The following is a 53,353-nucleotide window of genomic DNA, read 5'->3' on the forward strand; positions in this document are numbered from 1 at the left end:
AGCCGGTGGGGCTCAAAGAGGGGTGGCCGCCTTGAGGATGAAGAAGAGGGTGACCGCCGCGTTGGCGGAGGACAGGGCGGAGGCCGTCGTGCCCGCGGCGGCGGCCCAGGCGGCCAGGCCGGTCGCGGTGAAGACCGGGGGCCACACCCGGGCCGAAGGGGCGGGGCCGAGGAGGGCCGCGACCCGGCGGGGCACGGGGCCGGGGGCGGCGAAGCCCGCGAGAGGGGCTGCGGGGGCGCCGGGGGAGACCAGGGCCGCCTTGCCGACGGCGCGGGCGACCACGCGGCGGCTGCCCACGGCCGCGGCGGCCTCCTCGTCGGCCCAGCGTTCCGCGGTGTAGGCCACCGCCGTGTGCAGTGGCCGGAGGAACGGGTTCGCGCGGGACGCGAGGCGGACGACCAGCAGGAACCGGTGGTGCCGGGCCGTCAGATGGGCCCGCTCGTGGGCGAAGAGGGCGCGTCGCTCGGCGCTGTCGAGGGCGGCCAGCATGCCGGTGGACACGACGACCGTGTCCCGTGCGCGGGCCCCCGCGGCGGGGAGCGCGTAGGCGTACGGGACGGGGTCGGGCAGCACCGCCACGGGGCCGTCGGGGAGCCCGGCGAGCGCCGAGCGGGCCCGCAGCCGCACCCGGTGGTGGTGCAGGGCGAGCCGCGCGCAGGCCGCGACCACCGCGATGAGCGCCGGGATGGCGGCCTTGCCGGCGACCTCGTCGTACGGGACGGCTTCCCGCACTTCCGGGTCGGACCAGCCGTCGGGGAGCGGGTTGCCGGGGAGTTGGGCCGTGCCGACGACCATGAGCAGCAGGAGGCACAGGGTGCTGCACACCGCCAGTACGGCGGCGGCGCCGGTCAGCAGCCAGGTGGCGGCGCGGGGGTGGAGGTGCTGCTCGGCGAGCCGGGCCATGGGCCAGGCGGTCAGGGGGAGGACGAGGGGCAGGAAGACGAAGACGCCCATGGCCGTCAGTCTTCACCCTCGTCCGCCGACTGGGCCAGCAGGCCGCGCAGGAGGCGCTCGTCGCCGGGGGGCAGCGCGGTGACGAAGCTGGTCAGGACCGCCTCGCGGTTCTCCTCGGCGTCGAGGACGCGGCGCATGCGGAGCGCGGCCAGTCCCGACGGGTCGACGACGGCGGTCCACCGGAAGGCGCGGCCCGTGCGTGCGCGGGTGACGACGCCCTTGGCGTGCAGGCGGGTCAGGATGGTGATCACGGTGGTGTAGGCGAGGCCGCCGCCGAGGTGCTCCTGTACGTAGGCGACGGTGACCGGCTCCGGCGCCCGGTACAGGACGTCGAGGACCGCGTTCTCCAGTTCCCCCTGGGCCCGTCTGCGGGACTGCCGGTCGGCGCCGCCGTCGTCGTGCTCCGTCATGCTGATGCCCTTCTTCCCGCCGGCCGCCCGCCATCGTACTGACGCTGCGGCCGGCGGGCGGCCCGCCGGGCGGGGTCAGGGGGTGCCGTAGCGCTGGAGGAACAGGGCGAGGGACAGGGCCGTGCGGGACAGTTCGCCGGGCGCCACGCTCTCGTCGGGCGCGTGGATCAGGCAGCTCGGCTCCTCCACGCCCAGCAGCATGATCTCCGCCTTCGGGTACAGCTCGGCGAGGGTGGTGCACAGCGGGATGGAGCCGCCCGCGCCGAGCAGGGACACGTCCTGCCCGTACGCCTCCCGCATGGCGCCGGCCAGGGCGGTGTGGGCGGGGCCGCCGGTCCCCGCGGAGAACGGGGCGCTGGCCTGGCCGCGTTCGACGTCCAGCCTGGCGCCCCACGGCGCCTCCTGCCGCAGGTGCTCGACCAGGGCGTCCTGGGCGCGGACGGGGTCGGTGCCCGGTGGGACCCGCAGGCTGAGGCGGGCCGACGCCCGGGGTGGGACGGCGGCGACGGAGCCCCTGACGGGCGGGCAGTCGATGCCGAGCACGGTGAGCGCGGGCCGTGCCCAGAGCAGGTCGGCGACGCCGGCGCCGCCGCCGAGGACGTCCACGCCGTCCAGGACCCGGGCGTCGCGGCGGAACTGCTCGACCGGGTAGCCGCGGCCCGGCCAGGTGCCGTCCTGGTCCAGGCCCCTGACGGCGGTCTGGCCGTGGGCGTCCCGCAGCGTGGACAGGAGCTGGATCAGTGCGGCCAGCGCGTCGGGGGCGGCGCCGCCGAAGACGCCGGAGTGGGCCGGGGAGGCCAGGGTGCTCACGGTGACCACGACTTCGGTGACCCCGCGCAGGCCGACCGTGACGGAGGGGACGCCTTCCGCCGCGTTGCCCGTGTCGCAGACCAGCACCGCGTCGGCGCGGAGGTCCTCGGGGTGGCGGCGGGCGTGGTCCTCCAGGCCGCCGGTGCCCTGCTCCTCGGAGCCCTCGCAGACCACCTTGAGGTGGACGGGCAGGTCGGCGCCGGTCGCGCGGAGCGCGCGCAGGGCGGTGAGCTGGGCGAGGATGTTGCCCTTGCAGTCGGCGGCGCCGCGGCCGTACCAGCGGCCGTCACGCTCGGTCAGGGTGAAGGGCGGGGACTGCCAGGCGGCCTCGTCGGGGGCCGGCATGACGTCGTAGTGGGAGTACAGCAGCACGGTGGGCGCGCCGGCGGGGCCGGGGCGGCGTCCGAGGACGGCGAGGCTGCCGTCGCTGGTCTCGGCGAGCCGCGCGTCGTCGAAGCCGACCTCGGCGAAGGCGTCGCGCACCCATGCGGCCGCCCTGCGGCAGTCCTCCGGGGGGTGGGTGCGGGGGTCGGCGACGGAGGGAATGGCGACCAGGTCGGCCAGGTCGTCGCGTAGGCGTGGCATCAACCGGTCGATCTGCCGGGTGAGTTCGTCGCGCATGCATGCTCCGGTGTGGTCCGGTGGGGCTTGTGCGGCGGTCGGCCGTGGGCCGAAGGCGCCGGGCGGGAGGCGGTAGGCCGCGCGGGGTGGGCGGGCGCACGGCGGACGGGCCCCCGCTCCGTGGGCGCACGGGGCGGGGGCCCGGGGGTGTCAGCCGGCCTTCGCGGCCGGAGCCGGTTCCTCGGCCGCGGGGGGAAGTTCCCGCAGCCGGCTGACCGGCGACCTGACCAGTGCCACGACCACGGCGGCCGAGAACACGGCCGCCACGGTGAGGGCGTTGCGGTCGCCCAGCCAGCCGGTGAGCAGGCCGGCCGCGAGACCGCCGAGGGCGCCGCCGCCGAAGAGGAGCGTGCGGAAGCAGGCGGTCATGCGGCTCATCATCGACTGCGGGGTGGTGGTCTGCCGGACGCTGACGATGATGACGTTGGCGATGCCGAGGCCCAGGTACGTGGTGAAGAAGGACAGCACGACCATGCCCACCACCACGGGCGTCGGCCCGGCCGCCAGCACGATCAGCATCGGACCGAGCAGCAGGGCCGTCTGGGCGACGAAGTAGACCCGGCCGATCGGGAAGCGGCCCACGACCTTGCGGGAGACCATCGCGCCGATGAGGCCGCCGATGGACGCCGTGGCGAAGATGCCGCCCAGGACGGACGAGCTCAGGTGGAGCACCTTCGACCCGTAGATCAGGAACATGGTCCAGACGGTGATCATGGAGAAGTTGCAGCAGAAGCCCACGAGTGCCAGCCAGCGCAGGATCGGCTTGCCGAACACCCACTGGAGCCCCTCCTTCAGCTCCACCCCGACGTGGCGCCTGGCCGTCGGCTCGGGCCGCGCCTCGCGGGTGCGGACCAGCAGCAGCATGACGGTCGACACCAGGTACGAGAACGCGTTCACGACCAGCGCCACGGGCGCGGTCATCGCCGCGACCAGGACGCCCGCCATGCCGGGGCCGGCGACGTCCGACACGGACTGGCTGACGCCCATCTTCTGGCTGGCCTCGACGTAGTGCCGGGGGTCCTTGACCAGGGTCGGCACGAAGGGCATCCAGCTCACGTCGAACAGGCACGACGCGACGCCGAGCGCGCAGGCGATGACCAGCAGCAGCGGCATGTTCAGCACGTCGAGCCAGTGCAGCACCGGGATGAGCGCGATGAGCACCATGCGCACGATGTTCGTGCCGAGCATGACGTTGCGCCGGCGTGAGCGGTCCACCCACACGCCGAAGACCAGCGCCAGCCCGAGGTACGGGACCAGCTGCAGGAACCGCAGGAGACCGACCTGCTCGTCGCTGGCGTTGAACGCGTAGAGCGCGGTCAGCGGCAGCGCGAGGTTGGTGACCTGGGTGCCGAGCAGCGAGATGGTCTCGCCGAACCAGAACTTCAGGAAGTCGGGGTTGTGCCACAGGCTCGGCAGCGGCTCCTCCGCCGCCCCCTCCGCGGGGTCGTCCCGTCGTTCCTGCTCAGCCGTTGACAAGGGACCTCCTAGGCACGGGAACCCTCACCGCCGGTCGCCTCGCCGCCGCCCGGGGTGCCGGAGGCTCCGTAGAGGTCGTCGCGGACGATCCCGTACAGGGTCGGCAGCCGCTCACCGGTCCAGACGGAGTGGTGGGTGCCGGGGACGGTGTGCTCGCGCAGGCCCGGGATGAGCCGCTTCCACTGCATGTCGGCGGCCACAGACTGCTCGGCCATCACGTGCACCGCGCGCCCGTCGTAGCGGCCCTGGACGTCGATGGCGTAGAAGCCCTCCAGGTGGGCCCGGAAGACGTCGTACTGACCGGACAGCAGGTAGGAGTCGAACTCCTCGGGCAGGATCCCCGACTCCTCCACGGCCTCGAACACGGTGTCGGGTTTGACGTCGGCGGGCCAGCCGGCGAACAGCGACCTGAGCTCGGCCGGCACCTCCTCCAGGCCCATCATGTCGCGGACGAACCGGATCAGGATGTCCCGCTCCGGGGGGAGCGGCATGACCACGGGCAGGCCCGAGTCCACCATGATCAGGCGGGACACGTCGGCGCCGTCCGCGGTGAGCCGCTTGGCCATCTCGTAGGCGAGCAGTCCGCCCAGGGACCAGCCCAGCAGCCGGTACTCGCCGTCGGGCCGGAAGGCGCGCAGGATCTCGGTGTACTCGTCGGCGAGGTCCGGCAGCGACCGCACCGGGGTGCGGTCGTTGTCGAAGCCGGGCGCCTCGAAGCCGTACACCGGCTGCTCGCCGCCGAGCATCCGGGACAGGCCCGCGTAGGAGTACGCCGAGCCGGAGACCGCGTGGACGCAGAAGAGGGGCACGCGGTCGCCCTCGGTCTGGAGCGGTACGAGGCGTTCCAGGTCAGGCACGGGCCTTCGCCTCGATCCGCTCGTCGATGACGGCCGAGATGCCGCTGACGGTGGCGTTGCCGTAGAGCAGCCGCACGCTGATGCGGATCTTGAAGTGCTTGTTGATCCGGCTGACGACCCGCAGGGCCTGCAGGGAGTTCCCGCCGATGTCGAAGAAGCTGGCGTCGGCGCCGACCCGCGGCAGCGACAGCACCTCGGCGAAGGCCCGGGCGACCTCCTCCTGGGTGGGCGTCGACGGGGCGACGAACGCGCGGCCCTCGTCGTCGTCCTTCGGGTCGGGCAGGGCGTTGCGGTTGATCTTCCAACCGTCGTTGTTCATGGGGAACTTGTCGAGCGGCATCCACGCCGTGGGCACCATGTAGTCGGGCAGCGAGGCGCCCAGGTGCTTGCGCAGCGCGTCGACGGCCGGCGGCTCGTCCACGGACGTGTAGTAGGCGACGAGCCGGTTCTCGCCCTGCCGGTCCTTGCGCATCAGCACGACGGCCCGCAGGACGCCCGGGTGGGACTGGAGCACCGTCTCGATCTCGCCGAGCTCGATGCGCAGGCCGCGCAGCTTGACCTGGTTGTCCATGCGGCCGAGGAACTCGATCTGCCCGTCCTCGGTCCACCGGACCAGGTCGCCGCTGCGGTAGACCTTGCTCTCCGCGTCGAACGGGTCCTGGATGAACCGCTCCGCCGTCATCTCCGGCTGGTTGAGGTAGCCGCGGGCGAGCCCGCCCTCCGCGCCGCCGATGAGGAGTTCGCCGTAGACGCCCTTGGGCACCAGGTTGTTCTGCCGGTCCACGACGTAGACCTGCCGGTTGAGCTGGGGGCGGCCGATGGGCGGAGGGGTCGTCCACTCCTTCTGCTCGACGTGGTACTCGGTCTGGCCGATCGCGCACTCCGTCGGGCCGTACAGGTTCAGGTACTTGCGGCCCGGCAGGTTCCACTTGTTGACGAGCTCCGGCGGCAGCACCTCGGCGCCGCCCATCACGTACTTCAGGTCCGGGTACGGCTCCGGCTCCATCACCGACTGCATGGCCGGCGGCAGACCGGCGTACGTGACCTTCTGGTCCCGCAGCAGCGCGGTGAGCGCCTCGGGGGACTGGGCGTCCTCGGGGTGGACGGCGACGACGCGCGCGCCGACCAGGAAGGCCGTCCAGATCTCGCCCTGCGACATGTCGAAGTTCAGGGCGGGCAGCTGGAGCAGGCGGTCCTGCGGGCCGAAGTCGAACGAGCGGCGGTACGCCTCGCAGAAGAACGACACCGCGCGGTGGGCGATCATCACGCCCTTCGGCGTGCCGGTGGAGCCGGAGGTGTAGAGGACGTACGCCAGGGACTCCCGGGTGGTCCACTCCTCCAGCGGCTCGTCGGCGGGCAGCGCCTCGATCTCCGGCCAGTCGGCGTCGATCAGGACCCGGGCCCAGCCGTTCGGCTCCGGCAGCCGGTCGGCCAGCGGGGACCGGGTCAGGACGATCGGCGCCGCCGTGTCCTGGATCATGTAGTCGAGGCGGGTCGCGGGCAGCTTCGGGTCCATCATCGCGAAGGCGCCGCCCGCCTTCAGGATGCCGACCATCGCCACGTACGCGTCCACGTCCCGGTCGATCACCGTGGCGACGACCTGGCCGTGCGTGAGCCCGAGGTTCCGCAGGTGCCGGGCCAGCAGGTCGGCGCGCCGGTCGAGCTCGCCGTACGTGAGCTCGTTCCCCCGGCACACGACGGCCACCGCGTCCGGGGTCTCCCGGGCGATCCTGGCGAAGCCCACGTGCAGCGGGTCCTCGGCGTACTCGGCGGGCTCGCCCTTGCCCAGCGCGAACAGCTCGTCGCGCTCGGCGTCGGTGAGCAGCGGGAGCTGGGAGACGCGCAGCGAGGGGTCCTTCACCGCGGCGGTCAGGACCGTCTCGATGTGCCCGAGCAGGGCCTGTATGCGCCACTCGTCGAAGAGGTCCTTGGAGTACTCGACGACCGCCTTGAGGGTGTCCTCGGTCTCGACGAAGTCGATGGCCATGTCGAAGCGGGAGGCGGCGGCCGGCACGTTGAGCGGCTCGCTCACGGTGCCGGCGAAGCTGACGCTGCCGCCGGAGTTGGCGGCGCCGAGGAGCTGCATGGACACCTGGAAGAGCGGGTTGCGGCCGGCCACGCGCACCGGCTGGACCCGCTCCACCACCAGGTGGAACGGCACCTCCTGGTGCTCGTAGAGGTCCAGGTTGGCGTCGAGGGTCCGCTCCAGCAGTTCGGTGAACGTCGGGTCGCCCGACACGTCCGAGCGCAGCACCACCATGTTGACGAACAGGCCGACGACCTCTTCGAGGTCGGCGTCGACCCGGCTCAGCATCGGGACGCCGATGGGGATGTCCTCCTGGCCGGTGTAGCGGCTGAGGACCACGTTCAGCGCCGAGGCGAGCACCATGTAGAGCGAGGCGCCGTTCTCCTTGGCGAGGGCGCGGGCCTTCTCCAGCAGCTCCGGCGGGTACGCCCGGACGGTGGAGCCGCCGCCGCGGGCGGCGACGGCGGGCCGCGGCCGGTCCGTGGGGAACTCCAGCGTCGGCAGGTCGGCCAGGCGCTCCGCCCAGAAGTCGAGCTCCTCCTGGAGGACCTCGCCCTGCATGTGGGCGCGCTGTTCCCGCGCGTAGTCGAGGTAGCGGGACCCCTCGCCCTGGAACTCGGGCTCGCGGCCGGCGAGCAGCGCCTCGTAGGCGAGGGTCAGCTCGGCGTTCACCACCCCGGACGACCAGCCGTCGGTGACGATGTGGTGCAGGTTCTGCACGAACACGTGCTCGTCGTCGGCCAGCTTCAGCACGGAGTAGCGGTAGAGCGGGCCCTGCTGGAGGTCGAAGGGCCTGCCCGACAGTTCGCGCAGGGTCTCCTCCACGACGGCCTGCTGCTCCTCGGGGGAGAGCCCGCTGTGGTCGACGACCGGCAGCTCCACCTCGGAGGGCGGGTTCACCACCTGGTGGGGGGTGCCGTCCTCGGCGTGGAAGGTCACGCGCATGGCCTCGTGCCGGGCCACGACCAGCGTGAGGCTGCGGCGGAGCAGGTCGGTCCGCAGCGGGCCGCGCAGCCGTGACGCGAGCAGGATGTTGTAGGCCGTCGCACCGGGGGTCAGCTGGTCGAGGAACCAGAGCTGCTCCTGGCCGAAGGACAGCGGCGCTTGGTTACGGGCATCTGAGGACGTGGTCATGTGGGGCGACTCTCTGATCGATGGAACGGCAACCCGATGAAAAGCCACACGGTGGAACGGTCACGCGGTGGAACGCGGTGGAACGGTCACACGGTGGAGCGGCGCCGCCGGGTTCGGCGGCGCGGTGGAGCGGCGGCGCGGTCCGCCCGCGCCGCCGGGGGCAGCGCGACGGCGGGCCCCGCGGCGGCCCCGCCCCGGCAGGGGGAGGCCGACCGCGATCCCGCGTGGTGGAGCGTCAGGTGGAGGGGCGGCCGGCGCACCGGCCGGCCCGCTCACGCCTTCTTGGTGATGAACGTGTCGTTGACGACGTAGCCGTCGAGACCGTGCTCTTCGCCGTACGTGATGAGGTCACTGGTGGTGTTGATGAACCCGCGGCCGTTGAAGTTCAGCGAGGTGTTGCAGAGGACGCTGAATCCCGTGATATCACGGAAGGCCTCCAGCAGTTGGGCGATTCCGGGATTCCGCTCGCGGGTGACGGTCTGGGTGCGGGCGGAGCCGTCGATGTGGGTGACCGCCTTCAGCGCGTCCGTGGTGACGCGGTTGAAGAACAGCATGAACGGGTCCTGGACGGCGCCCACGAACCATTTGTCCGCGTCCTCCTCCAGGCAGATCGGGGCGATGGGACGGTAGCCCTCGCGGCCCTTGATCTTGTTGAGCCGGACCGTGGTCTCCTCGGTGAACGGGGCGGCCAGGATGGAGCGGTTGCCGAGCGCGCGGGGGCCCATCTCGTAGCGTCCGCGGGCCCAGCCGATGATGTTGCCCTGCTCCAGGAAGCGGGCCACCTCGGCGGCGACCAGCGGCCGGGTGTCGTACTTCGCCGGGTCCGGCGTGACGTCCTCGACGAAGCCCTCGCCGGCGTACACGTCCCAGTCGATGGTCGCCTGGCCGGTGTAGAAGTGCTGCGCGTCGATCGCGGTGCCGAGGGCCGCGCCGCTGTCGTTCGGGCACGGCGGCACGAAGACCGACTCGAAGAGGCCGCTCTCGCGGAAGCGGGCGTTCCACTCGCAGTTGAGGCCGCAGCCGCCGGAGATCTGCAGCGGGAGGCCCTCGGTGAGGTTCTTCTGCGCGTAGTCGAAGAACCGGCCGAAGATGGCGTCCGAGTGCTTGCGGGCGGCGTTGCGGTACGCCTGCGACTCCACCCCGGCGTTGTAGAGGTGCGACCACTTCAGTTCGTCCTTGGAGACGCCGAGGACGATGCCGTCCTGCTTGAGGATGAAGTCGATCACCTCCTGCTCGGCCTTGGTGGTCGGGCCCTCCTCGGCGAAGGCGGTGAGCGCCATCTGCTTGCCGGCGTGGCTGTAGTTGAAGTAGCCCTTGCCCGTGGGGTGCTTGGGGTCGGCGAGCGCGAAGAGGTAGGCGTACTTGTTGCCCGGGTCGCTCATCACGTGCTTGAGGTGGGTGACCTGGCCCGCCTCGTCGATCCGGTAGAAGTCGCCGATGTTCCCCTCCCACACGAGGGCGTAGTGGGGCTTGCCCGCGGTGGCCGGCGCCATGCCGTACGCCGTCATGATGTGCGACCGCTCGTGAGTGGACGAGAAGATCCGCACGTCCTTGCCGAACCACTTGCCCGGATCATCCTGTATGGAGCCCTCACCGACGCCGAAGTAGCCCGCGCGCAGCTTCGGTTCGACGGAGTGGAAGCCCTTGACCCAGCCGCTGAGCGAGATGACGTCCGGCTGCCGGTCCAGCATCCCGGCGGCGCGGGTGATCACCTCGGCCGTGAGCCGGTCGTACCGCGGGAAGCTGTCCTTCTCCGCCTCCAGGGCGAACAGCAGCTTGCCGTCCTCGATCGCGACGACTCCGCCGTCGTGTCCCTCTTTGAAACCCAGGATCAGCATGGGTGAGTGAGCCTTTCTTCCGGGAGATCGGGTTACTGAGTCGCCTGCTGCTCGCCCCGAGGCGAGCCGACGGCGGGTACGCGGCCGAGCACAGGCCCCAGGACGCGGTCGAGGTCGGTCAGGGCACGGGACCAGACGTGCGGTGACGGGACGTAGTGGTTGTAGTAGCTGGCACCCTCGGCGGGCGGCCCGAAGACGGCCACCGCCCGCGGCGCCGGCGGGGGGCCCTCCCGCGGCAAGGCGAAGCCGTCGCGGTCCAGCCGCAGGGAGCCGCCCGGCCCGAGGGCGGCCCAGGTGCGCAGCGAGTCCGCGACGGGGTCGGACTCCGGGTCGGCGGCCGGCCACGCCAGATTGGCCCTGACGACGAGGTCGACGTGCAGGGAGTGCGGGGTGTCCAGCAGCGTCGAGGCGAGCGTCCAGCCGCCGCCCTCCGCCCGCTCCAGCGCCGGGTCCGGGCCGGGGCCCGGCACGACGACGCCCGCGTCCATCAGCCGGAGCAGCTCGTCGATGCGCTCCTTCTGCGGGCCGATGACCGTGCGGTTCACGAGCGCGGTGTAGGCGCCCATGAAGTAGCGGTGGGACTCCTCCGTCAGCCCCGGCGGGTCGAGGGCCGCCCGCAGGCCCTCGCGGTGGTCCCGCAGGATCTCCAGGGCCTCCTTGACGCGGCTCGTCCCCAGGCCCCGGCGGGCCTCCGCCAGGTCCTCGCGGGCCCGCTCCCGCAGCTGCCGCGCGTAGTCCTCGTACGTCGCGCAGCGCTCGGGACCCCCGTGGTGCGAGGAGAGCTGCCGCTCGACGGCCGCGACCTCCTCCGGCGTCGCCCCCGCGAGCCGGCCCAGGGCCTCGCTGCGGACCAGCGGCTCGACGTCCCGCCGGAAGTCCAGCCGGCCGTCCCCGGTCCGCTCCCGCAGCCGGGCCACGGCCTCCCGGGTCAGGTGCGCGGCCGGGGCCGCCCGGCGCTCCCGGGTGGTCGTCGGCCGGGCGCGGGGCAGCCACCCCGTGCGGTTGGCCAGGACGATGCGCGGCTCCCGCCCGGAGGGGGCGTACCCCTCGTCGGTGAACTCGCCGCCGCGTCCCACCGTCAGGGCGGCGATGACGTCCATGGCGGTGAGCCCGGTGCCGAGGAGGGCCACGGTCGCGCCGGCCGGGACGCCCTCCACCTGGTCGGGCAGCGGGTACGGCGCGTCGATCAGGTCGCCCGCGGGCGCGGGCGCCTGCGGGGCGGCCAGCCCGTGGCCGGTGGTGACCACGGCCAGGTCGACGTCGAGGCGCGTGCCGTCCGCCAGGGTGACCGCGGCCCCGCCCGACGCACCGCCGGAGGGCTCCACGGTGCGGGCGGCGGTGGCGACGTGCCGGACGGTCAGGCGCTCCGGCAGCCGCCCGAGGAGGTCCTCGGCGGCCCACTGGAGGTACTCGGCCAGCAGCCGGCGCGGCAGGAAGTCGTCGAAGGCGGCGGGGACGCCCTGGCGCTCGCACCAGGCGAGGAAGTCGGGGCCGGTGGTCACCGGGGCCCCCGGCACCATCCGCTCGTCGGAGTAGATCGTCAGCTGCGAGGCGATGGTGTTGAGCAGCAGGTAGTCGGGCTGCTTCGCCGGGTGGACGCCGCTGCCCAGCTCGCCCGGTTCGACGAGCACCAGTTCCACCGGGCGCCCGTCGCCCTGCGTGTGGCTGATGACCCGTTCGAGCACGGACAGCCCGCGGGGCCCGACGCCGACCACGGCGATGCGCAGCGGCCGCGCCGCGCGGTCCTCGGTCACCAGCGGCTCGTCTCGCCGAAGAAGTCCGGGACCTCCGTCGCCAGGCCCTGCGCGCGGGCCGTCTCGTGGACGAACTGCCCGACCGCCAGGTCGAGCACGCCGAGGCCGAAGGGGGAGAAGACCAGCCCGCGCTGCCCCTGTGGCTGCGTCCGGCCGCGCAGGACGTCCGCGAGCGTGCCGCTGACGAAGTCCCGGTTGCCGACGGCCTGTTCGGCGAGGTGCGGCGAGGTGTTCGCCTTCATACAGTGCTCGACGTCGTCGAAGTAGTTCTCCGCGGCGAGGATCACGGACGGCTGGAAGTCCCGCAGCGAGATGTTCAGGACGACCTGCCCGGGCTGCAGGTTCCGGCTGATGTAGGGGGTGCCGGCGGTGGTGGTGGTCACCACGGTCTGCGCGGCCAGCGCGTCGTCGAGGCGCTCGACGGGGCGCGCGTCGACGCCCAGCTCCTCGGTCGCGTACCGCACGAGGTTGGCCGCGGAGTCGGCGTGCAGGTCGTGGATGGCGAGGGTCTCGATCGGGTACGCGGTGGCGGCCAGGTACCGCAGCACGGTGCGGGCGATCACGCCGGCGCCGACGAAGGAGACGTGGCCGCTCGGCGGGATGTGCCGGGCGAAGGCCCGGGCGGCCACGGCGGCCGAGGCGGCGGTGCGGGCCGCGCTGATGCTGGCGGCCTCCAGGAGGGCCTTCGGGTAGCCGGTGGCGTAGTCGTTCAGCACCAGCACCGCGGAGGCGCGCGGGATCCCCTCGTGCACGTTGTTCGGGAAGCTGGAGATCCACTTGATGCCGACGGTGTGCTGCTCGGCCAGCTCGATCGCGGCCGGCAGGGCGATGATCCGCGCCTCGGGCTTCTCGGGGAAGCGCAGGAAGTAGCTGTCCGGGTTGACCGTCCGCCCCGAGTCGTGCGCCAGGTAGGCGTCCTCGACCAGCTGGACGATCCGGTCCGCCGAGGTGTCGAGGATGTCCTTGACGGCCTTGCCCGGTATCAGGTCAAACGAGAACATCGAGCTCCCCTATCTGTGACTGCTCGTCAGTGCTTGCCGCCTCGGTGAGCCCCCGCCCGACCACCCAGTCGTCGTCGTACACGGAGGCCAGGTACCGCTCGCCCAGGTCGGGGGCGATGGCCACGACCGTCGCGCCGGGGGCGATGGACGCCGCCTTCCGGCGGACCGCCGCCAGCACCGTCCCGGTCGACCCGCCCGCCAGCAGGCCCGTGTTCCTGGCCAGCCAGCGGCACTCGCGCACGGTCTCCCACTCGGGCACCAGCACGACCTCGTCGGGGACCTCGCGGTCGAGGATCGGGGGCCGCTGGCTGGTGCCGAGGCCGGGCACGTGGCGGATCCCGGCCACGTTCTGGAAGTTCATCGACCCGACCGTGTCGACGGCGGTGATCCGGGTGTGCGGGCTGCGGCGCCGGAAGTAGTCGACGCAGCCCATCAGCGTGCCGCCGGTGCCCACCCCGAGGAACAGGTGGTCGACGCGGTCGAAGGACTTCAGCACCGACGGGGCGGTGGTCTGCTCGTGGGCCGTCGGATTGCCCGGGTTCTCGTACTGGTTGAGCCAGTGCAGGTGCGGGTCGGCGGCGAGCCGCTGCCTGATGTACGCGAGGCGGGTCCCGAGGAATCCGCCGTTGTCGTCGCGCTCGTCGACGATCACCACGTGTGCGCCCAGAGCCCGCATGACGGCGACCGAGGTCGCATTCGTGTTGGGGTCGGTGACGCAGGTCAGGCGGTACTTCTTCGCCGCGCAGATGGTGGCCAGGGAGATGCCCAGGTTCCCCGACGTCGATTCGATGACGTGCAGGTTCGCCAGGTCCGCACCGGAGTGCTCGACCGCCTGGATGAGCCCCCTGGCGGTCTTCATCTTGATGGAGCCCCCGGCGTTGAAACCCTCGACCTTGACGAAGAGCTGCTCGAGGCTTTCCAGACCGTTCACGCGGAGGAAGACATCGTCCAATATGAGGTCGTACACGGTGTCTGCAATCAACGTCATTCCCGGAGGTGGTAGGAATCGTGCCGCCGGACGCGGGTGGCTGTCGGCGGGCCCGGGGGATGCGGCTCGTGGTCAGTGCGGCCGTTCCGACCCCCTGTGGAGGTGGGCGTGCAGGTCCTGCAGGGCGCCGACCTCGAAGTCGAGCCGGTTCCTCGTGCGGATCGCCCGGACCATGGCGAGCAGGGCCGAGGGCGTGGTGACGCAGGGAACGGAGTGCTGGGCCGCCGCCGTGCGCAGCGCTCGGTCGACGCCGCGGTCCGTGCCGGTGGCCCGGAGACTGACGGCCAGGCTGACCTCGCGCTTCCTGCACCACTCGCGCAGGGCGGCGGGGTCGCCGTCGTGCAGGACGTCCGCGGTGAAGCCCGCGGCGAGCAGCAGCGCGTGGCTGTCCGGGTCGGCGGCGATCTCGAAGCCCATGCCGCGCAGGGTCCGCAGCGACGGGACGACCCGCGGCACGTGGCCCTCCGCGGCGGACACGTAGATCCGGCCGGACAGCGGGGGCGGGAAGCCGGCCGCGGTCAGCGCCTTGGCGTAGGCGATGTCGAAGCTGGGACCGATCCCCATGACCTCGCCGGTGGACTTCATCTCCGGCCCGAGCAGGCTGTCCACGCCGTCACCGTCCAGGGTGCGGAAGCGGTGGAACGGCAGCACCGGGCCCTTGACGGCGCGCGGCGCGCCCGCCCGCTGCCCCGCCCCGTCGCCGTGTGCCGGCAGCAGGCCCTCGGCCCGCAGCTCCGCGATGGTCGCGCCCAGCATGATCCGCGTGCCGGCCTTGGCGAGCGGCACGCCGGTGGCCTTGGACACGAAGGGCACGGTCCGGCTCGCCCGGGGGTTGGCCTCCAGCAGGTGGTAGGTGGTCCCCTGGAGCGCGAACTGCAGGTTCAGCATGCCCCGTACGCCGAGCGCCGCCGCGATCGCCTCGGTGTGCCGGCGGACGGTGTCGATGTCCTGGGCGTCGAGGGTGTAGGGCGGCAGGACGCAGGACGAGTCCCCGGAGTGCACCCCGGCCTCCTCGACGTGCTCCATCACCCCGCCGAGGTAGACCTCCCGGCCGTCGCACAGCGCGTCCACGTCGATCTCGATGGCGTCTTCCAGGAACTCGTCGACGAGCAGCGGGTGCTCGCGCGAGACGTCGGCGGCGCGCCGCACGTACGCGTCGAGGGCCTCCCCGTCGGGGACGATCTCCATGCCGCGCCCGCCCAGCACGTAGGAGGGCCGGACGAGTACCGGGTACCCGATGCCCTCGGCGACGTCCCGCGCCTGGTCGAGGGAGCGGGCGATGCCGTGGCGGGGCGCCGTCAGGCCGGCGCCGGCCAGCACCTCGGCGAAGGACTCGCGGTCCTCGGCCCGGGGGATGGCGTCCGGGGTGGTGCCCGCGACGGGCAGGCCGGCCGCGGCCAGCCGCCGTACGAGCTTCAGCGGGGTCTGGCCGCCGAGCTGCACCACCACGGCCGCGACCTCGCCGCAGGCGCGCTCCGCGTCGTACACCTCCAGGATGTCCTCGAAGGTGAGCGGTTCGAAGTAGAGGCGGTCGGAGGTGTCGTAGTCGGTGGAGACGGTCTCCGGGTTGCAGTTGACCATCACCGTCTCGTAGCCGGCCTCCCGCAGGGCCATGGCGGCGTGGACGCAGGAGTAGTCGAACTCGATGCCCTGCCCGATGCGGTTGGGGCCCGAGCCGATGATGAGCACCTTCGGCCGCGGCTCCGGCCGGGCCGTCACCTCGGACTCCGCGTCCGGGTCGGCCTCGTAGGCGGAGTAGTGGTATGGGGTGGTCGCGGCGAACTCGGCGGCGCAGGTGTCCACGGTCTTGTACACCGGTCGCACCCCCAGCCGGTGGCGCAGCGCCCTGACCTCCTCCTCGCCGCCGAGGTCCGGGCGCAGCGCGGCGATCTGCCGGTCGGAGAAGCCGGACCGCTTGACGCGGCGCAGCAGGTCGGCGCCGGGCTCCGGGGCCGCGGTCAGCTCGCGGCGCAGCTCGGTCACGGCGAGGATCTGGTCGACGAACCAGGGGTCGATGCCGGACGCCTCGTGGACCTGCTGCACGGTGGCGCCGAGGCGCAGCGCGCGTTCGACGGTGTACAGGCAGCCGTCGTGCGGGGCCGCCAGCGCCTTGAGGGCGTCGGCCGGGCCCTCGGCCGGGGTCTCCTCGGGACCGGTCCAGAAACCGGTCTGCGCGGTCTCGGCGGAGCGCAGCGCCTTGCCGAGGGCCTCCGCGAAGTTGCGGCCGATGGCCATGGACTCGCCGACGGACTTCATGGTGGTCGTGAGGACCGGATCGGCGGTGGGGAACTTCTCGAACGCGAACCGGGGCACCTTGACGACGACGTAGTCGAGCGTCGGCTCGAAGCTGGCCGGGGTGACGCCGGTGATGTCGTTGGGGATCTCGTCCAGGGTGTAGCCGATGGCCAGCTTCGCCGCGATCTTGGCGATCGGGAAGCCGGTGGCCTTGGAGGCCAGCGCGGAGGACCGCGACACGCGCGGGTTCATCTCGATCACGACGAGCGCGCCGGTCCTGGGGTTGACCGCGAACTGGATGTTGCAGCCGCCGGTGTCCACCCCGACCGCGCGCAGCACGGCGATGCCGACGTCCCGCATGTGCTGGTACTCGCGGTCGGTCAGGGTCATCGCCGGCGCGACGGTGACGGAGTCCCCGGTGTGCACGCCCATCGGGTCGACGTTCTCGATTGAGCAGACCACGACGACGTTGTCGTTGCGGTCCCGCATGAGTTCGAGCTCGTACTCCTTCCAGCCGAGCACGCTCTCCTCGATCAGCACCTCGCCGAGCGGGCTCTCCTTGAGCCCGGCCGCGGCCAGCGTCTCCAGCTCCCCGGGGGTCCGGGCCGTGCCGGAGCCGAGGCCGCCCATCGTGTACGACGGGCGGATCACCACGGGCAGGCCGATCTCCTCGACCGTGGCCCGGACCTCGTCCATCGACCGGCAGACGGCGCTGCGGGGGGTCTCCGCGCCGACGGAGGCGACGATGTCCTTGAACCGCTGGCGGTCCTCGCCGCGGGCGATCGCCTCGACGTCGGCGCCGATCAGCTCGACGTCGTACTTCTGCAGCACGTTCCGCTCGTGGAGGGCGACCACGCAGTTCAGCGCGGTCTGCCCGCCGAGGGTGGCCAGGATCGCGTCCGGCCGCTCCTGGGCGATGATCTTCTCCACGAACTCCGGCGTGATCGGCTCGATGTACGTGGCGTCGGCGAACTCGGGGTCGGTCATGATCGTCGCCGGGTTGGAGTTGACCAGGCTGACCCTGATGCCCTCCTCGCGCAGGACCCGGCAGGCCTGGGTGCCCGAGTAGTCGAACTCGCAGGCCTGGCCGATCACGATCGGCCCGGAGCCGACCACCAGTACGTGTGTGATGTCCTCGCGGCGCGGCATCAGCGGGCCCCTCCCATCAGGTCGACGAACGCGTCGAAGAGGGCGGCCGCGTCATGGGGGCCGGCCGCGGCCTCCGGGTGGTACTGGACGGAGAAGGCGGGCACGTCCAGGCAGCGCAGCCCCTCCACCGCCCCGTCGTTGGGGCAGTGGTGGGAGACCTCCGCGGCGCCGAAGGGCGTGTCGAACCGCTCCCCGGCCTCGCCCTCCACGGCGAACCCGTGGTTCTGCGCGGTGATGGAGACGCGGCCGTCGGCCGCACTGACCACGGGGATGTTCACGCCGCGGTGCCCGTAGAGCATCTTGTACGTGCCGCGGCCGAGGGCCCGGCCGAGGATCTGGTTGCCGAAGCAGATGCCGAACAGCGGGACGCGCCGTTCCAGCACGCGGCGGGTGAGCTCCACCATCCCGTTCATGGCCGCCGGGTCGCCCGGCCCGTTGGACAGGAACACCCCGTCGGGTTCCGTCTCCAGGACCTGGTCCAGGGAGCTGGACGGGGGCAGCACGTGCGTCGTGATCCCCCGTTCGGCCAGCATCCGCAGGGTGTTGGTCTTCACCCCGAGGTCGAGGGCCGCCACGCTGAACCTGCGGGTGCCCGCGGCCTCGTGGACGTACGGCCGTACGGTGCCGACCCGGGAGGCCAGTTCGGCGCCGGCCATCGGGGGCGCGGACAGCACCTGCTGCGTCATGGCGTCCCGGTCGCCGAGGGCGTCCCCGGAGAACACCCCGGCGCGCATCGCCCCCGCGGACCGGATGCGCCGGGTCAGGGCCCGGGTGTCGACCTCGGCGATGCCGACGATCCCCTGCCGGGCGAGCTCGTCGACCAGGTCCCGCCGCGAGCGCCAGTTCGACGCCGTACGGGAGGGGTCGCGCACCACGTAGCCGGCGACCTGGATGCCGGTGGACTCGTCGTCCTCGTCGTTCCAGCCCGTGTTGCCGATCTGCGGGGCCGTCTGTACGACGATCTGCCCGTGGTAGGACGGGTCGGTCAGGGTCTCCTGATAACCCGTCATGCCGGTCTGGAAGACCAGTTCTCCCAGGGTGCGCCCGTGCGCTCCGAAGGCCCTCCCCCGAAACACCGAGCCATCTTCCAGGACCAGCGCAGCCTGCGCCGCGGACGCACTCACGGTTCTCCCTCCGAGCTCCGACAGCCGGGCCCCGAGGCGTCGGGGCCGGACACAGCAGGGTCTGAATCAGCAGGGGCTAGAAACGGCAAGAGCTTGAATCGGACAGGTGTCCGTGGGGGGTGGTGCACCGGGGACGGCCACCGAGGGTGCGGGGCGGTTCGGTTCGTTCAGCTGCCGGCGGGCGAGCCGGGCCCGACGACGTTCCAGCCGACGTCGTGCAGGCCCTGGACGGAGCGGGCTGAGGAGGCCGCGGACAGGCCGCCCGAGGTCGCGGCGGGCGTGGCGGTGGCCGCGGCGAACGCCGTGACGAGGAGAGCGGAGAGTACACAGAAGGAAGAAGGGGCGGAAAGAATCGTCATTCTGTTGCGGCTCATGATTGTCCTGAATTCATCGATAGGAGGTCTGGACGATCGCTCGGCAGTTGTGGACATTCGCCGTCATGGCACGCCGCCGGCCGGCAGCCCGCACCGCGGAATGGGGTGGGGTGCGCCGGGATGGTTCGCCGACCGCGCCGGGCCGCTCTCGGGAAACGCCCCCTCGCCTGATCGCGTTTCCGGCGCGTGGGGTACCGGAACCCAGGTGGCAGGCTGTCAGCCGGCAGCGCGGCAGGGAATCACGGTTCCGTGCACACGGGCACGGAAGCGCTGGAATCGGCCATCGTGCGCCGACAATCTACGCAACATCAGAGGTCCCCCGCAGACGTGATCTGGTTCGTGCGCTTCGCCTCGGTCCCCCGCCTCGGCGTCCCTTGGCGAGTCTTCATTACGGCTCGATGAAGCAAAAGGTCCTTGATGGTTCAGGTAATCGCATTGCTAAGATTGGAGGCGTGCGATGAGGCGCAAGAGCTGACAAATGGGGCTCTTTGGGGGGTGGGCCCGGGGGAGTGCTGAGATGGCAGGCTTGACCGATGAAGTCGCTTCAGGGGCCGGTTCCGGTTCCGGTCGGGAATCGGACACCGCGTCGGGCGATGCGGAATTCCCCGTTCCCCCCTCGCTCTGGGCGGTCGCCGAAGCGCTCGACCATTTGTCGTGCCAGGTCCGGCAGCAGGCCCACCACGTCTACCGGTCGGCGAAGGAGGCGTCCTGGCCCACCGCGGCCCGCGGGCGGGGCGAGAGCAGAGGCGCCGATTCCGGGGTGCGGAGGCTGCACGGCCTCCCGGAGATCAACGCGGCGATCCGCGAGGCCCTCGACGGGGCCGGGACGGAGATCCTCACCGCCCAGCCGGACGGGCCCCGGCCCAAGGAGGTCCTGGACACCGCGCTGGCCTCGGTCCGCCGCCAGATAGCCCAGGGGGTCAGCATGCGGACCATCTACCAGCACTCCGCCCGCTTCGACGAGGCGACCAAGTCGTACGTCCGCACGGTGACCGACTACGGCGTCCAGGTGCGCACCCTCACGGAGTTCTTCGACCGGATGATCATCATCGACCGGTCCACGGTCTTCATCGCGGCCAACCCGGAGCGCACCGACGCCTCCATGATCACGGAGCCGTCCGTCGTCCGGTTCCTGATCGACGTCTTCGAACGCTCCTGGGACCGTGCGGGACCGTTCCCCTTCGTCCCCAACCACGCGGCCCGCGCGGCACCCGAGGTGATCCCCCCGATCCGGCAGGCGATCCGCCACATGCTGACCGAGGGGCACTCGGACAAGGTCGTCGCCCGGCGGCTCGGCATCAGCGAGCGCTCGCTCCAGGCCCATATCGCGCGCATCAAGGACGAGTTGGGTGCGAAGAACCGCACCCACCTCGGCTACCTCCTCGGCCTCGGCGCACCCAAGGACTGAACCGGAGCCGTGCGCGGCGGAGGGCCCCCGATTCCGCCCGGGGGAGCCCGGTTGGCCGGCCACAACCCCCGAGTGCCGCACGCCCGAGCACCTTTCGCCCTGTGCGGCGGACGGTGTCCCCGGCCGGTCGACCGCCTGAGCGGACGGTGGTCAGCGCTCCCCCGCAGGGGCGGCGTCATCGCGTGCGGTACTGCCGTCCCGGGCGGGGCGCCCGTTCCGGTGCGCGCGTCGGGCCCTTCGGCAGGGCGCCGGCTGTGCGGGGCGGCCGCCTCCCCGCGCACGGCGGACCACTGCTTCCCGCGGGGCGGCGACGGTCGTGCGGCGTTGCCCCCTCCCGGGCGGGACGCCCGACCGCGTACGCGGGCGTCCCACAGCCAGAAGGGACGACCTCCCCGCGCATGGCCGGGGCCGCCGCGTACGAGGGCGGCCACCGGGACACCCTCCTGTGAGGTGCGTTCGCCCGTGCCGCCCTGCCGCCGCCCGTGCGGCCCCGCCCGGCGGCCGGGGGCCGCGGGCGCCGCGTCAGCCGGGGAGCAGGCCGTCCGGCGAGCTCCGGGCGAGGGCGGCCAGCGCGCCCAAGGCGCGGTCCAGGACGTCCGGGGGCGGCGATGCGAGGCCGAGGCGGACGGCGCGGGGCGCGCGGTGCGGGTCGGCGGCGAAGGCGGCCGCCGGGGTCACCGCGATGCCCTGCCGGGCGGCAGCCGCCACGAAGAGGTCGGCGCGCCAGGCGGGCGGCAGCTCCCACCAGCAGAAGCACGACAGCGGATCGGTCCGCACCGCGAAGCCGTCCAGGTGCCGCCGGGCCAGGGCCTGACGCTCGGCCGCCCCGCGGCGCTTGGCTTCCACCACGGTCCGTACGGTGCCGTCGCCCTGCCAGCGGACGACGGCCTCCAGGGCGAACCGCGAAGGGGTCCACCCGCCGGAGCGCACCGCCGCCTCGACCCGCGGGGCCCACGCGTCGGGCGCCACGGCGAACCCGGCGGTCAGCCCCGGGGCCAGCCGCTTCGACAGGCTGTCCACCAGCACCGTCCGCTCGGGCGCCACGGCCGCGAAGGGTTCGGCGTCCCCGTGGAGGAAGGCCCAGACGGCGTCCTCCACCACGGGGACGTCGCAGCGGCGCAGGACCGCCGCCAGGGCGGCCCGCCGGGCCTCCGGCATGGTGAGCGACAGCGGGTTGTGCAGGGTCGGCTGGAGGTACACGGCGTGCAGGGGCGCGGCCCGGTGCGCCGCCTCCACGGCCTCCGGCCGCACGCCGTCCCCGTCCATGCCCAGGGGAACGACGGTCACGCCGAGCCGAGACGCCAGGGACTTCAGCACCGGGTACGTCAGTTCTTCGGCCCCGAGCCGTCCGCCGGGCGGGACCAGGGCGGCGACGGCGGCGGAGAGGGCCTGGCGGCCGTTGCCGGTGAACAGCACCCGCTCCGGGCGGGGCCGCCAGCCGCCGCGTGCCAGGAGGTCCGCGGCCGCGGCACGGTACGCAGCGGTGCCGGACGCGCCGACGGACCGCAGCGCGGACTCCAGGACGTCCGGCCGCAGCAGCCGTTCGAGCCCCCCGGCGAGGAGCGGGGCCTGCTCGGGGACGACGAGGTGGGCGAGCTCCAGGTTCACCGGCCGGTCGGGCGGTTCGCTCAGCGCGGGCGACGCGGCCCCCGCGTCGGCGGCCCGCACGAAGGTGCCGCGCCCCACCTCGCCCACGGTCAGCCCGCGCCTGGCCAGTTCGCGGTAGACGCGGGCCGCCGTGGAGGCCGCGATGCCGTGCTGCCGGGCGAACCGGCGCTGCGGCGGCAGCCGGTCGCCCGGCCGCAGACGGCCGTCCGCGATCTGCGCGGCGACCTCGTCGGCCGCTCGCTGATAGTCCGTCAACTCCACGCTGTGCGCCTCCGGTCACCTTGATTGCACCGAGCGCAATGTTTCTATTGCTCCGAGGTTCGACTGTCAATATGCTCGCCGTGAAGCGGCGTCCCACCATGCTCCGGCGCCGCGGGAGGGGGAGGGCCGATGGTGGAGGCAAGCGCCCTGGTGGGCATGACCGCGGTGGGGCTCGGCATGGTCCTCACCCCGGGGCCGAACATGATCTATCTCGTCTCGCGGTCCGTCACCCAGGGCCGGCGCGCGGGCGTCATCTCCCTCACCGGGGTCGCCGTGGGCTTCCTCGTCTACCTGGTGGCCACGAACCTGGGCCTCGCGGTGCTGTTCGTCGCGGTGCCCGAACTGTACGCGGTGGTGCGGCTCGCGGGCGCCGGCTACCTCGCCTGGCTGGCGTGGAACGCCCTGCGGCCGGGCGGCGTGTCGGTCTTCGCCCCCCAGGAGGCGGCCCCGGACCCGCCCCGGCGGCTCTTCGCGATGGGACTCGCGACCAGCCTCCTCAACCCCAAGATCGCCGTCATGTACCTCTCGCTGATCCCGCAGTTCATCGACGTGGAGGCGGGCAGCACGGTCGCGCAGGGATTCGTCCTCGGGGCGGTCCAGGTCGTGGTGAGCGTGACGGTGAACCTCACGATCGTGCTGGCCGCGGGGACCGTCTCCGTCTTCCTGGCGCGCCGCCCCGGGTGGCTGCGCGCCCAGCGCTGCGTCATGGGCGGAGTGCTCGGCGGGCTCGCCGTGGCCCTTGCCCTCGACGCCAGGCACGCGCCCGCGGGCCCCGGCTGAGACGGGCGCGGGGCACGCGCCGCCGTCGTGCCGCGGCACGAGGAGGGGCCCGGTCGCGCCGACGGCGCGACCGGGCCCCTCCTTCTCGGGCGTCGGGCCTCAGCCCGTCCAGAAGTCCCACCACCGGGTCAGCACCAGCATGCCGATCACGCCCAGGTGCAGCGCGGGCGGTGCCCAGGCGAACTCGTCCAGGAAGCGGCGCAGGCCCGCGGGCGCGGGCAGCATCCGGTGGCGCACCGTGTGCGCGGTCACGGCCCAGAAGAGGACGATCGTCGCGACCCACGCGAGACAGCACCACAGGCACAGCGAGTTGATCACGTACAGCGACTGCTGCATCAGCCAGGTGCAGAAGCCCACCCCGAACAGGCAGCCGGCGTTCAGCCCCAGCCAGTGCCAGCGCCGGTGACGCGCCCCCGCCAGCAGGCCCGCCCCGATGGCGGCGACCATGCCGTAGGCGACGAGTCCGAGCATCGGGTTCGGGAAGCCGAACACCGACGCCTGGGCGCTCTCCATGACGCTGCCGCACGACACGACCGGGTTCAGGCTGCACCCCGGTACGAAGTCGGGGTCCTCCAGCAGCCGGAACTTGTCCAGCGTGATCACCCACGCCGCCAGCAGCCCCGCCGCGCCCGTCGCCACCAGGGTCCAGGCGAGCCCGCGGCCCGCCCCGGTCCCGCCGTCGGGGGCGCCGCCGGGCCGGGCCGGGGCGGCCTCTGCCGCCTCGGCCGCCCCGTGTGCGCCGTGCGTCGTCGTCGCCATCTCAGGTACGCACCCTCAGCACGGGGGCCAGGCAGTGCGCGCTGCCCTCCAGCAGCCCCTCGCCGCCGACGAAGGCGCGCAGGGTCTCGGCCGGCACCTCCTTGCCGGGCACCGCCTCCGGCCACGGCCGCACCGCGAAGATCAGATAGACCTGGCCCTTGGCGTGCGCGGCCCTCTCCCACTCCGGCGGCACCGGGCACTGCACCTTCATGAAGGGCAGGGTCAGGACGGCCTGCTCGGCCTCCACCAGCAGGGTGACCGGGATGCGGCTGTCCTTGCCCAGGTCGATCAGCCGCTCCCCGATGGACAGGCCCAGCTTCTCCAGTTGCGCCCGCAGCGCCTCTTCGACGGCCTCGGGGCCGTCGGGGCCGTCACCCAGCGAGTACACCATCAGCATGGGGTTGCCGGGGTCTTCGGGCGTGGGCTCGCTGACCCACGGAATGACGGTGAGCGTTCCCACAAGGGAACGCCTCTGGTCGGGGGATACGGCGGTGGAAGACGTCATGGCGCCGGATACTAGTGGGGCCGAACGGGCCGTCCGGCCGCGATTCCACCCGTTCGGCCCACGGGCGGACCGCCCGGCTCACCTGATCGTGTCAGGGGTGGCCAAGGAGGAGCGTTCGCACTCAGGAACGGTTCCGGAACGGTTCTCGCACAGCGTCGTTGTGCCCGGTGGGAGGGAGACCACCGCCCGCGCGACCCGTACGGGAGATCACCTCATGATCGGCAAGAGTCAGCAGCCCCCCACCGACCGCCGCTTCCCCCGCCTGCGCGGGGCCGTCCTGCGCCGCGGCGCCCTGCGCATCCTGTTCGGCCTCGGCGCGGCGGCGTTCAGCGGCGGCGCGCTCGTCCGTGTGGCCGCCGCGCCCCGCGGCGGGACCCCGGCACCCGCCCCTCGGCGCCCGCGGCAGCGCCGGCACGAGGGCTTCGACGAGATGTACCGGGGCCGCCGCATCCAAGGCGACCCCGTGGCGGCGGACGCCGCCGAGTGCGAGGTCCTCGTCGACGGCCGCCCCCTGCACCTCATGCGCTGCGCCGGCGGCGGCTACGTCAGCCTCGTGGACCACTACCAGGCGTATCCGACACCGCTGGCGGCCACCCGTGCGGCCGTCGACGAACTGGGCGCCGCCCGCCTGGCGCCCGTCGCCGCCGCGCACGGCGGCGCGCTGCGGGGCCGCACGCACCAGGAGACGGAAGGACAGCGCGGTGCACACGCGTAAGGACCAGCGCGACCTGACCGCGGCGGAGCGCCGCCGCTTCGTGGCCGCGGTGCTGGAGCTGAAGCGCGCCGGACGGTACGACCGGTTCGTCCGCACCCACATCGACTACTACAAGGCCGACGGCGCCAGCGGCCTGCGGGCCGCCCACATGGCGCCGTCGTTCCTTCCGTGGCACCGCCAGTACCTGTGGGAGTTCGAGCGGGAGCTGCGCGAGGTCGACCCGGCCGTCACCGTGCCGTACTGGGACTGGACGCGGGACCGGTCGCCGGTGGGGCCGCCCTGGGGCGAGGACTTCATGGGCGGCAACGGGCGGCGCGGCGACCTCCAGGTGGCCACCGGGCCCTTCGCGTACGCCACGGGGAACTGGACGGTCTCCGTGGGCGTCACCGAGGACCGCTTCCTCACCCGGGACCTCGGGCGCCCCAAGGACCCGCTGGACCTGCCCACGCGGGAGGAGCTGGCGTGGGCGACCGGGGAGGCCGTGTACGACACGGAGCCCTGGAACTCGACGAGCCGCGGCGGTCTGCGCAACCGGCTGGAAGGCTGGGGGCAGGGCCGCGGCAGCGCCCGCTGGCGCAACCACAACCGGGTGCACCGGTGGGTGGGCGGCCACATGCTCGGCGGCGCCTCGGTCAACGACCCGGTGTTCTGGCTGCACCACGCCTTCGTGGACCTCGTGTGGTCGCGCTGGCAGCGGCGCAACCCCGGGGCGCTCTACGTGCCGTCCGCGCAGCCGCCGGCCGGCTCGGAACAGCGGGGCCGCGTCGTGGCGCGCGACGAGCCGATGCCGCCGTGGGACGTCACGCCGGCGCAGCTGGAGGACCACAGCAGGCTCTACCGCTACGACTGAGCGTGGGCCCGTCCCGCGGGGAAACGCTGCGGCCCCCCGGCTCTCACGGGCCGGGGGGCCGCAGCTGTCAGGAGGGAAGTCCTGGCGGGGCGTCAGTCGCCGTAGCCGCCGGGCTCGCCGCCGTTGTCACCACCCGGGTGGCCGGGGGTGCCGGGGTGGCCCGGGTGCGAGGGGTGCTCGGGGCCGTGGCTGCCGCCGTTGCCGTGGTCGCCGCCGACGTTCAGGCAGGCGTTGCCGAACGCCGGGTTCAGCAGGCCGACGACGTTGACCGAGTTGCCGCACAGGTTGATCGGGACGTTGACCGGAACCTGGACCACGTTGCCCGAGAGGACACCGGGGGAGTTGGCGGCGACGCCGCTGGCCCCCGCGTCGGCAACGGCCAGGCCGGCGCCGCTCAGGGCGACGGCACCCGTGCCGGCGAGGACGGCGGCGGCCTTCGCGATGCGAGACATCAGATCTCCTTGTGCGTGTCAGACATGGGGACCGCGGACCGCGGTCGTCACGCCCTTCAACGCCCCGGCCCTGGAGGGGTCACGGGCTCGCCGGGGCTCTCACACCAAGAGCGCAACGCCGCCCGGGCGCCCGGCCGCGCAGACGGGAATGGCCCGTGGCACCGCGGGACGCCGACGCCGGCTGCGTCGTCGCCCGGTGCGGAACCACGGGCCGGTGACCCTGCGACAAGCCGTCGGGTCCAACGAGCGGTTGCCGTGCGGGTGGCGGGATGAATGCTTTCTTCACTCCTGTGCGGGTGGTCCCGTTCAGGACTCGGAGCCGTTGAGGCCGAGGTCGGAGTCGAGTGCTCCGGACAGGACGGGGGCCAGCAGCGCCGCCTTCGGCAGCTGCACGCCCGGCAGGCCGAGCTGCCCGCCCTGCTCCGGCAGGGACAGCGGCTCGCCCAGCGAGGCGCCCGGCGTAGACGTGTTCATGTCGGAGCGGTCGGAGGTGAGCATCGCGGTGCCGAGCGGGCGACCGCCGAGCAGGCCGGGCAGCGGTGCCTCGACGGCGGTCTCCGGCAGCTCGGCGCCGAGCGGGGTGCGCGGCAGGAGCAGCAGCTCCGGCAGCCCGCCCTCCGTGGTGCGGCCGAGTCCCTCGGGCGCACCCGGCATGGGGAGCGGCACGCCCGTGCTCAGGGAGGGCGGCGCCATGGGGAGCACGGCGCCCAGGGGCTGGAGCGGCACCTCCACGGGTGCCTCCGCGGCGGCCGCGGGCGCCGCGAGTGCGGCGGCGGCAGCGGAGACGAGGCAGGCGGCGAGGAGGCCCGTACCGGCCTGGGACTTCACGTTCATTTCTGCGTACGCCTTCCCGGACGTGTGACTGCGGGGGGGAGATGGGGAGAAGCTGGAGGTGTCGCTGCCTGCATGAACGACCGCGCGTCGGCGATGGGCGCGGAATTCGCCTGCTTGCAGCAGTGCCGGTGCGGGCGAACGAGCGGGCGGGGGGGGGGCGGCAACCACCGCTCCCACCCCGCCCGTGCCCGCGTGCCGCTACTTGCCGAGCGGCAGGCCGCCGAGCAGTGGCGCGGCCTGCTCGGAGGTGTCCAGGTCGCTCGCGGTGTCCGACACCTTGCCGACCAGGTCGCTGTCGGTCACCGTCTGCACGGCGTCGCCGGGAACCGCCTCGTGCAGGGCGTGTGCGCTCAGCACGTCGACCGCACCGGTGAGGCTGGTGGGGGTCGTGCTGCCGGCGGCGAGGGCGGGGGAGGCCGCGCCCATGGCCATCACGGAACCGGCGACGACGGCGGCGACCTTCGTGGGCTTCATCGGGGGAGAGTCCTTCCTGAAAAGGCGTCCGTGTCCTACGCCTTCTGTAACGACGTCCCCCGCGTGGCGGAAACTCGGAAAGCCGGGAATTTCTCGACAGCACCCGAACGATGCGCCGCAGCGGTCGGATTCTCGGACCAGTGTGAAATATCCGAAAGAAAGGAAAGCCCAGCAATGCCGGTGCGGGCGGTGCTGGCCGGGCGCGCGGACGGGCCGGGTCCGCTCGGTCGGCTGAGCGGACCCGGCCCGGTGCGCGGACGCTTCCGCGGTGCGGCCGGAGTGCCGTCGAAGGAGGCTCGCCCGCCGTGGGAGCCCGGTGACGGCAGGCGGCAGGCGGAGGGGGCTTCGACGACGCCCTACGTACGGGGGGTGGGAAGGGCGGGAAGGGTGACGGCCGTCTCGGGCTGCTCGGTCGCCGTGCCGGTCTCGGACGGGTCCGCGCCGGTCTCGGGCAGGTCCCAGGACGCGTCCCACGCCGGGTCGAAGTCCTCCGCGACGGCAGCGGTGTCGAGGCCGCCGGACACGTCGGAGGGGCCGGTGACCGCGGGGGCCTCCATGACCGGGACGTCGGGGACGGGGATCGCCGGCAGCACGGGGAGCGTGCTCGCCGGAACGCCGGGTACTTCCGGGACCTCGGGGACCTGAGGGATCTCGGGGATCTCCGGCAGTGTGATCTCCGGTACTCCGATCTCCGGCAGGCTGATGCCGGGGAGGAGGCTGCTGATCGTGTCGGCGAGGGACTGCAGGGTGTCGCCGAGTCCGGCGAGGAGGTCGTCCACCGTCTCCTGGACGGAGGCGACGATGCTCGCGGGATCGGGTGCCGCGATCTGGGCCGCGCGGGTCTGCGGGGCGGCGGCCGCCGCGGGTCCCGCCGCACCGAGCGTGAGCGCGACGCAGACCGCGGCTGCCGCGGCACGACGGGATGTCAGGAGGCGCATGCGTGGGTTCTTCCTTCCGGTGACACGTCGGACTGGTGACACCACGCTGCGTCCGGCCGGGTGGCCCCGCAAACGCGTGGTACACGCAGGGTGACTGCGCCCTACGGGTGGTCCCCACCGCTCCGACCTGCCCGGACGCCCCGCGACACGCGCGGGGGGCGGTGTTCGCCGTCCTGCCGCCAAGAGGGTGTCCCGCACGGCGAACGGCGCCGCCACCCGGGGGAGTCCCGGGTGGCGGCGCCGTACCGTGGGGGCGTGGAACGCGACTGAGCCGGCGTCAGTCGTTGACGCAGACGTTGCCGAAGGTCGGGTTCAGCAGGCCGATGATGTCGATCGTGTTGCCGCAGACGTTGACGGGGACGTGGACCGGCACCTGGATGGCGTTGCCCGAGCCGACACCGGGGGAGTTCACGGCGGCGGCCTCGGCGCCGGCGTCGGCGTTCGCGACGCCGGCGGCACCGGCCATGGATGCGGCTACGGCGGTGGTGAAAACGGCAGCCTTCGCGATACGGGACATGGTCGAGCACTCCTAGCAGGTCGGTGTGAAGCAGTGCGGCCGACGCGGCCGACTCTTTCAAGAACGCGTGAGCCGGGCCCGGGTTGCGCTACCGAACGGGTGAATGGGCGCCGCGGCCGAACGCCCGCCCGGGACCGTTACGGCATCCGATGAACAGATCACGGAAATGCGCGTGTTGCTCCGGCCATGTGCCAAATGTCTCGTGTTTTGCTCGTGTGGTCATCGTCTGCTCCCCCACCCGTTGTCGGCTTCTCTTCGCGCTGTTCCCCCCCTCCTCAAAGCGGAGAACCTCTATGCGGAATCCCGTGGTTCCTGCCGTGCGGCGCGGCCTGGTCTGCCTCCTGTCGTGCGCGGCGCTGTCCGCCGCGCTTCCCGCCGTGGCCGCCGCGCCGCCGTCGGCCCGTACCCCGCGGGTGAAGGAGCAGGACCGCATTCCCTTCACCCAGCGGTACTACGCCGTCCAGCGGGGCGGTATCGTGCGGGCCGCGAATTCCGCCGTCACCTGCCGGGAGTCCGGAGCGGGCGACGGCGCCGCGACGGTTCCGTGCGTCACCGCCCGCACGGGGAAAGGCGCGCAGAGCGGAAAGGGGAATCACGGCGCGGGCGACGGGAAGAACCGCCCGGCCGCGGTGCCCGCGGTGGTCGCCAACCACAGGTACGACATGTTCTACACGGACGTGGACGACGACCCGAACACGTTCAACTCCAGCCGCGCCGAGCTCGCCCTCCCCAAGGACGCCCAGGTCACGTACGCCCGGTTGTACTGGGGCGGCAACCTCCTGGTCAGCGAGCAGAAGCCCCACAAGGACAACGGCCGGGTCCTCGTGGCCGAGCCCGGCGGGGCCTACAAGGAACTCCTGGCCGACTCCGTCATCGGGCACCGCACCGCCGACGGCGCCGACGCCTTCCAGGCCACCGCCGACGTCACGGAACTCGTCCGGAACTCCGGGCCGGGAATGTACACGGTGGCCCAGATCAATGTCGCCATGGGCCGCACCCGGGTCGGCGCGTGGGGCGGTTGGACGCTGGTCGTCGCCTATGCGAAGAAGGGCGCCCCGCTGAGGCACCTGTCCCTCTGGGACGGATTCGACACGGTCACCGCCGAACAGCGCACACTGCACCTCGATCTCGGCCGGATGCGCATTCCGGTCGGCGGATACGGTCGGCTCGGAATGGTCGCCTACGACGGTGACCGCGGTATCACGGGTGATTCCCTCACGTTCGAACCGCACGGCACGCGCCGGGCCGTTCCGATCGCCGACCCCGAGAATGCGGCCGACGACGTCTTCAATTCCAGCATCACCGATTCCGGACGCGACCGGATCCGCCGCGAACCGGCCCACCGGAACACTCTCGGATACGACTCCGACGTGTTCGACCTGCGCCGCGCCCTGCTGACCGGAGCGGACGACGTCGGCGTGCGCATCCACACGGAACGCGACTTCCTCTGGCTCGGCGCGCTGTTCCTGGAGGCCGACGCCGGCTGATCCGCCCCGGCGGGCCCCGCCCCCGTCATCCCCGGCCCGCCGCCTGCACCGCCCGCCCTCGCCACCGCTGAGAAGAAAGGGGCACCCGTGCGTCCTCCCTTCACCGCCCTGCACGTCGTCCAGCCGGGCGACGGCGGCGTCGCCAGAGTCGTCACCGACGTGGTCGGCGCCCATGTGGCGCGCGGCATGAGGGTGGCCGTCGCCTGCCCGCCCGGGACGCCGCTCGCGGCGGCCGCCCGGGCGCGGGGCGCCGAGGTGTACCCGTGGCGGGCCGGCCGGGACCCGGGGCCCGGGGTCGTCGCGGAGAGCCGGGAGGTCGCGCGCCTCGTCGAGCTGGTGCGCCCCGACCTGGTGCACGCGCACAGCGCGAAGGCCGGGCTCGCCGCCCGGATGGCGGTGCGGGGCCGGGTGCCGACCGTCTACCAGCCGCACGCCTGGTCGTTCGAGGCGGTGGACGGGGTGACCGCGCGGCTCGCCCGGCGCTGGGAGCGCTGGGCCGCGCGCTGGACCGACCGCGTGATCTGCGTCAGCGAGGCGGAGCGCCGCAGGGGCGTGCAGGCCGGGGTGCGGGCCTCCTGGACGGTCGTCCACAACGGTGTGGACACGGGCCGGTTCGCCGCGGCCGCCTCCGGCGCGGAGCGGGCCGCTCTCCGGGCGGCCCTGCTGCCGGGCGTGCCCGCCACCGCCCCCGTCGTGGTGTGCGTGGGGCGGCTGTGCCGGCAGAAGGGCCAGGACGTGCTGCTGCGGAGCTGGGCGGCGGTAGCCGAACGGATCCCGCAGGCCCGGCTGGTGCTCGTCGGTGACGGGCCGTCGGCGGACGTGCTGCGCGGTGCGGCGCCCCCCTCGGTGGTCTTCGCGGGGGCGGTGGCGGACGCCGCTCCCTGGTACCGCGCGGCGGACCTCGCGGTCCTGCCGTCCCGTTGGGAGGGCATGGCCCTCGCCCCGCTGGAGGCGATGGCGTCCGGTCGGCCGGTGCTCCTCACGGACGTCGACGGCGCCCGCGAGAGCCTGCCGCCCGGGCACGCCGCGCACTGCCTCGTACCGCCCGGGGACGCCGACGCGCTGGCCGCGGCGCTCGCCCGGCTGCTCCGGCGGCCGGTCCTGCGGCAGGCCCTGGGCCGCCAGGCGCGGCAGCACGTACGGACGCGATTCGACGTGCGGCGCGCGGGCGCCGAGATCGCGGACGTGTACCGCGAGGTGGCGGCGGCACCGCGCCACCGCGAGCTCGGAGAGCCGATCACCCAGTGACCACGGACAGCGCCCACACCGCACCCATCACCACCCACGGCACCGCCCGCACCGCCGGTACGGCCCCGCCCCCGCTCCCCCCGGCACCGCAGGGCCTCCCACAGGACCCTGTGACATCCCGCACCGTGCCGGCGACCGCGACCCCGGCGGCGTCGGCAGCGTCCACGGTTTCCCCCGCGACCGCGGCTCCCCCGGGCGCGAGCGGCTCCGCCGTCCCGGCGGAGCCCCTGAGCGCGGATGCCCTGACCACCGGCGGCGCCGAGGCGCCTTCCGGCGCGGCGGCGTCCAGGGTGCCGGAGGCCTCCGGAGAGGCCGTGGCACCGGAGGAGCTCACTGGCTCGTCCGCTCCGGTCGGCGCCGACCGGACCACGGCCGGTCCGTCGGACCCGGTCGGCTCCTGCGGCACGGGAACGGGCGCGACCGCAGGGGGCGCCGCGGGCACTCCTGCGGAGCCCCGGGGCGGACCGGCGGTCCGCACCGCCGCCCGTACCGGCGGCACCGGGGTCGCCCGCCCGCGCAGGACCGCGGACCGGACCGGATGGTCCGCAGCTCCCGCGCACCGGCGGGCCGGAGTCCCGCGCCAGGCGCCCCTCGCCTTCACGGTGGCGCTCGTGGCCGCCGACTGCGCGGCCGTGCTGCCGGCCGCCCTCGTCCTGGCACCGGGCCAGCGGTCCGCCGGGCTGCTGCTCGCACTCACCGTCCTCACCGTCGCCCTCCACGCGGCCGCCGGGCTGTACCGGGCCGCGCGACCCCCCGCCGCGCTCCTCGACGAACTGCCCGCGCTCGCCGGCCGGATCGCCGTGGCCTGGCTTGCCGCCGCGGCGCTCCTGGCCACCCGGGAGCCCGTTCTCGCCCTCGGGCCGGGCGCCCTCGCCGCCGGGTACGCCGCCCACCTCACGGCGCTGGCCGCCTGCCGCGCGGCCGTCCACCACGGGCGCCGCCGCGCCGTCCGCAACCAGCCGCGTTCCGCGCTCGTCGTCGGACCCGCCACCGCCGCCCAGCGGTTGGCCGCGCTGCTGCACCAGCACCCCGAGTACGGCGTGCGGCCCGTCGGCGTCGTCGGCACCGCGGGGCAGGACATCCCGCAACCCGCGGCGGCCGAGCCCGGCACGCTCCGGGCACCCCTGCCGCTGCTCTGCACCCCCGAGGAGATCCAGCGGGCCGTCATCCAGAACTGCGTCCGCGACGCCTTCCTGGTCGCCGCGGACGACGCCCCCGCCCGGGGCGGCGGCGACCTCGCCGCCCTCCTGCGCCGCCACGGCTGCACCACCTGGCTCGTGGGGCCCGCCCACGGCGGCGGCGCCGTCCCGATGCACCGCCACCTGTGGGGCTACGAGCTGCGCGCCCTGCCCGACCCCGGTGCGCCGCGCCGCAGCCGCCTCCCCAAGCGCGCCCTGGACCTGGCGCTCGCCGTGCCGCTGCTCCTCGCGGCCGCGCCGGTCCTGCTGCTGTGCGCCGCCGCCGTACGGCTCTCCGACGGTCCCGGCGTGCTCTTCCGGCAGGAGCGCGTCGGCGAGAACGGGCGGCTCTTCACCCTGCTGAAGTTCCGCACCCTGCGCCCCGCCGACGCCACCGAGGCCGCCACCCGCTGGAACGTCGCCGACGACGACCGGCTCGGCGCGGTCGGCTCCTTCCTGCGCCGCACCTCCCTCGACGAGCTGCCCCAGCTGTGGAACGTGCTGCGCGGCGACATGAGCCTGGTCGGGCCGCGTCCCGAACGCCCTTACTTCGTCGAGCGGTTCAGCCGCATGCACCCCGGTTACGCGGCCCGCCACCGGATGCCGGTCGGTCTCACCGGACTCGCCCAGGTGCACGGGCTGCGCGGCGACACCTCCATCGAGGACCGCTGCCGCTTCGACAACCACTACATCGACCACTGGTCGCTGTGGCAGGACGTCTGCATCCTGCTGCGCACGGCGGCGACCCTGATCCGACCGGCGGGTGGCTGATGTCCGCGCTGTCCTTCCCCCTCGTACGGCCCGGTGGGGCGCCGCCCGGGTGGGCCCGCCGGCTGCTGCCGCCGCGGGGTGCGGGAGCGGAGCGGGCGCCGCTGCCGCTGCACCTGGCGCCGCTGCTCGCCGTCGTCGCCCTGCTGGCGCTGCCGCCCGCGGGCGGACCCGGCGGGGGCGCCACGCTCGCCGACGCCGCCTCCGGACTCCTCGTGCTGGGGTGCGCGGTCCGCCTCGCCCGCACCCGTTCCCGGCCGCTCACCCCGCTCGCCGCGGTCGTGCTCGGCCTGCCGGTGCTGGGGCTCTGCGCGGCCGCCGCGGCTTCCCACGATCCCGTGGCGAGCCTGCCGGGTCTGGTCCGCTACCTTCAGGTCTTCGTGCTGGTCCCGGCGGCCGTCGTGCTGACCGTCCGGGACCGCCGCGACCTCGCCGCCGTCGCCTGGTCGTTCGTGGGGCTCGCCCTCGTGCAGGGCGGCATCGGCGTCGTCCAGTACGCGACCGGCACCGGGGCCTCCTACATGGGTGAGGACATCCGCGCCGTCGGCACCTTCGGACCGACCGACGTGATGGGTATGGCGACGGTCGTCTCGTTCGGCATCGTCGCCGCCGTCGGTCTGGCGCTGGGCGGCCGCGGGACGCCCCGTGCCCGGGTGGCCGCCCTCGGCTGCGCGGCCCTGCTCACCGTGCCGCTGGTGCTGTCCTTCAGCCGCGGCGCCTGGATCGCGACCGCCGCCGCCTGCGGGGCGCAGCTCCTGCTCACCGGCGTGCGCCGGGCCCTCGTGGCGGCCCTCGCCGCCGCGGCGGCCGGCGTGGTCCTCGTGGGCGGCTTCGGCATCGGCTCCGCGATGGTGCAGGAACGCCTGGTCAGCATCACGCAGGTGGCGGACGCGCCCGACCGGTCCGTCACCGACCGGTACACGATGTGGGCGGCGGCCGTCGACATCTGGCGGGACGCACCGGTCACCGGCGTCGGCCTGAAGGGCTTCCCGCAGTACCGGGACGGCCACGCCTCCCTGGCGCTGTCGTCCGGCAGCGAGACGGCCGGCGCCGGCATGGGCTACCAGCGGCAGCCGTTGCTGTCCCCGCACAACATGTACCTGCTCATCCTCAGCGAGCAGGGCCTGCTCGGGCTGCTCGCGCTCGCCGGGGGGTGGCTGGCCCTCGCGGTGTGCGCGGCGCGACGGCTGCTCGCCGTGCGCCGCGGGCGCGGGGCCGGCTTCGACTGCGGCCTGGTCGCCGTGGGACTGCTCGCCTGGCAGCTCGTCGACTTCCTGTACGCGGACATCGGCGGCCCCTCCACGGTGCTGACCGCCGTCCTGCTGGGCGTCGCGGCGTGGTGGGCCGTCGGCCCCGGCGCGGAGCAGGCGGAGGCCCGCCGTGCCTGAGGAGCGGGCGGAGGCCGCCGTGGCCGGGGCCCATGAGGCCCATAGGGCACAGGGGGCCCGGGGGGTCCGGGGGGAGCGGGCGGAGGGCCACCGTGGCTGAGGTCCGCGAAGAAAGGGCCCCCGTGCCCACCCGCCCCCGCACGCAGGACCCCACCGCCCCGGGCCGGCCCTCCCGTGCGGCGGGCACCGGGACGCGCCCCAGCGGCCCGCCCGCGGACACCGCCCGGCCCGGCCCGGCGGCGCGGCGCGGCGCCGGCGGACCGCTCGCCCGCGCCGCCCTGGTCACCGCGGGCCTCACCGCCGCCGGGGCGCTGCTCGGGCTCGTACGGGACCAGCTGCTGGCGCGGACCTTCGGGGCGGGCCCCGAGACGGACGCGTTCCTCGTGGCCTGGACGGTGCCGGAGTTCGCGTCGACGCTGCTCATCGAGGACGCGATGGCGCTGCTCCTCGTCCCCGCCTTCAGCCGGGCCCTCGCCCTGCGCGCGGCCCGCCACCCCGGCCCCGACCCCGTGCTCGGCCTCGTCCGCACGACCCTGCCCAGGACCGTCCTCGGCGCCGCCGCGGGCGCAGCGCTGCTCGCGCTGGCCGCGCCCGCCCTCGTACCGCTGCTGGCGCCGGGGCTCCCCCGGCAGGAACTGGCCGTCGACTGCACCCGGCTCACCGCCACCTGCGTGCTGTCCTTCGCGCTCGCCGGGTACTTCAGCGCCGCCCTGCGCGCCCACGGCCGGTTCCTCGCACCGGCCGCCATCTACGTCGCCTACAACGTCGGGATCATCACCGCCGTCGTCCTGCTCGGCCCCGGCTGGGGCGTGCGCGCGGCGGCCGCCGGCGTCGCGGCGGGCGGGGTGCTCATGGCCCTGGTCCAAGGGCCCGCCCTGGTGCGGCGGTTGCGGGCGGGCCGGCGCGAGGCGGCGCCCGAGGGCGACCGCGACCGCGTACCGGCGGCCGGGGCCTTCGTCCTCGCGCTCATCGCGCCCGTGATCGTCTTCGCGGTCGCCCGCCAGTCGCAGGTCCTCGTCGAGCGGTTCCTCGCCGCACCCTTGCCCGCCGGGGCCATCTCGCACCTCAACTACGCCCAGAAGGTCGCCCAGCTCCCGATGGTGCTGTCGCTGATGCTGTGCACCGTCAGCTTCCCCGTCGTCGCCCGCGCCATCGCGGCGGGCGACCTGACAGCCGCCCGCCGCCGGGCCGAACGCGACCTGCTGTTCGCCGGTGTGGTCGTCCTGACCGGCACCGCCACCGTCATCGCCGCCGCCCCCAGGATCGTGGAACTGCTCTTCCAGCGCGGGGCGTTCCATGCGGGCGACACCGCAGCGACCGCCTCCGTCATGCGGGTCTACGCCCTCGGCCTGCTCGGCCACGCCCTCGTCAGCGCTCTGGTACGGGTGTACTTCTCCAGCTCCCGGCCCCTGTGGTTCCCGGCCGGGGCGATGCTGCTCGGGGTGGGCGTGCACGCCGCGCTCGGCGCCCTGTGGGTGGGCCCCTTCGGGGCCGCCGGGATCGCGCTGGCCAACGCCGCGGGGATCACCGCCGCCGCCGCACTGCTGCTCCACGGCGTACGGCGGCACGGCATCCCGCTGTCGGCCCGCCGGGTCGCCGGGGGCCTCGCGCGGCTGGCCGCCGCCGCCGTCGCCGCGACGGCGGCCGGAGGCGTCGCCGCCGCCCGGACCGAGGCCGCCCCGCCGCTGCCGGCGGTGCTGCTCGTCGGGTCCGTCGCGGTCGCTGTGTTCCTGGCGGCCGCACGGGCGCTGGGGGCCCCGGTGGTGCCGGACCTGCTGCGCGCGGCCCGGCGGCTGGCCCCGGTCGTGCCCGCCCGCGCGGCCCGACTCCTCGGCTCCGCCCGTGGCCGGATCCGCCGCGGGACCGTTCGCGGTGCGGGTGCGGGTGCGGGTGCGGGTGCGGGTGCGGGTGCGGGTGCGGGTGCGGGTGCTGCGCCCGCTCCGTCTGCCGGTCCTGGTGTCGCGGTCGGCCCGGCCGTCTCGGCTCCCTCCGCCGGCCCTGCGGTCGCGGTCGGCCCCGTCGTCCCCGGCGGACCGGCCGTCGCCGCTGCCTCCACCGCTCCCGGACCGGCCGGAGCAGTCGCGGCCGGGTCCGCGCCCGCGGGTGCCGCAGGGCCCGGACCCGAAGAACCCGGCGCCGCCGGTTCCGGTTGCGTCCCGCCCGAAGTCCCCGCTCCCGCCCCTGCCTCCGGAGCCGAGCCCGCCGACGCCGACCCGGTGCCCGCCGTGCCCGAAGCCCCCGGCTCCGGACCCGCCGGCTCCCCCTCCTCGCCCGCCGGGCCGGATCCCAGGCCCGCCGGGCCGGATCCCGCCGGTGCCGCCTCCCGCCCCGTCCGCTCCGCACAGTGAAGGCTCAGCCATGACCGGCCGCACGCCGCCTCCCTGGATCGCGATGTACCACTCGGTCGACGACGACAGGGACGACCCCTACCAGGTGACCGTCACCCCCGGCCGGCTCGACGCCCAGCTCCGCTGGCTGCGGGCCCGGGGGCTGCGCGGCGTCGGCGTGCGCGAGCTGCTCGACGCCACCGCCCGCGGCGCCGCGCGCGACCTCGTCGGGCTCACCTTCGACGACGGGTACGCCGACTTCCTCCACCAGGCCGTCCCGCTGCTGCACCGGCACGGCTGCACCGCCACCGTGTTCGTGCTGCCCGGCAGGCTCGCCGAGGACAACGCGTGGGACGAACTGGGACCCCGCAAGCCGCTGCTGAGCGCTCCCGACCTGCGCCGCTGCGTCGACGCCGGGATGGAGGTCGCCTCCCACGGCAGCCGCCACACGCACCTGACCCGCGCCGACGACGCCACGCTGCGCGCCGAGGTCCACGGCAGCCGAGAGCAGCTGCGCGCCCTCACGGGGCGGGCGCCGGCCGGCTTCTGCTACCCGTACGGGGAAGTCGACGCCCGCGTCGCGGCCGCGGTGCGGGACGCGGGCTACGCGTACGGCTGCGCCATCGACCCCGACGCCGACCTGGCCGGCGTTCTCGCCCTGCCCCGGGTCCACATCGGGCAGCGCGACACCGGCTGGCGGCTCGCCGCGAAGCGCCGGCTGCACCGCCTGCGCCGCCGCACCCCCGCGAGCCTCGCGCCGGCCCCGGTGGCCGTGTCGTGAGGGTCCTGCACGTCATCACCGGCCTCGGCATCGGCGGCGCCGAGCAGCAGCTGCGGCTGCTCGTCGGCCACCTGCCGGTGCACAGCAGCGTCGTCACGCTCACCAACCCCGGCGCCGTCGCCGACGCCCTGCGCGCCGACGGGGTGCCCGTCGCCCACCTCGGCATGCGCGGCAACCGCGACCTGTCCGCGCTGCCCCGGCTCACCGGCCTGATCCGCCGCGGCCGGTACGACGTGGTGCACACCCACCTGTACCGGGCCTGCGTGTACGGGCGCCTCGCCGCCAGGCTCGCCGGCGTGCGGCGCGTCATCGCGACCGAACACTCCCTGGGCGCCGCGCAGATCGAAGGCCGGCCCCTCAGCTCCGGTGCCCGCGCCCTGTACCTCGCGACCGAGCGGCTCGGCACCGCGACGGTCGCCGTGTCCGACACGGTGGCCCGCCGGCTCGCGGACTGGGGGGTGCGGCCCTCACGTGTCCGCGTCGTCCCGAACGGCATCGACGCGGCCCGGTTCGCGTACGACGAGGCGGCCCGGCACGCCACCCGGCGGCGGCTCGGGCTCCCCCCGGACGCGTACGTCGTCGGGGGCGTCGGCCGCCTCGCGCCCGGCAAACGCTTCGACACCCTCCTCCACGCGCTGCCCGAACTCCCCCCGGACGTGCGGCTGCTGATCGTCGGCGAGGGCGCCGAGCGGTCGCGGCTCGCACGCCTCGCCGCGTCCCGCGGCGTCACCGACCGGGTGGTGTGGGCGGGTGCGGTGGGCGCCGGGGAGCTGCCGGGGCTGCTGTCCGCCATGGACGTGTTCGTGTCCTCGTCGGCCGACGAGGCGTTCGGGCTCGCCGTCGTCGAGGCGCTGGCCGCGGGGCTGCCCGTGCGGTACGTGGCCTGTCCGGCCCTCGACGACCTGCCGCCCGGGGAGGCCCCGGGCGCGCTGCGGATCGGCGGCACCGCGGCCGACGTGGCCGCTGCGGTGCGCACGACCCGCGCGGAGGGCGCCCGCCGCCTGCCGGTGCCGCCGGCCGCCCACCGGTACGACATCGCGCACAGCGCACGGCAGTTGATGACCCTCTACAGCGAACCCCTCCCGCGACTCACCAGAGAAACGAGTGACCGATGACCAGCCCGCGACCGACCCCGCGCACCTTCCTGCCGCTGAGGCGCCGCCTCGCCAGGCTCAGCCGCCGCGTCGCCCGCCGCCTGCCGCGCGCGGAGCGCCTGCGCAGGCCCGGCCCTGCGTGGATCGTCCCCGGCGCGGTCCTGACCGGCCTGGCCGCCGGCGGCGGGTACGGGCTGCTGAAGACCCCCCAGTACGCGGCGACCAGCTACGTCGTGGTCGTGCCCGCGGAGCGCTCCGACCCGGCGGGGGCGATGGGTCTGGCGCAGGCGTACGGCCGGGTCGCCACCGACATCGCCGTCGCCGGGGACGCCGCCGTGTGGGCGCGGGTGTCGCCGGCCGTGCTGCGCGCGAACGTGCAGGCGGCGACCTCCCCGGACGCCCCGATGATCTCCCTCACGGCGCGCTCCGCCCGGCCCGCCACCGCGGCCGCCATGGCCGACAGCGTGGCGAGGGCCCTGGTCCAGAAGGGCAGCCACGCCGAGACCAGCACGAACGTGCGGGTGGTCCAGTTCGCCCGGGCCACCAGGCCCACCAGCCCCGTGTCGCCGTCACCCGCCCTGGCGGCCCTGGTCGGTGCCAGCGCGGGCGGTCTCCTCGGCGGCCTCGCCCTGCTCGCCCGCCCCCGCCGCCGGGACGGCGCGGCGGACGCCGCCCCCGGCACCGCGACCGTCCCGGCGCCGAGCCCGGCCGCCGAACCGCAGCCGGAGTCCGTGTGAGCGCGGCGGACACCCTCGGGAAGGCGCCCGCCACCGCGGGCCGGGCGGCCCCAGCCGTCACCGTCTGCCGTGACGCGGGGGAGTTCGCCGCCCTCGCCTCCGACTGGCAGGACCTGCACGGGCGGTGCCGCAGCGCGACGCCGTTCCAGTCGCACGCCTGGCTGTCGTCGTGGTGGCTGTCGTACGGGGTTCCGGGACGGCTGCGCACGGTCCTCGTCCGGGACACGGCCGACGGCCGGCTCCTGGCGGCCGCGCCGCTGTGGCTGGCGCCCGGTCCCGCACCCGCCCTGGTCCTGCTCGGCGGGGCCCTCACCGACTACGGCGACGTGCTCGTCGACGACGACCGCCCCGAGGCGCTCGCCGCGCTCGCCGGCGCGCTGGCCGCACTGGCCCGCACCGCCGTGATCGACCTGCGGGAGGTGCGGCCCGGCGCCGCCGCCGAGCGCCTCCACGCCTCCTGGACGGGGCCGCGGCGGCGGTTGCCCGACTCCGTGTGCATGGAACTGCCCGCCCGGCCGGTCGACGAGCTCGCCGGCCGCCTGCCCGCGTCCCGGGCCCAGCGCGCCCGGGCCAAGCTGCGCAGGATCGACCGCGAGGGCGTCGTCGCGCGCACCGTGCCCCCGGCGGAGGTGCCGCAGGCCGTGGCCCGGCTCCTCGACCTGCATCGGCGCCAGTGGGCCGGGCGGGCGGTGAACCCGGAGCACCTGACGGAACGGTTCGCGCAGCACCTCGGCCGGGCCGTGACGGCCATGGCGGAGACGGGCCAGGCCCGGGTGACGGAGTTCCGGCTGCGCGGCGACGCCGAGCGCGACGTGGTGGCGGTGGACCTCACGCTGCTGTCGCCCCGGCTCTGCGGCGGGTACCTGTACGGCGCCGACCCGGTGCTGCGGTCGCTGAAGGTGGACATCGCGACGCTGCTGCTGCGCACGTGCGCCGGGGCCGCCGCCGAGACCGGGCAGGGCACCCTCAGCCTGCTGCGCGGCGAGGAGCCCTACAAGCACCACTGGCGCCCCGAGCCCGTGGTCAACCAGCGGCTGCTGCTGGCCCGCGGGCGGACGGCACCGGCGCTGTGGCTCAGGGCCGGGTACGCCCGCTGCCGCCGCATGGCCGCGGACCGGTTGCGGGACCGCGCCTGGGTGCGGCGGCTGCGGGGCGGCGGCGGCGCGGGGCGGTGAGGCCGCCCCTGCCGCGCCGCCACCGCGGCATCCTGCCGGTGTCAGGACCAGAGGCCCTCCCACCAGTCCCAGCGGACGCAGACCGGTTCGTCGAGCCACTTCTGGACCCACGGGCCGAGGTCGATCGGCGTGCACGACGGCTCGTCGGGCTGTTCGGCCTCCGGCACCGGCTCGTGCTCGGGCAGGGGCCACGTGGGGTCGGTCGGCCACGTGGGGTCGGCCGGCCACATCGGGTCGGTCGGCCACGTCGGCCCGGGCGGCTCGGTCGGCTCCGCGGGGACCTGCGGCTCCACCGGCCCGGTGGGGTCGACGGGCTCACCCGGCTCGACCGGCCCACCCGGCTCGGCGGGTTCGTCCGGCTCGGTGGGCTCCACCGGCTCCAGGGGCTCCGTCAGGCCGTACAGCATCGACCGGAAGACCTCCGAGGACCGCGGGTTCGCCCGGCACTGCCACACCCCGTGCGGGCAGTAGTCGCTGATGGAGTGGTACACCGGCCGGTGCTCGTTGATCCATTCGAGCATCCGCCGCATGTACTCGGGATTGTCGCCGTTTCGGAACAGGCCCCACTCCGGATAGGAGATAGGCTTTCCGTGGGCCGCGGCGAATTCCACGTGATGCCGCAACCCGTACGGTTCGTTCGCCTGCTCGTCGAAAGTCCGGCCCGGCGGCTGGTCGTAGGAATCCATCCCCACGATGTCCACGACGTCGTCACCCGGATAGCAACGCGTCCACGGAATGGCGTCCCGTCCGCGATTGGGGGCGAAGTCGAACCGGAACTCCTGGCCGGGCACCTCGCGCATGGCGGTGACGATGCGTTTCCAGTACCTCTTCCACGCGTCCGGATCCGGCCCGCAGCGGTGGCTGTACGTCGAGCCGTTCATCTCCCAGCCGAGCACGATGACGGTGTCCGGCGCCCCCATCCCCACCAGCCGCTCGGCGAGCCCGCGGAAGTGGTGGTCGAACAGGCCGTCGGCACCGCGCCGCAGCAGCGTCCGCACCAGACCGTCCGGCAGCCGGCTCTCGTTGCGCTCCAGCATCGGCACGTTCAGCACCAGCAGCCGGTCCTCCCGCTCCCGGCGCCACCGCGCCCAGGACTCCAGGAAGCCCGCCTTCCCCGCGATGTTGGACCACCGGTCGCCGGGCAGGTAGGTGTGGCCGACCCGCAGCTCGGTGCCGCCGAGCCACTCCTCCAGCTCCGCCATGCGGCGGATGCCCCCGGGCCCGTAGTCGAGGTACGCGCCCAGCGCCGTCTCCCCGGTGACCACCGGGTCCCGGGCCGCCGGGAAGTCCGCCGCGTGGCCGGGGGCCGAGACCACCGAGCAGGAGACCAGCAGGCCGGCGGTGAACACCCCCAGCCAGGTACACGCCGTCCGTCCGCCGTTCCGCATCACCGTCTCCTTCCTCGTGCCGCCGTCCGGCCCGTCGGCGGACCGGTGGAGCGGCGGACCCGCCGTCGGCCCGGCGGCCCGTCGGCCGGTACCTCCCGGCCGCCCGTTCCACCCGGCGCCGGGGCCGCACCGGAGTCCCACCGGTCCCGCCGTCGGCCGGCAGATACCGGCCGTCCGGGTCCGCCCTTCCGCCGTACCGACGGCAATCCGTCGTCTCCGCCGGATTCCCAGGGCAGTTCCGCCTTTTCCGAGCATCGTGCACATCGTGTGGATCAAAAGTATTCCTATTGATCCGACCGGGGCGTCCGTCCCGCATTTTCCTAGGCCATCAGTGGAGTTCATCGCCCGGTTGGGGCACTGACACGAGGACATTCCGTGCCGCTCTTCGACACCCGCGTCGCCGCCGTGCTCCTGCGGTGCGACCGCAATCCCTTCCACCACGGCACGCTCGGGGCCGTACGCTCACTCGGCCGGGCCGGTGTGCCGGTCCACGTGGTGACCGGCCGGCCCGCGGGACCGGTGTCCCGCTCCCGCTACGTGCACCACTGGCATCCGGGGCCCGACACGCCGGGGCTGACGGGCCTTCGGACCGCCCTCGTGGGCGTCGCCGAGCACATGGACGGCGAACCGGCCCTGCTGCTCGCGATGGACGACGTCACCGCCGTCTCCCTGGACGGGCTCCGCGCGGAGACCGACGGACCCGCCGCCCGCTTCCTGCTGCCCGACCAGCCGTCAGGGCTGGCCGCCCGGGTGGCCGACAAGGCGTCCCTCGCCGCCACCTGCCGGCGCCTCGGCGTCCCGCACCCGCGCACCCTCGCCCCCGCCGACGCCGAGGAGGCCGCCGCCATGACCGCGGCGCTTGGCCTGCCCGTCGTCGCCAAGTGGAGCCGCCCGTGGCTGCTCCCGCCCGGCACCGGACTGCGCAGCACCGTCCTGGCCCGCTCGGTCGCCCAGGTCCGCGAGCTGTACGGCCGCCGCGCCGAGGCCGGCAGCACCCTGCTGCTCCAGCAGTACCTGCCCGAGGGCCGCGACCTGGACTGGTTCTTCCACGCGTACTGCGACCGCTCCGGCGCCTGCTCAGTCGCGGCGACCGGCCGCAAGGTGCGCTCCTGGCCGGACGGCGCGGGACTGACCGCGGCCGGGGTCTGGGCCCCGAACCCGGCGGTCGAGCGGACCGCCCGCGACCTCGTGTCCGCCCTCGGCTACCGCGGCATCGCCGATCTCGACTTCCGCCTCGACCCGCGGACCGGCACCTACCACCTGCTGGACTTCAACCCCCGGCCCGGCGCGCAGTTCCGGTTGTTCGCCGACCCGTGGGGGCTCGACGTGGTGCGCGCGCAGCACCTGGACCTGACCGGCCGTCCGGTGCCCGACCTGGCACGCTCGTACGGCCGCCGGTTCGTCGTGGAGAACTACGCCGCCCTCTCCCTGCTCGCGTCTCCCCGGCCCCGCACCCGTGCGGGGACGCCCCGGTGGGGCGGCGGTGTGGAGCGGGCCTGGTACGCGTCCGACGACCCCGTGCCCGCGCTCGCCATGGCCCGCGCCTGGGCCGCGCACCTGGCGCGGCGCGCTTGGGCGGCGCTGCGCCGGGCGTGGCGGGGCCGGGTGCCGGGCCGGCCGGGCGCGCGGATCCCCGCGCAGCAGCGTCCCCGCTCGGCGCAGGACTTCCCCTCCCCCCGACCGTGACGAAGGAAGGACGACAGAGGTGGCCTCGAAGCACGACGACCGCGACGATGTGGACCTGGTGATCGTGGGGGCGGGCCCGTACGGCCTGTCCGTCGCCGCCCACGCGGCGGCCCGCGGACTCTCCCTGCGGGTCTTCGGCCGGGTCATGGACGCCTGGAAGCGGATGCCGCCCGGCATGCTGCTGAAGTCGGAGCCCTGGGCCTCGGACCTGTCGGACCCCGCCGGGGCGTACGGCCTCTCCGCGTACGCCGCCACCCGGGGCGTACGGGCCGAGCACGGCCGGCCGCTGCCGGTCGGGTTCTTCGCCGCGTACGGCGAGTGGTTCGCGCGGCAGGCCCTGCCAGTCCCCGTGGACCCGCGCACGGTCGCCGCCGTCCACCCGCGGCCCGACGGCCGGTTCGCGGTCACGGCGGCCGACGGGGAGACGGTCGGCGCCCGCACGGTCGCCCTCGCGATCGGAAGCCGGCCCTTCGAGTACGTTCCCGGCGCGCTGCGGCACCTGATGCCCCGGCAGGTGACGCACAGCAGCCACCACGCCGACTTCACGTGCTTCGCGGGCCGCGACGTGACGGTCGTCGGCGCGGGCCAGGCCGCGCTGGAGACCGCCGTGCTGCTCGCGGAGGCGGGCGCACACGCCCGGGTGGTGGCACGCTCGGGCCACCTGGTGTGGAACACGGTGCCGCCCGCGCTGCGGCGCAGCCGGCTGGAGGCGGCGAGGGCCCCGCACACCGGTCTCGGCTGCGGCTGGCAGAACCTCCTCTACGCCCGCACCCCCGGGCTCTTCCGGCGGCTGCCCGCGCCGACCCGGGAGCGCCTGTTCGGCACCGCGCTGGGGCCCGCCGGCGCGTGGTGGCTGCGGGAGCGGTTCGCGTCGGTGCCCGACGTGCGGCTCGGCCGCGCGGTCGTGGCGGCCGAGGCGACGGGCGCGGAGGGCGAGGGCCCGGTGCGGCTCACCCTGAGCGCCGGGCCGGGTGCGCAGCCCGTCACGCTGGACACCGACCACGTCGTCGCCGCGACCGGGTTCACCCCCCGGCTCGACCGGGTGCGGCTGCTGGGGGAGGAGCTGCGGGACGAGCTGCGCACCACGGGTGCGCTGGGAGCCCCGGAGGCCGGCGCGCACTTCGAGTCGTCCCACCCGGGGCTGTTCCTCGCCGGGCTGCTCACGGCCCCGTCGTACGGCCCGGCGATGCGTTTCGTGTACGGCGCCGGCTACACGGCCGAGCGGCTGGTGACGGGGGTCGAGCGGCGGCTGCGGGCGCCCGGACTGCCGGAGGTGCCGGTGGCCCGCTCCCGCCCGGCCACGGCTCCGCTCGCCCGCTGACCGGGGCCCGGTTCCGGCCCCGCCACCGGGCCTGCCGGGACTGGCACGACGGGGGTGGCCCGTGGTCTCCGGTCCCGGAGGTGCGCCACGGGCCGCGGGGCCGGTGGGCCCGTGGCCCCGTGCCCCGGGTCCGGAGGCGCGGGACCGCCGACCGGGTCCGGCCTTCCGTTCGGTTGCGGGATGCGCGCTCCGGGCACGGGCGGGGCGCCACGCCTCGGCGGCGCTTCGGGCCCGGCGGTCCGGGCCGGTGGGGGGACCGGGCAGCGGTCGGGACCGGCGGTGCAGCCGGTGGGGACGCCGTCCCGGATGGCGGCGGTCAGGCGGGTGCGGCATGCGCGGAGGCCGGCTCCGGAGCGTCCTCCGGAGCCGGCCTCACCACGTCTGGTGCGCGGTGTCAGTCGTTGATGCAGACGTTGCCGAACGCCGGGTTCAGGCCCGCGATCAGGTTCAGGCTGTTGCCGCAGACGTTGATCGGCACGTGGATCGGGATCTGGACGACGTTGCCGGACAGCACGCCCGGGGAGCCCACGGCAGCGCCCTCGGCCCCCGCGTCGGCGACCGCCGGAGCGGCGGCGCCCAGCGCCATGACGATTCCGGCAATGGCCACAGCGGCCTTCTTGCACTTCATTTCTCGGCTTCCTTTCCGCAGCGGAAGTCAGTCTTGCCACGGATTTCGTGACCCACGAGCCCCGGGTTGGGCCCCGCTGCCGCCGCGAATACCACAACGAATGCGTAACCGAAAAGACACCTGCCGAACTCGCGGGGCTTTTGATTCACTCGAACGCCAACGGCCCGGCAGGCGTGGCCAGTAGACAGCGGTTCAGCGGCGCGGCCACACCGGCCGGCGCACCAGGGCGTCCCATTCGTGGTCCCTCGCGCCCGGCACCGCACGGCCCTGGGCCCGCCATTCCCGGGCGAGGGAGGTGAACAGCGGGACGGTGTCGGCGGGGCGCGCCGGGCCGGTCGTCCGGGCGCCGGCGGTCGTCCCCCCGTGCCCGGTCCAGGCGGTCGCGGTCCCGGTCTGCGGAGGGGGAGGCACGCGCTCCCACTTTCCGGCGCCAGAGGCCATGCCAACCCTTCCGTTCACAGCGTGTGGCGGGCTTTTCGCATGATGTCACAGCCGCCTCGTCCGCACCGGTACGTCCGGAAATCCACCCCCGGACCGCACGTCAGTGCGGCAGCACGGCGAACCGCAGCCCGAAGTGGTCGAGGGTGCGTGGCAGCGGCCGGTCGGGGCGCAGGCGGCCGGGCCGGTCCGGCAGGTAGGTGTGGCGTTCCAGCAGCGCGGCGAGCAGGGTCGAGGTCGCGAACAGCGCCACGTCCTCACCGGGGCAGGCGCCGGGTCCCGCGCTGAAGGGGTACAGCCCCGCGGTGTCCTCCGCGGTGCCGTCGAGCCAGATCTCCGGGGTGAAGCGGTCGGCGTAGGGCAGGGAGCCGCGCTGGAAGAGCGGCGTGTAGATCAGGAACTCCGTACCGGCGGGCAGCGTCCCCTCGCCCCAGGCGGTCTCGCGGACGGCTTCCCGCAGCAGGAAGGGCGTCGTCGGCCAGAGCCGCACGGACTCCAGGACGCAGGCCCGGGTGTAGGGCAGCGGCCGCGGCTCGGTCAGGTCCGTGACGGCGAGCTCGTTGCGCACCTGCGTGGCCTGGGACGCGTGGGTGGCGAGCAGGGCGAGGGCCCGGTAGGCGGCGATGCCCGCCGCGTCGAACCCGGACAGCCAGTGCGGCACCTGGCCGACCGGGTCCGTGCCGGGGGCCGCCGTCGTCGCGGCGAGTGCGGCGGCGAGACTGCCCGGCTCCGCCCGCTCCACGTGGTCGCGCAGCCGGCGGTCGAAGCGGTCCCGCAGGCGGGCGCGGCCGGGGGAGGCCGCGGGCCGGTCCGCGGAGGCGCGCAGCCGCCCGAGCATGGCGGTGAGGGCGGTGTCGTCCCGTGCGGTGTCCCCGAGGGCGAGCCGCCGGACGGTCGCCTGCCAGGCCTCGGAGAACCGGTCCCAGCGCAGCTCGCCCGTGCCGGCGGAGACGGCGGCCAGCAGCAGCCCGGCCTCCTCCCGGACGGCCCGGAGCATGCGGGGCGCCAGGCTGTGGAGCTGGTTGCCGGTTTCCAGTGCCGTCTCGTCGAGGAGTCGCCGAGCGGCCCGCTCGTCGCCGCGCACGACGAGGGCGCCGTGCGGCTGGAACCGCTCCAGCGAGGCCCGGTTCTCGACCCCCGAGGGGGCGTACGGGTCGGGCGTACCGGCCAGGACGGCCTCCGCGTCCGCGGCGTCCAGCAGCACGGCGAAACGCCGTCCGGCGAGGTCGATCCGCAGCGGCCCCGGCCCGTAGCGCCGCCGCAGCTCGCCGAGCAGGCGGACGGCCCGCCGGTCGGCCGCGTACCGCTCCGCCAGCGCCATCCCCGTACGGCGCCGCAGCAGTAGACCCGCGGCCAGTGCGGGAGCCAGCACCACCGCGCCGAACCGAGCGGCGTCACGCGCGGAGGCGCTGCGCGGCTCGGCCTCTGCTTCCGTCATACCGCCCCGGGTCCCCCCGCCCCGGCGGCGCATTCCTCTCGCCCCCGCCCCTCTCCACGGCCCCTCACGCCTGACCGGCACACCGGTCGCGCGGGGACGCGGCCCCCGGGCCTGGAGGGGAAGGGGGCCCGGGGACCGCTCGTGGCCGCTGCAGGTCAGCCGCCCGTCATCGGCCCCCCGCTGCCGAACCCGCCGCTCTGCGAGCCGCGCCACTTGTGGTCGTCCTCGGACACCGGCGACGTGTCGGGCTCGGTCGGTTCGTGCTTCAGCTCGTACGGCATCAGCCGCCGCTCGCCCTGCGGCACCTCCGCGGGCTTGCGGTGGCCCTCCACCTCGCCGGGCAGCCCGGCGTCGGGCGGCCGTTGCGGATGCTCCTCGGGTTGCGGCGGGGCGGCCTCCTTGATCCAGATGCGCCGGCCCAGCCAGAAGGCCCCGATGAGGAAGCCGACGATCAGGATGCCCGCGATCAGCTGGCCCAGTCCGTGCCGGACAAACGTCGGGGCCGCGAATTCCGCGCTGAGGTAGACGAAACCGTTCATAAAATAGGAGTACCCGCAGGCGGCCGTCGGACACCGCCGGTCGCGGACGCCTCGGCGACAACGCCGTCGGAATGATCGTCGTAAGAATTCTCAACCTGTCTTCGTGGATTGCGCTCTTCGGGTGACCTCGCGGAACCTAAACAGCGCCGAGCTGTTGGTCAGAGCGACCCGAGACCGGGTTTCTCGACGAGAAGGATCACGAATGATCAAGAAGGCTCTGGCGTCCGCGGGCGTCGCCGCGGCCGTGCTCGGCGCGGGCGCCCCGATGGCCGCCGCCACGGGTGACCACGGTGTGGACACCCAGAACGGCAACTTCGCCGCCCAGTACTACGGCAACACGACGACGGGCGGCTACATGAGCCCGCAGATCGGTCTCATCCAGGGTTCGTTCAACAAGCCCTGTGTCGGTCTGCCGGCCCAGGTCGACGTCCAGAACATCCTGGCGCTGGTCAACGTGGGTGTTCAGGACATCCTCAACGACACCCAGAACCAGCAGTGCGCGGAGAACTCCACCGCGGTCAAGGGCGACAGCGCCCTGTCGCACATCCTGGAGAACGTCCTCTCCGAGAACGGCTCCGTCGCCGTCCGCTGACGGCCCGCGCCACCCGGCCCGCGTGGCCTCGCGCCGTGCGGGCCGGTATCCCGCTTCATCCCTCTCCCCATGCGCCCCACCTGCGGGTGGCGGCAGACGACCCGCACGCCGGGTCTCTCGACGATAAGGATCGACCATGATCAAGAAGGTTCTGGCTGGTGCCGGTGTCGCCGCGGCCGTCCTGGGTGCGGGCGCGCCGATGGCCGCCGCCACGGGTGACCACGGGGTCGACACCCAGAACGGCAACTTCTCGAAGCAGGCCTACGGCAACACGGTCACCGGCGGGAAGATGAGCCCGCAGATGTCCCTCGTCCAGGGCACCCTGAACAAGCCGTGCCTCGGCGTGCCGATCCAGGCCGACGTCCAGAACATCGTCGCCCTGGTCAACGTGGGCGTCCAGGACATCCTGAACGACACCCAGAACCAGCAGTGTGTGGAGAACTCCACCGCGGTCAAGGGTGACAGCGCCCTGTCGCACATCCTGGAGAACGTCCTCTCCGAGAACGCGTCGGCGGCCATCCGCGGCTGACGTCCGCCGGAGCGCATGGGCGGGCCCCCGCATCCGAACCACGGGTGCGGGGGCCCGCCCATGTCCGCGTGCCGAGCGCCCGGAGCGGCCCCCTCGATCGCCGGGCCCGATCGCGGAAGTCGTGTGAAACATTTCCCCGGGCCACCGCGTCGGTGAGGTGAGGGCACCAGCGGTGCGAGGGGGAGGGCATGGGACGGACCGGCACGGACGGGTTCCTGGAGTTCGCACGGGGGAGGGCCGGCCACCTCTACCGCTCGGCGTGCCTCCTCACCAGCGGAGACACCCACCTCGCCGAGGACCTGGTGCAGGAGACGCTCGGCCGGATGTACGTCCTGTGGGGCCGCACGGCGCTGTTCGGGAGGGCGGCACGGATCGACAACCCGGCGGCGTACGCGCAGACCGTCCTCGTCCGTGCCTTCCTCAGCCACCAGCGGCGCCGGTCGTCCACGGAGCGGCCGCTCGGGGCGCTGCCGGAGGCCGCGCAGCCGCCCGCCGCCCACGACGACCCGGCGCTGCGCGTCGCGCTCCTCGACGCGTTGGCGGACCTGCCACCCAAGGACCGGGCGGTCGTCGTGCTGCGGTACTGGGAGGACCGCAGCATCGAGGAGACCGCCCAGGCGCTGCGGGTCAGCTCCGCCGCCGTGCGCACGCGGTCGGTGCGGGCCCTGGGCAGGCTCAGGCAGCGGCTCGGCGGGGGCATCGCCGAGTACGCCCGCTGAAACGTTCGTTCATGTTCCTGTACACATCGTGACATGCACCTGGGGGCTGGAATGCCGGAAGAGGGACGGTTCGAGGACGACTTGGTGGTCGCCCTGCGCCGCACGGGCGACACCTTCGCTCCGGACGGCGGCGGACTGGTGGCGGGCGGGGTGGCCCGCGGCCGGCGCCGTGTGGTGCGGCGGCGGACCGGAGCGGTCGCCGGGGGTGTGCTGGCCCTCGCCCTGGTGGGCGTCGGCTGTGCCTACGCGGCGGGCGCGCTGGGCGGCAGGGCCCGCACGGCGGACGTGGCCGCCGACCGGGGGGACGGGGGTCCTCCGGTCGCGGCCGCGCCGCCCGGGCCCAGTGCCGCGACCGGCCGGGTGGACCCGGTTCCCTCAGCCACCGCCGAACCGCCGCCCAGGGCGGAGGGCGGCGGGGTCAGCGCTGCGGAGGTGCTCAGGACGTTCCGGGCGCTGCTGCCGGGCGGCGAGCTGACCGAGCCCGCCGCGCGGGGCACGGCCGAGGGGCCGACGGCCTCCGGGGTGTTCGACGACGGCCGCGGCCGGGCCGCGGTCGGCATCGCGTTCTTCCGCGTCGCCCCGGGAGACGACACCTACACACGCTGCCCGGACGCGGCGCTCGTCCCGCACGACGGCTGCACCACGGAGACCCTGCCCGGCGGCGCCCGGCTGATGGTCCTCAAGGGGTACGAATACCCCGACAAGCGGGAGGAGACGAAGAACTGGCGGGCGTCGCTGGTCCACCCGGACGGCGTGGTCGTCGACCTGAACACGTGGAACGCGCCCGCCCAGAAGGGCTCGGCCGTCTCCCGGGCGGAACCGCCCTTCACCTCCGCGCAGATGAAGGCCGTCGTCTCGGCCGACGCCTGGAAACCGGTCCTCGACCACCTGCCCGACCCGGGAGGATGGCCGGAGGAGGGCGGGCCGGAAGGGCCGGTGGCCGGCGACGGCTCCGGCGAGGCCGCGGTGAAACCCCTCTTCCTGTCCCTGCTGCCCGAGAACCTCACCCGGGTCCGCAGCGGCGGTGAGGGCGACTACGCGTACGCCGTCGTCGACGACGGCAAGGGCCGCAGCCTCGTCCAGGTGAACGCCCAGCCAGGCATGGGAGGCGCGGGGCCCTCCCTCTTCCCGCCGGGCTCGTACACGACCCTGGCCGACGGCACCAAGGTGAGGGCGGTCCGGCAGGCGGGGGAGAAGGGCGGCAAGGACGTGGTGTGGTGGAGCGTCGACACGCTGCGGCCGAGCGGCTACCGCGTCGTGGTCTCCGCCTTCAACACCCCGGACCAAGACCAGGACGCCACCCGCGCCAAGCCCGCGCTCGACATGGAGCAGCTGCAGACCATCGCCACCAGCGAGAAGTGGCTGGAGCCGGCGGAGTGACCCGCCGGACGGCCGCTCACTTCGCGTCCGCGTAGCACTCCACCGTCGTCGTCGTGAACGGGAAGCGCACCGGCGTGTCACCGAAGGCGATCCGCCCGGCCAGGTCCCCGGCCGCGCGGATCGCCTCGGCGACCGCCTCCGCCTCCCCGGCGGGGCAGTGCACGATCACCTCGTCGTGCTGGAAGAACACCGGCTCCGCCCGCATCCCGGCGGTCGCCCGGCGCAGCGCGGCCAGCATGAGCAGCGCCCAGTCCGCGGCGCTGCCCTGCACCACGAAGTTCCGGGTGAACCGGCCCCGGGCGCGCGCGTCCAGCGAGGCGTACCCGGGGACGTACCCGCTCGTGTCCGCGGCGGGGGCTCCCTCGTCGTCCCCCTGGGGCAGGCCCGCCTCGCCGGCCTCCCCGGCGCCGACCGCCGGCGGGCTCGTGCGGCCCAGCCAGGTGCGCACCAGCCGGCCCTCCTCGCCCGCCCGCGCCGCGTCGTCCACGTACGCCACGGCCCGCGGGAACCTGCGGCGGAGCGCCGCCAGGTCCTTCAGCCCGTCCCCGCTGGTCTGCCCGTAGACCGCGCCCAGCAGCGCCAGCTTCGCCTCCTCCCGGCCGCCGGGGAACGCCCGGTCCGACAGGCGCGTGTACAGGTCGCCGCCGTGCCCGGCGACCTCCATGAAGCCCGGGTCGCGGGAGACCGCCGCCAGGACGCGCGGCTCCAGCTGGTCGGCGTCCGCGACCACCAGCCGCCAGCCGTCGTCCGCGACGACGGCCCGCCGGATCACCTTCGGGATCTGCAGCGCGCCCCCGCCGTTGGTCGTCCACCGGCCGCTGACCGCGCCGCCCGGCACGTACTCCGGCCGGAACCGACCGTCCCGCACCCAGTCCTGAAGCCACGACCAGCCGTGCGCCGTCCAGATCCGGTACAGCGTCTTGTAGGCGAGCAGCGGCTCGACCGCCGGGTGGTCGACCGCGGCCAGTTCCCAGCGGCGCGTGGACCGGAGCCTGACACCCGCCTGCGCGAACGCCCTCACCACGTCGGCCGGCAGGTCGGGCCGCACCCGCCGGCCGAACGCCGCCGACACCTCCTCCGCCAGCTCCGCGAGCCGGCGCGGCTCGCCTCCGCCCGCGTACCGCTCGCCCAGCAGCTCGTGCAGCACCTGCCGGTGCACGTCCGCCCGCCAGGGCAGCCCCGCCCGGTGCATCTCGGCCGCCACCAGCGCCCCGGCCGACTCGGCCGCCGTCAACAGCCTCATGCGGTCCGGGTGCTCGGCCTCCCCGTGCCGCCGCTGCTGCGCGGCGTAGACCTCCAGCAGCCCGTCGAACGGCACGTCCGGACCGGTCGGCCGCGCGTCGAAAAGCGAGGACTGCGCGCCCGGCTCCGGCGCCCTCGCCGGGGGGTCCGGCGGCACGGGGCGGCCGCGCAGCCGTGCCCAGGCAGCCGCCGCCGACCGCGGCTCACCGAGCCGCCCCTCGTGGCCGAGCAGCAGCTGCTCCGCCGCCTCCAGGTCGTAGCACCGCTCGACCCGCACGCCCGCCGCCAGCAGCCGCGGGTACAGCCCGGCCGTGGACCGCCACACCCACCGGTCGACCTCGGGGCGGGAGCGCACCGCCTCCACCAGGTCCGGTTCCTCCCGCACCGGGCCGGCGGGCAGGCCGTCGGGGCCGAGCGG

At 74.6% G+C, this 53,353-nt stretch carries 46 protein-coding genes; 19 read left to right on the forward strand and 27 right to left on the reverse strand.

Annotated elements, in window-relative coordinates; all coding sequences use genetic code 11:
- Positions 1–12 precede the first annotated feature (12 nt).
- The 13 genes from BJP40_RS27645 to BJP40_RS27705 form a co-directional block, all read right to left on the reverse strand.
- The gene (locus tag BJP40_RS27645) at positions 13–954 is read right to left on the reverse strand and encodes a M56 family metallopeptidase (RefSeq protein WP_071283127.1); all 942 of its coding nucleotides are present in this window, start codon (positions 952–954) and stop codon (positions 13–15) included.
- 5 nt (positions 955–959) lie between these two features.
- A complete protein-coding gene (locus BJP40_RS27650; RefSeq protein WP_071283128.1) occupies positions 960–1,364 on the reverse strand; it encodes a BlaI/MecI/CopY family transcriptional regulator in 405 nt (134 codons plus the stop codon).
- A 75-nt stretch (positions 1,365–1,439) separates the two neighbouring features.
- Positions 1,440–2,795 (reverse strand): dipeptidase, encoded by a 1,356-nt coding sequence (locus tag BJP40_RS27655; protein ID WP_071283129.1) that lies wholly within the window; start codon positions 2,793–2,795, stop codon positions 1,440–1,442.
- Positions 2,796–2,945: 150 nt separating this feature from the next.
- Positions 2,946–4,271 (reverse strand): MFS transporter, encoded by a 1,326-nt coding sequence (locus tag BJP40_RS27660; RefSeq protein ID WP_079169084.1) that lies wholly within the window; start codon positions 4,269–4,271, stop codon positions 2,946–2,948.
- 8 nt (positions 4,272–4,279) lie between these two features.
- Positions 4,280–5,128, reverse strand: a complete 849-nt coding sequence (locus BJP40_RS27665) for an alpha/beta fold hydrolase (protein ID WP_071283130.1) — start codon at positions 5,126–5,128, stop codon at positions 4,280–4,282.
- Positions 5,121–8,288 (reverse strand): non-ribosomal peptide synthetase, encoded by a 3,168-nt coding sequence (locus tag BJP40_RS27670; protein WP_071283131.1) that lies wholly within the window; start codon positions 8,286–8,288, stop codon positions 5,121–5,123. Before BJP40_RS27670 ends, BJP40_RS27665 begins: the two co-directional genes overlap by 8 nt.
- Positions 8,289–8,560: 272 nt before the next feature.
- Complete coding sequence (locus tag BJP40_RS27675) at positions 8,561–10,126, reverse strand: carbamoyltransferase C-terminal domain-containing protein (protein WP_071283132.1); 1,566 nt, start codon at positions 10,124–10,126, stop codon at positions 8,561–8,563.
- A 32-nt stretch (positions 10,127–10,158) separates the two neighbouring features.
- The gene (locus BJP40_RS34695; protein ID WP_071283133.1) at positions 10,159–11,880 is read right to left on the reverse strand and encodes an FAD/NAD(P)-binding protein; all 1,722 of its coding nucleotides are present in this window, start codon (positions 11,878–11,880) and stop codon (positions 10,159–10,161) included.
- Entirely contained in the window at positions 11,877–12,881 is a 1,005-nt protein-coding gene (sbnB, locus tag BJP40_RS27685) for a 2,3-diaminopropionate biosynthesis protein SbnB (RefSeq protein WP_071283134.1), read from the reverse strand. The genes BJP40_RS34695 and sbnB overlap by 4 nt, the downstream gene beginning before the upstream one ends.
- Positions 12,868–13,869 (reverse strand): 2,3-diaminopropionate biosynthesis protein SbnA, encoded by a 1,002-nt coding sequence (gene sbnA / locus BJP40_RS27690; RefSeq protein ID WP_175499867.1) that lies wholly within the window; start codon positions 13,867–13,869, stop codon positions 12,868–12,870. The genes sbnB and sbnA overlap by 14 nt, the downstream gene beginning before the upstream one ends.
- 72 nt (positions 13,870–13,941) lie before the next feature.
- Positions 13,942–17,253 carry a carbamoyl-phosphate synthase large subunit gene (gene carB / locus BJP40_RS27695; protein WP_071283135.1) on the reverse strand — a complete coding sequence of 1,104 codons (3,312 nt, stop codon included), beginning with the start codon at positions 17,251–17,253 and terminating at the stop codon, positions 13,942–13,944.
- Positions 17,253–18,377, reverse strand: a complete 1,125-nt coding sequence (gene carA, locus BJP40_RS27700) for a glutamine-hydrolyzing carbamoyl-phosphate synthase small subunit (protein ID WP_071283136.1) — start codon at positions 18,375–18,377, stop codon at positions 17,253–17,255. The genes carB and carA overlap by 1 nt, the downstream gene beginning before the upstream one ends.
- A gap of 167 nt (positions 18,378–18,544) precedes the next feature.
- On the reverse strand, positions 18,545–18,751 hold the full coding sequence (locus tag BJP40_RS27705; RefSeq protein ID WP_143066040.1) for a hypothetical protein: 207 nt from the start codon (positions 18,749–18,751) through the stop codon (positions 18,545–18,547).
- Positions 18,752–19,277: 526 nt separating this feature from the next.
- Between BJP40_RS27705 and BJP40_RS27710 the strand changes: the two genes are divergently transcribed.
- On the forward strand, positions 19,278–20,159 hold the full coding sequence (locus BJP40_RS27710; protein ID WP_143066041.1) for a LuxR C-terminal-related transcriptional regulator: 882 nt from the start codon (positions 19,278–19,280) through the stop codon (positions 20,157–20,159).
- 522 nt (positions 20,160–20,681) lie between these two features.
- On the opposite strand, the gene BJP40_RS27715 is transcribed toward BJP40_RS27710, so the two are convergent.
- Positions 20,682–22,022, reverse strand: a complete 1,341-nt coding sequence (locus tag BJP40_RS27715) for a PLP-dependent aminotransferase family protein (RefSeq protein WP_071283156.1) — start codon at positions 22,020–22,022, stop codon at positions 20,682–20,684.
- A 135-nt stretch (positions 22,023–22,157) separates the two neighbouring features.
- Between BJP40_RS27715 and BJP40_RS27720 the strand changes: the two genes are divergently transcribed.
- A complete protein-coding gene (locus tag BJP40_RS27720; RefSeq protein WP_071283139.1) occupies positions 22,158–22,808 on the forward strand; it encodes a LysE family translocator in 651 nt (216 codons plus the stop codon).
- A 99-nt stretch (positions 22,809–22,907) separates the two neighbouring features.
- Here BJP40_RS27720 and BJP40_RS27725 read toward each other — a convergent pair whose 3' ends face one another.
- Together BJP40_RS27725 and BJP40_RS27730 are read right to left on the reverse strand one after the other, a co-directional pair.
- Entirely contained in the window at positions 22,908–23,567 is a 660-nt protein-coding gene (locus tag BJP40_RS27725) for a vitamin K epoxide reductase family protein (RefSeq protein ID WP_071283140.1), read from the reverse strand.
- A gap of 1 nt (position 23,568) precedes the next feature.
- Complete coding sequence (locus BJP40_RS27730) at positions 23,569–24,072, reverse strand: DUF5949 family protein (RefSeq protein ID WP_071267065.1); 504 nt, start codon at positions 24,070–24,072, stop codon at positions 23,569–23,571.
- Between the two features lie 214 nt (positions 24,073–24,286).
- Between BJP40_RS27730 and BJP40_RS27735 the strand changes: the two genes are divergently transcribed.
- Positions 24,287–24,787, forward strand: a complete 501-nt coding sequence (locus BJP40_RS27735) for a tyrosinase family oxidase copper chaperone (protein WP_071283141.1) — start codon at positions 24,287–24,289, stop codon at positions 24,785–24,787.
- Positions 24,774–25,637, forward strand: coding sequence for a tyrosinase family protein (locus BJP40_RS27740; protein WP_071267068.1), 864 nt, complete (start codon positions 24,774–24,776; stop codon positions 25,635–25,637). Before BJP40_RS27735 ends, BJP40_RS27740 begins: the two co-directional genes overlap by 14 nt.
- A 92-nt stretch (positions 25,638–25,729) precedes the next feature.
- Here BJP40_RS27740 and BJP40_RS36140 read toward each other — a convergent pair whose 3' ends face one another.
- The 5 genes from BJP40_RS36140 to BJP40_RS27765 form a co-directional block, all read right to left on the reverse strand.
- Positions 25,730–26,089 (reverse strand): chaplin, encoded by a 360-nt coding sequence (locus BJP40_RS36140; RefSeq protein ID WP_071267070.1) that lies wholly within the window; start codon positions 26,087–26,089, stop codon positions 25,730–25,732.
- A 306-nt stretch (positions 26,090–26,395) separates the two neighbouring features.
- Positions 26,396–26,923: a hypothetical protein gene (locus BJP40_RS34700; RefSeq protein ID WP_079169086.1), complete on the reverse strand. Its 528-nt coding sequence runs from the start codon at positions 26,921–26,923 to the stop codon at positions 26,396–26,398.
- 198 nt (positions 26,924–27,121) lie between these two features.
- Entirely contained in the window at positions 27,122–27,397 is a 276-nt protein-coding gene (locus BJP40_RS27755) for a hypothetical protein (RefSeq protein WP_071283142.1), read from the reverse strand.
- Positions 27,398–27,753: 356 nt separating this feature from the next.
- Complete coding sequence (locus BJP40_RS27760; RefSeq protein ID WP_071283143.1) at positions 27,754–28,335, reverse strand: hypothetical protein; 582 nt, start codon at positions 28,333–28,335, stop codon at positions 27,754–27,756.
- Positions 28,336–28,612: 277 nt separating this feature from the next.
- A complete protein-coding gene (locus BJP40_RS27765; RefSeq protein ID WP_071267076.1) occupies positions 28,613–28,852 on the reverse strand; it encodes a chaplin in 240 nt (79 codons plus the stop codon).
- 293 nt (positions 28,853–29,145) lie between these two features.
- Here BJP40_RS27765 and BJP40_RS27770 point away from each other — a divergent pair, with 293 nt between their 5' ends.
- The 9 genes from BJP40_RS27770 (at position 29,146) to BJP40_RS27810 (ending at position 41,035) form a co-directional block, all read left to right on the forward strand.
- The gene (locus BJP40_RS27770) at positions 29,146–30,339 is read left to right on the forward strand and encodes a hypothetical protein (RefSeq protein ID WP_071283144.1); all 1,194 of its coding nucleotides are present in this window, start codon (positions 29,146–29,148) and stop codon (positions 30,337–30,339) included.
- A gap of 87 nt (positions 30,340–30,426) precedes the next feature.
- Entirely contained in the window at positions 30,427–31,587 is a 1,161-nt protein-coding gene (locus tag BJP40_RS27775; protein ID WP_071283145.1) for a glycosyltransferase, read from the forward strand.
- Positions 31,588–31,901: 314 nt separating this feature from the next.
- Complete coding sequence (locus BJP40_RS27780) at positions 31,902–33,536, forward strand: exopolysaccharide biosynthesis polyprenyl glycosylphosphotransferase (protein WP_079171526.1); 1,635 nt, start codon at positions 31,902–31,904, stop codon at positions 33,534–33,536.
- On the forward strand, positions 33,536–34,921 hold the full coding sequence (locus tag BJP40_RS27785) for an O-antigen ligase (RefSeq protein ID WP_079171523.1): 1,386 nt from the start codon (positions 33,536–33,538) through the stop codon (positions 34,919–34,921). The genes BJP40_RS27780 and BJP40_RS27785 overlap by 1 nt, the downstream gene beginning before the upstream one ends.
- 122 nt (positions 34,922–35,043) lie before the next feature.
- Complete coding sequence (locus BJP40_RS27790; RefSeq protein ID WP_071283147.1) at positions 35,044–37,269, forward strand: lipid II flippase MurJ; 2,226 nt, start codon at positions 35,044–35,046, stop codon at positions 37,267–37,269.
- 10 nt (positions 37,270–37,279) lie between these two features.
- Positions 37,280–38,029, forward strand: coding sequence for a polysaccharide deacetylase family protein (locus BJP40_RS27795; protein WP_071264121.1), 750 nt, complete (start codon positions 37,280–37,282; stop codon positions 38,027–38,029).
- Complete coding sequence (locus tag BJP40_RS27800) at positions 38,026–39,144, forward strand: glycosyltransferase (RefSeq protein ID WP_071283148.1); 1,119 nt, start codon at positions 38,026–38,028, stop codon at positions 39,142–39,144. Before BJP40_RS27795 ends, BJP40_RS27800 begins: the two co-directional genes overlap by 4 nt.
- Positions 39,141–39,860, forward strand: a complete 720-nt coding sequence (locus BJP40_RS27805) for a lipopolysaccharide biosynthesis protein (RefSeq protein ID WP_226962526.1) — start codon at positions 39,141–39,143, stop codon at positions 39,858–39,860. The genes BJP40_RS27800 and BJP40_RS27805 overlap by 4 nt, the downstream gene beginning before the upstream one ends.
- Positions 39,857–41,035, forward strand: coding sequence for a GNAT family N-acetyltransferase (locus BJP40_RS27810; RefSeq protein WP_071283149.1), 1,179 nt, complete (start codon positions 39,857–39,859; stop codon positions 41,033–41,035). The genes BJP40_RS27805 and BJP40_RS27810 overlap by 4 nt, the downstream gene beginning before the upstream one ends.
- 41 nt (positions 41,036–41,076) lie before the next feature.
- Here BJP40_RS27810 and BJP40_RS27815 read toward each other — a convergent pair whose 3' ends face one another.
- Entirely contained in the window at positions 41,077–42,423 is a 1,347-nt protein-coding gene (locus BJP40_RS27815; RefSeq protein WP_079171524.1) for a glycoside hydrolase family 26 protein, read from the reverse strand.
- 375 nt (positions 42,424–42,798) lie between these two features.
- Here BJP40_RS27815 and BJP40_RS27820 point away from each other — a divergent pair, with 375 nt between their 5' ends.
- Complete coding sequence (locus tag BJP40_RS27820; RefSeq protein WP_071283150.1) at positions 42,799–44,109, forward strand: ATP-grasp domain-containing protein; 1,311 nt, start codon at positions 42,799–42,801, stop codon at positions 44,107–44,109.
- A 19-nt stretch (positions 44,110–44,128) separates the two neighbouring features.
- On the forward strand, positions 44,129–45,430 hold the full coding sequence (locus tag BJP40_RS27825) for an FAD-dependent oxidoreductase (RefSeq protein WP_226962525.1): 1,302 nt from the start codon (positions 44,129–44,131) through the stop codon (positions 45,428–45,430).
- Positions 45,431–45,824: 394 nt separating this feature from the next.
- Here BJP40_RS27825 and BJP40_RS27830 read toward each other — a convergent pair whose 3' ends face one another.
- From BJP40_RS27830 to BJP40_RS27845, 4 genes are all read right to left on the reverse strand, one after another.
- Positions 45,825–46,058 carry a chaplin gene (locus BJP40_RS27830; protein ID WP_079171525.1) on the reverse strand — a complete coding sequence of 78 codons (234 nt, stop codon included), beginning with the start codon at positions 46,056–46,058 and terminating at the stop codon, positions 45,825–45,827.
- A 192-nt stretch (positions 46,059–46,250) separates the two neighbouring features.
- Entirely contained in the window at positions 46,251–46,499 is a 249-nt protein-coding gene (locus tag BJP40_RS27835; protein ID WP_071264131.1) for a hypothetical protein, read from the reverse strand.
- Positions 46,500–46,599: 100 nt separating this feature from the next.
- Positions 46,600–47,934, reverse strand: coding sequence for a cytochrome P450 (locus BJP40_RS27840; protein WP_071283152.1), 1,335 nt, complete (start codon positions 47,932–47,934; stop codon positions 46,600–46,602).
- 155 nt (positions 47,935–48,089) lie between these two features.
- Complete coding sequence (locus tag BJP40_RS27845) at positions 48,090–48,473, reverse strand: DUF6479 family protein (RefSeq protein ID WP_071264135.1); 384 nt, start codon at positions 48,471–48,473, stop codon at positions 48,090–48,092.
- 202 nt (positions 48,474–48,675) lie between these two features.
- Between BJP40_RS27845 and BJP40_RS27850 the strand changes: the two genes are divergently transcribed.
- From BJP40_RS27850 to BJP40_RS27865, 4 genes are all read left to right on the forward strand, one after another.
- Positions 48,676–49,065 (forward strand): rodlin, encoded by a 390-nt coding sequence (locus BJP40_RS27850; protein ID WP_071264137.1) that lies wholly within the window; start codon positions 48,676–48,678, stop codon positions 49,063–49,065.
- Positions 49,066–49,201: 136 nt separating this feature from the next.
- Complete coding sequence (locus tag BJP40_RS27855) at positions 49,202–49,594, forward strand: rodlin (protein WP_071264139.1); 393 nt, start codon at positions 49,202–49,204, stop codon at positions 49,592–49,594.
- A 188-nt stretch (positions 49,595–49,782) separates the two neighbouring features.
- Positions 49,783–50,313 (forward strand): SigE family RNA polymerase sigma factor, encoded by a 531-nt coding sequence (locus BJP40_RS27860; RefSeq protein ID WP_071283153.1) that lies wholly within the window; start codon positions 49,783–49,785, stop codon positions 50,311–50,313.
- Between the two features lie 33 nt (positions 50,314–50,346).
- Positions 50,347–51,693, forward strand: a complete 1,347-nt coding sequence (locus BJP40_RS27865) for a hypothetical protein (protein ID WP_226962524.1) — start codon at positions 50,347–50,349, stop codon at positions 51,691–51,693.
- A gap of 16 nt (positions 51,694–51,709) precedes the next feature.
- Here the strand turns inward: BJP40_RS27865 and BJP40_RS27870 are convergent.
- Positions 51,710–53,353 (reverse strand): bifunctional 3'-5' exonuclease/DNA polymerase (locus BJP40_RS27870; protein ID WP_071283155.1); only part of this gene is annotated, 1,644 nt, incomplete at its 5' end.

The organism is Streptomyces sp. CC53 (assembly GCF_001865245.1).
In the GTDB taxonomy this organism is placed as follows: domain Bacteria; phylum Actinomycetota; class Actinomycetes; order Streptomycetales; family Streptomycetaceae; genus Streptomyces.

Coding starts and splice junctions, on each gene's coding strand:
- BJP40_RS27795 (WP_071264121.1), top strand. CDS start 37,280: ATGACCGGCCGCACGCCGCCTCCCTGGATCGCGATGTACCACTCGGTC.
- BJP40_RS27840 (WP_071283152.1), bottom strand. CDS start 47,934: ATGACGGAAGCAGAGGCCGAGCCGCGCAGCGCCTCCGCGCGTGACGCC.
- BJP40_RS27815 (WP_079171524.1), bottom strand. CDS start 42,423: ATGCGGAACGGCGGACGGACGGCGTGTACCTGGCTGGGGGTGTTCACC.
- BJP40_RS27785 (WP_079171523.1), top strand. CDS start 33,536: ATGTCCGCGCTGTCCTTCCCCCTCGTACGGCCCGGTGGGGCGCCGCCC.
- BJP40_RS27755 (WP_071283142.1), bottom strand. CDS start 27,397: ATGAAGCCCACGAAGGTCGCCGCCGTCGTCGCCGGTTCCGTGATGGCC.
- BJP40_RS27850 (WP_071264137.1), top strand. CDS start 48,676: ATGATCAAGAAGGCTCTGGCGTCCGCGGGCGTCGCCGCGGCCGTGCTC.
- BJP40_RS27725 (WP_071283140.1), bottom strand. CDS start 23,567: ATGGCGACGACGACGCACGGCGCACACGGGGCGGCCGAGGCGGCAGAG.
- BJP40_RS27645 (WP_071283127.1), bottom strand. CDS start 954: ATGGGCGTCTTCGTCTTCCTGCCCCTCGTCCTCCCCCTGACCGCCTGG.
- BJP40_RS27845 (WP_071264135.1), bottom strand. CDS start 48,473: ATGAACGGTTTCGTCTACCTCAGCGCGGAATTCGCGGCCCCGACGTTT.
- BJP40_RS27655 (WP_071283129.1), bottom strand. CDS start 2,795: ATGCGCGACGAACTCACCCGGCAGATCGACCGGTTGATGCCACGCCTA.
- BJP40_RS27760 (WP_071283143.1), bottom strand. CDS start 28,335: ATGCGCCTCCTGACATCCCGTCGTGCCGCGGCAGCCGCGGTCTGCGTC.
- BJP40_RS27650 (WP_071283128.1), bottom strand. CDS start 1,364: ATGACGGAGCACGACGACGGCGGCGCCGACCGGCAGTCCCGCAGACGG.
- BJP40_RS27720 (WP_071283139.1), top strand. CDS start 22,158: ATGGTGGAGGCAAGCGCCCTGGTGGGCATGACCGCGGTGGGGCTCGGC.
- carB (WP_071283135.1), bottom strand. CDS start 17,253: ATGCCGCGCCGCGAGGACATCACACACGTACTGGTGGTCGGCTCCGGG.
- BJP40_RS27770 (WP_071283144.1), top strand. CDS start 29,146: ATGCGGAATCCCGTGGTTCCTGCCGTGCGGCGCGGCCTGGTCTGCCTC.
- sbnA (WP_175499867.1), bottom strand. CDS start 13,869: ATGACGTTGATTGCAGACACCGTGTACGACCTCATATTGGACGATGTC.
- sbnB (WP_071283134.1), bottom strand. CDS start 12,881: ATGTTCTCGTTTGACCTGATACCGGGCAAGGCCGTCAAGGACATCCTC.
- BJP40_RS27675 (WP_071283132.1), bottom strand. CDS start 10,126: ATGCTGATCCTGGGTTTCAAAGAGGGACACGACGGCGGAGTCGTCGCG.
- BJP40_RS27860 (WP_071283153.1), top strand. CDS start 49,783: ATGGGACGGACCGGCACGGACGGGTTCCTGGAGTTCGCACGGGGGAGG.
- BJP40_RS34700 (WP_079169086.1), bottom strand. CDS start 26,923: ATGAACGTGAAGTCCCAGGCCGGTACGGGCCTCCTCGCCGCCTGCCTC.
- BJP40_RS27735 (WP_071283141.1), top strand. CDS start 24,287: ATGATCGGCAAGAGTCAGCAGCCCCCCACCGACCGCCGCTTCCCCCGC.
- BJP40_RS27805 (WP_226962526.1), top strand. CDS start 39,141: ATGACCAGCCCGCGACCGACCCCGCGCACCTTCCTGCCGCTGAGGCGC.
- BJP40_RS27865 (WP_226962524.1), top strand. CDS start 50,347: ATGCACCTGGGGGCTGGAATGCCGGAAGAGGGACGGTTCGAGGACGAC.
- BJP40_RS27830 (WP_079171525.1), bottom strand. CDS start 46,058: ATGAAGTGCAAGAAGGCCGCTGTGGCCATTGCCGGAATCGTCATGGCG.
- BJP40_RS27855 (WP_071264139.1), top strand. CDS start 49,202: ATGATCAAGAAGGTTCTGGCTGGTGCCGGTGTCGCCGCGGCCGTCCTG.
- BJP40_RS36140 (WP_071267070.1), bottom strand. CDS start 26,089: ATGTCTCGCATCGCGAAGGCCGCCGCCGTCCTCGCCGGCACGGGTGCC.
- BJP40_RS27730 (WP_071267065.1), bottom strand. CDS start 24,072: ATGACGTCTTCCACCGCCGTATCCCCCGACCAGAGGCGTTCCCTTGTG.
- BJP40_RS27765 (WP_071267076.1), bottom strand. CDS start 28,852: ATGTCCCGTATCGCGAAGGCTGCCGTTTTCACCACCGCCGTAGCCGCA.
- BJP40_RS27705 (WP_143066040.1), bottom strand. CDS start 18,751: ATGAGCCGCAACAGAATGACGATTCTTTCCGCCCCTTCTTCCTTCTGT.
- BJP40_RS27670 (WP_071283131.1), bottom strand. CDS start 8,288: ATGACCACGTCCTCAGATGCCCGTAACCAAGCGCCGCTGTCCTTCGGC.
- BJP40_RS27835 (WP_071264131.1), bottom strand. CDS start 46,499: ATGGCCTCTGGCGCCGGAAAGTGGGAGCGCGTGCCTCCCCCTCCGCAG.